This is a genomic window from Ruegeria sp. HKCCA6837 (genome assembly GCF_013034475.1).
Classification (GTDB): Bacteria; Pseudomonadota; Alphaproteobacteria; order Rhodobacterales; family Rhodobacteraceae; genus Ruegeria.
The window spans coordinates 115344-173014 of sequence record NZ_WQGD01000008.1 but is presented as its reverse complement, the minus strand read 5'-3'; the positions used below and the strand labels follow the sequence as shown (position 1 = coordinate 173014).

Annotated in this window: 54 protein-coding genes and 3 pseudogenes (2 of these 57 cut by a window edge); 37 read left to right on the top strand and 20 right to left on the bottom strand. The window is 54.6% G+C overall.

What is annotated here, in order from left to right:
- From GOV91_RS13205 to GOV91_RS13190, 4 genes are all read left to right on the top strand, one after another.
- Positions 1–250, top strand: the 3' portion of a protein-coding gene (locus tag GOV91_RS13205) for a UTP--glucose-1-phosphate uridylyltransferase (protein ID WP_171235862.1). The gene continues 644 nt to the left of window position 1, outside the view; 250 of the gene's 894 nt are visible here — the last part of the coding sequence; the start codon falls outside the window, past its left edge; it ends in the stop codon at positions 248–250.
- 69 nt (positions 251–319) lie between these two features.
- Positions 320–1759, top strand: coding sequence for a mannose-1-phosphate guanylyltransferase/mannose-6-phosphate isomerase (locus tag GOV91_RS13200; protein WP_171235861.1), 1440 nt, complete (start codon positions 320–322; stop codon positions 1757–1759).
- Positions 1760–1924: 165 nt separating this feature from the next.
- Positions 1925–2995, top strand: coding sequence for a DUF2793 domain-containing protein (locus GOV91_RS13195; protein ID WP_171235860.1), 1071 nt, complete (start codon positions 1925–1927; stop codon positions 2993–2995).
- A 579-nt stretch (positions 2996–3574) separates the two neighbouring features.
- Positions 3575–4879, top strand: a complete 1305-nt coding sequence (locus tag GOV91_RS13190) for a UDP-glucose/GDP-mannose dehydrogenase family protein (RefSeq protein ID WP_171235881.1) — start codon at positions 3575–3577, stop codon at positions 4877–4879.
- Between the two features lie 154 nt (positions 4880–5033).
- Here GOV91_RS13190 and GOV91_RS13185 read toward each other — a convergent pair whose 3' ends face one another.
- Positions 5034–6035, bottom strand: coding sequence for a sterol desaturase family protein (locus GOV91_RS13185; protein ID WP_171235859.1), 1002 nt, complete (start codon positions 6033–6035; stop codon positions 5034–5036).
- Between the two features lie 107 nt (positions 6036–6142).
- Between GOV91_RS13185 and GOV91_RS13180 the strand changes: the two genes are divergently transcribed.
- Positions 6143–7033, top strand: coding sequence for a LysR family transcriptional regulator (locus tag GOV91_RS13180; RefSeq protein WP_171235858.1), 891 nt, complete (start codon positions 6143–6145; stop codon positions 7031–7033).
- Here the strand turns inward: GOV91_RS13180 and GOV91_RS13175 are convergent.
- Genes GOV91_RS13175 through GOV91_RS13165 form a run of 3 tightly spaced genes read right to left on the bottom strand, consistent with a single transcriptional unit; the run spans position 7006 to position 9398 of the window.
- A complete protein-coding gene (locus GOV91_RS13175; RefSeq protein WP_171235857.1) occupies positions 7006–8082 on the bottom strand; it encodes a helix-turn-helix domain-containing protein in 1077 nt (358 codons plus the stop codon). The genes GOV91_RS13180 and GOV91_RS13175 overlap by 28 nt on opposite strands.
- A 57-nt stretch (positions 8083–8139) precedes the next feature.
- The gene (locus GOV91_RS13170; RefSeq protein ID WP_171235856.1) at positions 8140–8877 is read right to left on the bottom strand and encodes a hypothetical protein; all 738 of its coding nucleotides are present in this window, start codon (positions 8875–8877) and stop codon (positions 8140–8142) included.
- Positions 8874–9398 (bottom strand): RNA polymerase sigma factor, encoded by a 525-nt coding sequence (locus GOV91_RS13165; RefSeq protein ID WP_254440666.1) that lies wholly within the window; start codon positions 9396–9398, stop codon positions 8874–8876. Before GOV91_RS13165 ends, GOV91_RS13170 begins: the two co-directional genes overlap by 4 nt.
- A gap of 95 nt (positions 9399–9493) precedes the next feature.
- Here GOV91_RS13165 and GOV91_RS22565 point away from each other — a divergent pair, with 95 nt between their 5' ends.
- The 3 genes from GOV91_RS22565 (at position 9494) to GOV91_RS13155 (ending at position 12505) form a co-directional block, all read left to right on the top strand.
- Positions 9494–9778, top strand: a complete 285-nt coding sequence (locus GOV91_RS22565; protein ID WP_217352030.1) for a hypothetical protein — start codon at positions 9494–9496, stop codon at positions 9776–9778.
- The gene (locus tag GOV91_RS22560) at positions 9772–10431 is read left to right on the top strand and encodes a cytochrome c family protein (protein ID WP_254440665.1); all 660 of its coding nucleotides are present in this window, start codon (positions 9772–9774) and stop codon (positions 10429–10431) included. Before GOV91_RS22565 ends, GOV91_RS22560 begins: the two co-directional genes overlap by 7 nt.
- A 289-nt stretch (positions 10432–10720) precedes the next feature.
- Entirely contained in the window at positions 10721–12505 is a 1785-nt protein-coding gene (locus GOV91_RS13155) for an ABC transporter ATP-binding protein (RefSeq protein ID WP_171235854.1), read from the top strand.
- Positions 12506–12595: 90 nt separating this feature from the next.
- On the opposite strand, the gene katG is transcribed toward GOV91_RS13155, so the two are convergent.
- Positions 12596–14776, bottom strand: coding sequence for a catalase/peroxidase HPI (katG, locus tag GOV91_RS13150; RefSeq protein ID WP_171235853.1), 2181 nt, complete (start codon positions 14774–14776; stop codon positions 12596–12598).
- A 107-nt stretch (positions 14777–14883) separates the two neighbouring features.
- Here katG and GOV91_RS13145 point away from each other — a divergent pair, with 107 nt between their 5' ends.
- Positions 14884–15816, top strand: coding sequence for a hydrogen peroxide-inducible genes activator (locus GOV91_RS13145; protein WP_171235852.1), 933 nt, complete (start codon positions 14884–14886; stop codon positions 15814–15816).
- Positions 15817–15868: 52 nt separating this feature from the next.
- Here the strand turns inward: GOV91_RS13145 and GOV91_RS13140 are convergent, their stop codons facing one another.
- Genes GOV91_RS13140 through GOV91_RS13130 form a run of 3 tightly spaced genes read right to left on the bottom strand, consistent with a single transcriptional unit; the run spans position 15869 to position 17723 of the window.
- Positions 15869–16204 carry a carboxymuconolactone decarboxylase family protein gene (locus GOV91_RS13140; RefSeq protein ID WP_171235851.1) on the bottom strand — a complete coding sequence of 112 codons (336 nt, stop codon included), beginning with the start codon at positions 16202–16204 and terminating at the stop codon, positions 15869–15871.
- 11 nt (positions 16205–16215) lie between these two features.
- Entirely contained in the window at positions 16216–16974 is a 759-nt protein-coding gene (locus tag GOV91_RS13135) for an amino acid ABC transporter permease (RefSeq protein WP_171235850.1), read from the bottom strand.
- 8 nt (positions 16975–16982) lie between these two features.
- On the bottom strand, positions 16983–17723 hold the full coding sequence (locus tag GOV91_RS13130; RefSeq protein WP_171235849.1) for an amino acid ABC transporter ATP-binding protein: 741 nt from the start codon (positions 17721–17723) through the stop codon (positions 16983–16985).
- 121 nt (positions 17724–17844) lie between these two features.
- Between GOV91_RS13130 and GOV91_RS13125 the strand changes: the two genes are divergently transcribed.
- Positions 17845–18615: a transporter substrate-binding domain-containing protein gene (locus tag GOV91_RS13125; protein WP_171235848.1), complete on the top strand. Its 771-nt coding sequence runs from the start codon at positions 17845–17847 to the stop codon at positions 18613–18615.
- A gap of 102 nt (positions 18616–18717) precedes the next feature.
- Here GOV91_RS13125 and GOV91_RS13120 read toward each other — a convergent pair whose 3' ends face one another.
- Together GOV91_RS13120 and GOV91_RS13115 are read right to left on the bottom strand one after the other, a co-directional pair.
- The gene (locus tag GOV91_RS13120; RefSeq protein ID WP_171235847.1) at positions 18718–19428 is read right to left on the bottom strand and encodes an aspartate/glutamate racemase family protein; all 711 of its coding nucleotides are present in this window, start codon (positions 19426–19428) and stop codon (positions 18718–18720) included.
- Positions 19425–20129, bottom strand: coding sequence for a GntR family transcriptional regulator (locus GOV91_RS13115; protein ID WP_171235846.1), 705 nt, complete (start codon positions 20127–20129; stop codon positions 19425–19427). The genes GOV91_RS13120 and GOV91_RS13115 overlap by 4 nt, the downstream gene beginning before the upstream one ends.
- 111 nt (positions 20130–20240) lie before the next feature.
- Between GOV91_RS13115 and GOV91_RS13110 the strand changes: the two genes are divergently transcribed.
- Entirely contained in the window at positions 20241–21935 is a 1695-nt protein-coding gene (locus tag GOV91_RS13110) for a thiamine pyrophosphate-binding protein (RefSeq protein WP_171235845.1), read from the top strand.
- On the opposite strand, the gene GOV91_RS13105 is transcribed toward GOV91_RS13110, so the two are convergent.
- Complete coding sequence (locus GOV91_RS13105; RefSeq protein ID WP_171235844.1) at positions 21896–22816, bottom strand: LysR family transcriptional regulator; 921 nt, start codon at positions 22814–22816, stop codon at positions 21896–21898. The two genes, GOV91_RS13110 and GOV91_RS13105, sit on opposite strands and share 40 nt — an antisense overlap.
- A 97-nt stretch (positions 22817–22913) precedes the next feature.
- On the opposite strand from GOV91_RS13105, the gene GOV91_RS13100 reads away from it, so the two are divergent.
- The 6 genes from GOV91_RS13100 to GOV91_RS13075 all read left to right on the top strand — a co-directional run bounded on the left by GOV91_RS13100 (position 22914) and on the right by GOV91_RS13075 (position 29181).
- Positions 22914–24047, top strand: coding sequence for an enolase C-terminal domain-like protein (locus GOV91_RS13100; RefSeq protein ID WP_171235843.1), 1134 nt, complete (start codon positions 22914–22916; stop codon positions 24045–24047).
- Positions 24044–25294 carry an FAD-binding oxidoreductase gene (locus tag GOV91_RS13095; protein WP_171235842.1) on the top strand — a complete coding sequence of 417 codons (1251 nt, stop codon included), beginning with the start codon at positions 24044–24046 and terminating at the stop codon, positions 25292–25294. The genes GOV91_RS13100 and GOV91_RS13095 overlap by 4 nt, the downstream gene beginning before the upstream one ends.
- 52 nt (positions 25295–25346) lie before the next feature.
- Positions 25347–26324 carry a TRAP transporter substrate-binding protein gene (locus tag GOV91_RS13090; RefSeq protein WP_171095086.1) on the top strand — a complete coding sequence of 326 codons (978 nt, stop codon included), beginning with the start codon at positions 25347–25349 and terminating at the stop codon, positions 26322–26324.
- Between the two features lie 70 nt (positions 26325–26394).
- Entirely contained in the window at positions 26395–26928 is a 534-nt protein-coding gene (locus GOV91_RS13085; RefSeq protein ID WP_171176690.1) for a TRAP transporter small permease, read from the top strand.
- Between the two features lie 2 nt (positions 26929–26930).
- On the top strand, positions 26931–28244 hold the full coding sequence (locus tag GOV91_RS13080) for a TRAP transporter large permease (RefSeq protein WP_171235841.1): 1314 nt from the start codon (positions 26931–26933) through the stop codon (positions 28242–28244).
- Between the two features lie 7 nt (positions 28245–28251).
- Positions 28252–29181 carry a hypothetical protein gene (locus GOV91_RS13075; RefSeq protein WP_171235840.1) on the top strand — a complete coding sequence of 310 codons (930 nt, stop codon included), beginning with the start codon at positions 28252–28254 and terminating at the stop codon, positions 29179–29181.
- Positions 29182–29418: 237 nt separating this feature from the next.
- Here the strand turns inward: GOV91_RS13075 and GOV91_RS22920 are convergent, their stop codons facing one another.
- On the bottom strand, positions 29419–30294 hold the full coding sequence (locus GOV91_RS22920) for a thiamine pyrophosphate-dependent enzyme (protein ID WP_371732318.1): 876 nt from the start codon (positions 30292–30294) through the stop codon (positions 29419–29421).
- Between the two features lie 79 nt (positions 30295–30373).
- A complete protein-coding gene (locus GOV91_RS22720; protein WP_254440664.1) occupies positions 30374–30526 on the bottom strand; it encodes a thiamine pyrophosphate-binding protein in 153 nt (50 codons plus the stop codon).
- A gap of 40 nt (positions 30527–30566) precedes the next feature.
- On the opposite strand from GOV91_RS22720, the pseudogene GOV91_RS22715 reads away from it, so the two are divergent.
- From GOV91_RS22715 to GOV91_RS13040, 7 genes and pseudogenes are all read left to right on the top strand, one after another.
- A pseudogene (locus GOV91_RS22715) lies at positions 30567–30849 on the top strand (IS6 family transposase); the annotation flags it as partial.
- 65 nt (positions 30850–30914) lie between these two features.
- Positions 30915–31136: a hypothetical protein gene (locus GOV91_RS13065; protein WP_171235839.1), complete on the top strand. Its 222-nt coding sequence runs from the start codon at positions 30915–30917 to the stop codon at positions 31134–31136.
- A gap of 1329 nt (positions 31137–32465) precedes the next feature.
- Positions 32466–33131, top strand: a complete 666-nt coding sequence (locus tag GOV91_RS13060) for a hypothetical protein (protein ID WP_171235838.1) — start codon at positions 32466–32468, stop codon at positions 33129–33131.
- A gap of 203 nt (positions 33132–33334) precedes the next feature.
- On the top strand, positions 33335–33973 hold the full coding sequence (locus GOV91_RS13055) for a hypothetical protein (RefSeq protein ID WP_171235837.1): 639 nt from the start codon (positions 33335–33337) through the stop codon (positions 33971–33973).
- Positions 33960–34283, top strand: coding sequence for a hypothetical protein (locus GOV91_RS13050; protein WP_171235836.1), 324 nt, complete (start codon positions 33960–33962; stop codon positions 34281–34283). Before GOV91_RS13055 ends, GOV91_RS13050 begins: the two co-directional genes overlap by 14 nt.
- A gap of 527 nt (positions 34284–34810) precedes the next feature.
- Complete coding sequence (locus tag GOV91_RS13045) at positions 34811–35926, top strand: hypothetical protein (protein ID WP_171235835.1); 1116 nt, start codon at positions 34811–34813, stop codon at positions 35924–35926.
- A 246-nt stretch (positions 35927–36172) separates the two neighbouring features.
- Positions 36173–37033, top strand: a complete 861-nt coding sequence (locus GOV91_RS13040; protein WP_171235834.1) for a hypothetical protein — start codon at positions 36173–36175, stop codon at positions 37031–37033.
- Between the two features lie 298 nt (positions 37034–37331).
- Here the strand turns inward: GOV91_RS13040 and GOV91_RS13035 are convergent, their stop codons facing one another.
- A complete protein-coding gene (locus GOV91_RS13035) occupies positions 37332–38360 on the bottom strand; it encodes a LysR family transcriptional regulator (RefSeq protein ID WP_254440663.1) in 1029 nt (342 codons plus the stop codon).
- A 23-nt stretch (positions 38361–38383) separates the two neighbouring features.
- On the opposite strand from GOV91_RS13035, the gene GOV91_RS13030 reads away from it, so the two are divergent.
- The 7 genes from GOV91_RS13030 to GOV91_RS13000 all read left to right on the top strand — a co-directional run bounded on the left by GOV91_RS13030 (position 38384) and on the right by GOV91_RS13000 (position 45775).
- Positions 38384–39442 (top strand): D-cysteine desulfhydrase, encoded by a 1059-nt coding sequence (locus tag GOV91_RS13030; protein WP_254440673.1) that lies wholly within the window; start codon positions 38384–38386, stop codon positions 39440–39442.
- A gap of 31 nt (positions 39443–39473) precedes the next feature.
- Positions 39474–40433, top strand: coding sequence for a glycine betaine ABC transporter substrate-binding protein (locus GOV91_RS13025; protein ID WP_171235833.1), 960 nt, complete (start codon positions 39474–39476; stop codon positions 40431–40433).
- Positions 40434–40503: 70 nt separating this feature from the next.
- Positions 40504–41559: a glycine betaine/L-proline ABC transporter ATP-binding protein gene (locus GOV91_RS13020; RefSeq protein ID WP_171235832.1), complete on the top strand. Its 1056-nt coding sequence runs from the start codon at positions 40504–40506 to the stop codon at positions 41557–41559.
- On the top strand, positions 41556–43100 hold the full coding sequence (locus GOV91_RS13015; protein ID WP_171235831.1) for an ABC transporter permease subunit: 1545 nt from the start codon (positions 41556–41558) through the stop codon (positions 43098–43100). The genes GOV91_RS13020 and GOV91_RS13015 overlap by 4 nt, the downstream gene beginning before the upstream one ends.
- Positions 43097–43819, top strand: a complete 723-nt coding sequence (locus GOV91_RS13010) for an alpha/beta fold hydrolase (protein WP_171235830.1) — start codon at positions 43097–43099, stop codon at positions 43817–43819. Before GOV91_RS13015 ends, GOV91_RS13010 begins: the two co-directional genes overlap by 4 nt.
- Before the next feature lie 407 nt (positions 43820–44226).
- Entirely contained in the window at positions 44227–45027 is an 801-nt protein-coding gene (locus tag GOV91_RS13005; protein WP_171235829.1) for a TylF/MycF/NovP-related O-methyltransferase, read from the top strand.
- Positions 45028–45337: 310 nt separating this feature from the next.
- Positions 45338–45775: a DUF2846 domain-containing protein gene (locus GOV91_RS13000; RefSeq protein ID WP_171235828.1), complete on the top strand. Its 438-nt coding sequence runs from the start codon at positions 45338–45340 to the stop codon at positions 45773–45775.
- Between the two features lie 637 nt (positions 45776–46412).
- On the opposite strand, the pseudogene GOV91_RS12995 reads toward GOV91_RS13000, so the two are convergent.
- A pseudogene (locus tag GOV91_RS12995) lies at positions 46413–46943 on the bottom strand (IS30 family transposase); the annotation flags it as partial.
- A 666-nt stretch (positions 46944–47609) separates the two neighbouring features.
- Here GOV91_RS12995 and GOV91_RS12990 point away from each other — a divergent pair.
- The gene (locus GOV91_RS12990; RefSeq protein WP_171235827.1) at positions 47610–49250 is read left to right on the top strand and encodes a hypothetical protein; all 1641 of its coding nucleotides are present in this window, start codon (positions 47610–47612) and stop codon (positions 49248–49250) included.
- 62 nt (positions 49251–49312) lie between these two features.
- On the opposite strand, the gene GOV91_RS12985 is transcribed toward GOV91_RS12990, so the two are convergent.
- Positions 49313–49657 carry a type II toxin-antitoxin system RelE/ParE family toxin gene (locus tag GOV91_RS12985; protein ID WP_171235826.1) on the bottom strand — a complete coding sequence of 115 codons (345 nt, stop codon included), beginning with the start codon at positions 49655–49657 and terminating at the stop codon, positions 49313–49315.
- Complete coding sequence (locus GOV91_RS12980) at positions 49654–49911, bottom strand: type II toxin-antitoxin system ParD family antitoxin (protein WP_170572881.1); 258 nt, start codon at positions 49909–49911, stop codon at positions 49654–49656. The genes GOV91_RS12985 and GOV91_RS12980 overlap by 4 nt, the downstream gene beginning before the upstream one ends.
- 642 nt (positions 49912–50553) lie before the next feature.
- On the opposite strand from GOV91_RS12980, the gene GOV91_RS12975 reads away from it, so the two are divergent.
- From GOV91_RS12975 to GOV91_RS12955, 5 genes are read left to right on the top strand one after another with little or no spacing between them, the layout of a single operon-like run.
- Entirely contained in the window at positions 50554–51060 is a 507-nt protein-coding gene (locus GOV91_RS12975) for a hypothetical protein (RefSeq protein WP_171235825.1), read from the top strand.
- Between the two features lie 3 nt (positions 51061–51063).
- A complete protein-coding gene (locus GOV91_RS12970) occupies positions 51064–51660 on the top strand; it encodes a hypothetical protein (protein ID WP_171235824.1) in 597 nt (198 codons plus the stop codon).
- On the top strand, positions 51644–51850 hold the full coding sequence (locus GOV91_RS12965; protein ID WP_171235823.1) for a hypothetical protein: 207 nt from the start codon (positions 51644–51646) through the stop codon (positions 51848–51850). The genes GOV91_RS12970 and GOV91_RS12965 overlap by 17 nt, the downstream gene beginning before the upstream one ends.
- 1 nt (position 51851) lies before the next feature.
- Positions 51852–52628, top strand: coding sequence for a hypothetical protein (locus GOV91_RS12960; protein WP_171235822.1), 777 nt, complete (start codon positions 51852–51854; stop codon positions 52626–52628).
- Positions 52621–53166 (top strand): hypothetical protein, encoded by a 546-nt coding sequence (locus GOV91_RS12955; protein WP_171235821.1) that lies wholly within the window; start codon positions 52621–52623, stop codon positions 53164–53166. The genes GOV91_RS12960 and GOV91_RS12955 overlap by 8 nt, the downstream gene beginning before the upstream one ends.
- Positions 53167–53681: 515 nt before the next feature.
- On the opposite strand, the pseudogene GOV91_RS12950 reads toward GOV91_RS12955, so the two are convergent.
- The 3 genes and pseudogenes from GOV91_RS12950 to GOV91_RS12940 form a co-directional block, all read right to left on the bottom strand.
- Positions 53682–54475, bottom strand: a pseudogene (locus tag GOV91_RS12950) (IS5 family transposase).
- 86 nt (positions 54476–54561) lie between these two features.
- On the bottom strand, positions 54562–56979 hold the full coding sequence (locus GOV91_RS12945; RefSeq protein WP_171176680.1) for an FAD-dependent oxidoreductase: 2418 nt from the start codon (positions 56977–56979) through the stop codon (positions 54562–54564).
- Positions 56980–57373: 394 nt separating this feature from the next.
- Positions 57374–57671 carry the 3' portion of a LysR substrate-binding domain-containing protein gene (locus tag GOV91_RS12940; protein ID WP_171235820.1) on the bottom strand. The gene runs 599 nt beyond the window's last position, so the window shows 298 of its 897 coding nt (coding positions 600–897); its start codon lies off the right edge, out of view; it ends in the stop codon at positions 57374–57376.

The window sequence follows — 57671 nt, the reverse complement described above, 5'->3', positions numbered from 1 at the left end:
GCTGAACAACCTGAATACTATGAAAACCGGCAGTGGCGGTGAAATCCAGCTGACCGATGCCATAGCGGAAGACATTGCAGATGGGGTCCCTGTTTTTGGCTACAAATTTGACGGTCAGCGCTTTGATTGCGGTTCAAAATCGGGCTTTTTGCAAGCCACAGTAGCTTTTGCGCTGGCTCGTGCCGATTTGCGCGATGACCTGAGTCAATACCTGAATGATATTGTCGCCACCGGAAAAGCAGCCCAATAGTTAAAAGCCATTTCATCGAGTACGATTAATGAAGTACATTCAGTGGTTACCAGTTCAAAGGCAAACGCAGTGACGATTACAGTTCATCCTGTCATTCTTTGCGGAGGATCAGGGACACGTTTATGGCCTCTGTCGCGCAAGAGTTATCCCAAGCAGTTTGTTCCGTTGGTGGGAGAAACCACACTTCTACAAGATTGCGCAGAACGCATGCTTGGGCCATCAGAAGCGCCATATGCAAAGCCGCTGGTTCTGACGAATGAGGCCTTCCGCTTTATCGTCCCGGAACAACTGGCCGAAGTTGGCATTGACCCCGGACCAATTCTGATTGAACCAGAAGGGCGCAACACAGCCCCTGCTATTCTGGCTGCTGCCCTCTATCTTGCATCCCGCAACCCGGACGCGATCATGCTTGTGGCTCCGTCAGATCATGTGATTCCAGACAAGACCGCGTTCCACAAGGCGGTCGCCGAAGGCGCGCGCGCCGTCAGCGAACGTGGTGATCTGGTGACGTTTGGCATTACGCCCACACGTCCGGAAACGGGGTACGGGTACCTCAAACTCAGTCACGCACCGGATTCGAGTGAACGCGCGGTTCCGCTGGATTGTTTTGTCGAAAAACCAGACGCTGACACCGCACGGTCAATGTTGGAAGACGGCAGCTATTTGTGGAATTCGGGTATTTTTCTGTTTGCGGTGCGCGACATCGTGGCTGCATTCGAACAACATGCAGGAAGTTTGATCGCACCTGTGCAAAAAGCCGTTGCCGAGGCAAAAACCGACTTGGGCTTCCTGAGGTTAGACCGTGCCGCTTGGGCCGAAAGCGCAGACATCTCAGTCGACTATGCGGTCATGGAAAAAGCGGAAAATCTCAGTGTGGTCCCATACTCCGCTGGATGGTCTGATGTCGGAAGCTGGACCGCTGTACAAGAACTGTCGGATGTGAATGAAGATGGCGTGGTGACAAATGGTGACGTCACCGCTATCGAATGCCGAAACGTTCTGATACGATCAGAATCGCCCACACAGGAAGTGGTCGCGATGGGGCTTGAGAACGTTATAGCGGTTGCGATGCCAGATGCAGTTCTTGTTGCCAGTATGGACAAGGCACAGGATGTAAAACAAGCCGTAACCGCGTTGAAGGAAAAAGGGGCGAAACAGGCAGAGACGCTGCCGGTAGATCACCGCCCGTGGGGATGGTTCGAAAGCCTTGTGGTCGGTGACAGGTTTCAGGTCAAGCGGATCCACGTCCATCCGGGTGCCGCGTTGAGCCTTCAGTCCCATCACCATCGATCCGAGCATTGGATTGTGGTCAAGGGCACCGCCAAAGTCACCATCGACGAGAAAGAGCAACTGGTGAGTGAAAACCAATCCGTCTACATCCCATTGGGCGCCACACATCGGATGGAAAACCCAGGCAAAGTTCCTATGGTCCTGATCGAAGTGCAGACGGGCGCTTATCTGGGTGAAGACGACATCATTCGCTACGAAGACATTTATTCCCGCGAGTAATTGGCGAAAGCTCCTGATCTAATCTGGCTGGGCTCTCCTGGCTTGACGATCAATAGTAAACAACAGGTTTTCCGGGCGGTCGGCCCGGTCACAAAGGTTTGACGCGCTTCGCGGCAGTGTAGCGCGCAACCGATGTTTCGGGCCGACAGCTACAGGAGGACCCTCGTGTCACAAACCTCACCCCGACTGAACCTTCCCTTTCTGCAACCATCACAGGCGCAAAAACACGTCACTCACAACGAGGCTCTGCGAAGACTTGATCTGATCGTGCAATTAACGGTCCGCTCAACGAACGCAAATACACCGCCAGTGGTTCCCGAACAGGGCGAGGTTCATGCGGTTGGGGCCTCACCAACAGGTGACTGGGTGGGGCACGCCGGGGACCTTGCCGCCTGGTTGGACAATGCGTGGCATTTCGTGACCCCGTCTTCAGGTTGGCGCGCCTGGGACGAAAGCACTGGCGAATTTCAACTTTGGGATGGCACAGCCTGGGCCCCTGTGCCCGTTAACATGCAAAATCTGGATGGCGTCGGCGTATCGGCACCTTCGGACACAACAAACCGCCTCACAGTGCGAAGCCCCGCCACCTTGCTGACCCACGAGGGCAGTGGGCATCAGCTAAAAATTAACAAGGCCAGCTCTGGTGATACTGCATCACTTCTGTTTCAGTCGAACTGGACAGGTCATGCCGAAATGGGTCTGTCCGGCAGCACTGGGTTTTCCATCAAGGTGTCCCCCGACGGTGCGAGCTGGACAGATGCGTTGAGCTTTGATCCCAACACCGGAGCAGCCACAGGTGCAGCCGTCCAAAGTGACGCGTCCGACACCACCGCTGGCCGCCTTATGCGAGCAGATTTCGGTTACGGCCCCGGTAACCTTTTGGGCTCGGTTTCTGAGAACACTGGCACACCTACCGGAGCCGTCATCGAACGTGGCCATAACGCAAACGGAGAGTACGTTCGGTTCGCCGATGGGACCCAGATCTGCACGTTCACACTGCCCGCGGTTGATTGCACCAATACTGAAGGTGCTCTGTTCGCCAGTTCAGCACTGACCTGGGATTTTCCCATCGCCTTTGCTGCGACACCCTGTGTGAGTGGAAGCGGAGGCGCAGTTGATCGGTTTATCGGTTTGGATACACCCGACACAACACAGGTTAACTGCAAGGTGCTGTCGGTCCTTTCAGATTCCTCGGCACTGTCTGCGACCGTAATCGCGGTCGGGCGTTGGTACTGACAGAATCGGCCGCCCGCCCCTTGTATCGGGCGGCTGTTTTTCGAATTGGTCTAAGTTGGTCTGTTCCGGAAGTCACGTGGGAGCCCACGAAGTCCATCTTTGCGACCCTGGTATTTAACTGAACCGTCCCCTTTCAACAAAACGTCACTTTTGACCTTATTGGTTCGAAAGCGGCCGATTTTCGGAACCATGTCCCGATTTCCAAAGGACCGTCGCAAAACCAAAGGCTTCATAGCTTTTGATAGCTCCGTCAGTGTCATGCTAACCTTGGTTCGGCTCGGCGACTTTGTGGCCAAGATCTTGAGCAATGGATACCTTAGCGCACGTCTAATCCCATGTAATTAATATTCCTTATTCGATGAGATCTCGGTGAAATCAGTGCTGTCTGACCCGAATATCCGCGACCACAGGCATCTTTGTCTTCGACGCGCACTCAAATAATTCAATGCCCTTATTGCATCAAAAACAACGAGACTCTATGGGATGCAGCCTGAGGCCTCTTTGAATCATTGAATTTGGCGCCCATTTCTTCGATTGTTCGCACATTGTCGGCAGGTATTGGTAAAAAAGGATTAAATGATGCGTATTGCGATGATCGGAACCGGTTACGTTGGCCTTGTGTCCGGCGTGTGCTTTTCGGATTTCGGTCACGATGTGATTTGCGTCGACAAGGCAAACCAAAAGATCGACATGCTCAAAGCCGGACGGGTTCCAATTTACGAGCCGGGCCTGGATGTTTTGATGGCCAAAAACGTGGCTGCTGGTCGACTGAGTTTTACCACTAATCTGGCAGATGCGGTGGATGGAGCAGATGCCGTCTTCATTGCGGTGGGCACACCAACCCGGCGCGGTGATGGCCATGCAGACCTGACCTATGTCATGGCCGCCGCAGAAGAAATCGCAAATGCCGTCACTGGCTATACGGTGATCGTCACAAAATCGACCGTACCCGTTGGCACCAACAGACAGGTACAAGAGGTGGTTGCCGCAGCTAATCCAAAGGCGGATTTTGATGTCGCGTCCAATCCAGAGTTTCTGCGCGAAGGTGCCGCAATTGACGATTTTATGCGCCCCGACCGCGTTGTCGTGGGCGTTGAAAACGACCGCGCCGCCGAAGTGATGGCCGAAATCTACCGCCCTCTCTACCTACGAGATTTTCCGATCCTGACAACCGATCTGGAAAGTGCCGAGATGATCAAATATGCCGCAAACGCGTTCTTGGCGACCAAGATCACCTTTATCAATGAAATCGCGGGCCTGTGCGAAAAAGTTGGCGCAGATGTCAAAGAGGTATCCCGAGGCATGGGCCTGGACGGGCGGATTGGCAACAAGTTCCTGCACGCCGGACCCGGCTATGGCGGGTCGTGCTTCCCCAAAGACACTGCGGCACTGGCGCGGATTGGCCAGGATCACGCGCATCCGATGCAGATTACGGAAACCGTCATTCGCGTGAATGACGAAGTCAAAAAGCGCATGATCGAAAAGATTCGCGAAGGTTGTGATGATCGCTTCAACGGCAAAACCATTGCCGTTCTGGGTGTCACGTTCAAACCCAACACGGATGACATGCGCGACGCGCCGTCATTGTCCATTGTCCCCGCCCTGATCGGCGGAGGAGCAAAAGTACGCGTCGTAGATCCACAAGGCAAATCTGAGGGTGAAGCTTTGTTGCCTGGTGTTGACTGGTGCGATGATCCTTATGCGGCAGCAAAAGGGGCTGATGTGCTGGTTCTGCTGACCGAATGGAACGAATTCAGGGCTTTGAACCTTAGCGATTTGGCCGCGGCGATGAGCACCCCCAGAATGGTGGATCTGCGCAATATCTACTCAGAAAGCAAAACCCTGAAGGCAGGTTTCGAAACCTATGTCGGGGTCGGGCGCTGAGCTTACCCGATCTGGTCGTTTGTCTTTGACCGGTGCCTCTTCTAACTCGGCCAACTTACCCTGATGCTTCGCAGCAGAATGAGGGGTTACGTCTGGATGTAAACCCCAATCCTTTGCCGGGTCGTTTCGGGCTCGGCAAAGGACTGGTGCGGCTTTACTCGCCCGCCCAGATCTTGCGCCTGCGTTCTTTAACCATTTCGTTGCCCTCGTCCGTGCCGTCGTGGAACGTGTTGAACCACTCATCCCAAGGCGTTTCCCAGGTGCCGTAGTTGCAATCGAAGAACCTGTGGTGCAGCTGGTGAAAGAAATCCCCGACTTGAAACTTGGCTTTGTTGCCAAGTTTCACATGCTCGAATCCGGCATGAGAGGTCGGCGCGCCAATGCCGTGATGAAACAGCAGGAAGATGGCGTGGACCGGATGCGACGGCAGAAGGAAAAAGATCATCGTGTCGAACATCAAAAAGAAGCTTTCGACGGGGTGCATAGCAAGGCCAGACCACGGGCCAGTATTGATGTTGCGGTGATGCCAGGCGTGCACTTTGGTATAAAGCGGGCCGACATGCAGCAGACGGTGTAGCCAGTAGAAATGAAATCCAGCCCAGATCGGGACAAAGATTACAACCGCGATGAACCATGTCAGATTGCTGTCGAATGTGATCATGGTGATCCAGCCGTTGGCATAGGAATACAGGATCAGGCATTCCCAGAACGTCCAGAAGGTCAGCGCCGGGCCTAAGGTCCAAAACATATTGTCCCAGACCTGGTTCTTAAAGGTAAAGACCTTTGCGCCCTTCATCATCGGACGCATGTCATAGCGGTATTCGTCCTGCTGGGTGCGGAATTTCCACAGTGCCAGATGCAAGCCACCTGCAACCACCATTAGAATACAGAAATTCCTAAACCAGATCTCGGCCACCCAATCCCAACTGAACGTCTGGATCCGGACGAGTGACGGGGTCAGGTAATTCCAGGTGATGATGGCAAAGACCAGCAGCAGCGCGCGCAGCGCCAATGGGTTCCAGCTTTGCAGCAGGTACCGCAGGGTCGCCACGGGTTTGATAGGCCAATCCCAGTACGGAGACGTCTGAATTGGCAATTGCGGTGTAAAGTTCCAGATTTTGCGCTTGGGACGCGGAGGCAAAGCAGGTTCTGTCATGGTGTGGCTCGTTCATGCTGTTCGCTGCCAGCACGCTAGAGCAACTTTGGCAAGGTTCAGCACGGTTTGTCTTGCAGGTCAGGGCAAGCTTTGCTTAGCCTGTAAAAATGTCGTCCCGTATACCCTCTCTCAACTGGTTACGCGTGTTCGAAGCTGCCGCACGTACCGAAAGCTTTGCCCGGGCGGCGATGCAGCTGAACATGTCCGCCGCGGCCGTCAGCCAACAGGTCAAAGCGCTGGAAACCCAACTGGGCACCCCTCTGTTCCACCGCCACGCCCATGCCGTTACCTTGACCGAGTCCGGGCGGGCCTACTTGCCGTCGGTGCAACAGTCACTGTTGATGCTGGAAACCGCCACCACCGGCCTGTTTGGAGAAACACGGGAGCAGCGACTTTACGTGCAGTCTGTGTTGCTTTTCGCCCATGGAATCCTCGCCAAGGGCCTTTCACTATTTCAAGCCGGGCATCCTGATATCAACTTGTCACTGGCCACCGGAAACATCGTTTCGGATTTTGCCAATCGATTTACCGATTTGCAGATTGTTTTTGGCAACCCTGCTCTGTTTGGCACCGAAGGTGATGAGCTGGTTCGAGAAGTTCTTTACCCTGTTGCACCACCTGCAGTCACTGCACAGATCAAAACCCCACAAGACCTGCTGGAGCACACATTGATCGAGGTCTCAACGCACCGCGCAAGTTGGCCGCATTGGTTCGAAAGCCTACGCTTGCCTTCAGGACAGGCACGGTATTTCTTTGCAGACAATTCGATCATGGCAGCAGAACTGTCAGCCAGCGGGATGGGTATCGCCCTTGCCCGCGCGCCTGCTTCGGATCGGATCACAGAAAGGACGGGTCTGGTGCCATGCCTACCGGAGGCTGCAGTCGCAGGACAAGAAGCATACCACCTGATCTACCCATCGCTTGCAACCATGCGCAAACCCGCCCGCATCTTTCGTGACTGGCTGCTAGACTATAGCGCCGCTGTCCAAACGCGATAACGCCCTTGCCCTGTGACCTCTCGCACCAAACCTCGGCGGCTGAACAAGTCGAAATTGCGCTGAACCGCCGCGCGCGACGCTTCGGTCAGATCTTCGGCCAAAGGGGCTGACACCATGGGCCACGAGGCCAGCGCCTCAATCAGGCGTGGTGGCGTGCGCCCGCTCAGATCTTGCGTAACGTCCCGGGCTTTGACCTCCCAGGCACTGATCCGGTCGAGATGCAACAAACCGGAAAGGGCCGCTTGCCCGGCCCCTCGTATCCAGGCCCTCAACTTTTCTGTCGGTTCACCTGCCCCACGCAAGGCACCTGGGCCAGACAAGGCCAGCGGCATAAACAGGGCCCCACCGCGCCCCATGGACGCAGCGTGCCGCGCCGCAATCACGGCGGCCTCTGTGTCTTGTCCAATGCCCTGCGCGATCGCGCGCCATGCATGAAACGCAATTGCCGATTGCGTCACCGGATGCAAACCTTCAGCGCTTTGCATAACTTCCGCCAAATCCACAACAGCCTCGGGTGCGGCATCAGAACCCTGCGCCAGACGGTCCAGAAACGCGGTCAACCCGCTTTCCCATCCCCCTTCCGCAGGAGCAGCGCCCGAGCTTAATCGGCGCACAGCCCAACCCGCACGGAACAATGCTTGCACGTCGTCGTGGGTCGCACCAATGCGTAGGCCAGTCCACAAGGCCAATCGGTCCACGCTGACCCGATCACCAGTCCACCAGCCCAGATCAGACGTCTCCATCAAAGCCAGACGATGGGTCCACCCTTTAGGGCCAGCACGCAACCGTTCGTCCAGCGCCCCAAACGTCAGCGCCAGATCCGCTAGCTCTGCCGACAGGTCTGACTGCGCTGCCCGCCATTCACGCGGGTCAAACAACAAACGCCGATCAGATCGGGGGCCGGGCGGGAAGTAATCCTCGTCGTCCACCTCATCGGGTGGCAAAAACCACAAATCCTCTTCTTCGGTCGGATCACCGTCAAAAATACTGGCCGGGCCGAGATCTTCGGCCTCATCCTCCGCAAGTGGCATGGGTTTCTTCGAATTCATACCGGCATTCTTCGGGCATTTGCACCGGTTCACAAGAGGCTTTCCAAGAGTTTCTGATCAGCCTGCAAAGGTCCGGGTCAGAACGTCCAACTCATCCTGCAAATCAGTCTGCGGCGAATTGCCCAACAGCATGTACCCGTAGCCATCTTGCGCCCATGTGGCTGTCGCCAACCCACTCAGCACCGCTTGCTTGATCTCAGCCGGTGGGGCATCTGGCCCCTGACGAAGAACACAAAACGCAAAGGGTTGGCCTTGTTCATCCGCAAAAACAACCTGGATCAGAGGCTTACCTTTGAAGGACAGAACTTGCGCCCGTTTCAGCTCTAACCCCGGCAAGGATTCCAGCGTTTCACGGTTCAAAGACCGCCCAAGCTGTGCCTCAGCCATTTCAAATTGCTTGTCTAGCGATTTGGTTGAACTGTCTAGCGAGGCTATGGTCTCGGGCACGTAAAGCGACTGATAGATCGCAGCTTGCTGTGCCCAGCCCAGGTCTGCCGGTCGAGTGGCCCAAAAGGTCACGGCAACGGCAGCAATCGCCGCACTCGCTGCGACTGCAACAAGGCGCAGACCACTGCCGCGCGCAGCTGGCATCACCGGATCGGGCATCTCGATAGCTGGCGCCTCAGCCGGAAGTTTCTCAAAAACATCACGAACAATTGGCGCAAATGGATCCAGCGCCATCAGTCGTTGTTCCAGCGTGGTGTCGGTCTCGACCGCAGCCTCAATAGCGCGGCTCTGAGCCTCATCCAAGGTGCCTTCCAGATACGCCACCAGCGTTTCGTCGGAAAACGTCATTTACCACTCCGTCGCGCGGTGTCCGCCGCATCGGGCTGCATCACCGCTTTCAGTTTCTGCCGGGCATTCGAAAGCCGGCTCATAATCGTACCGATGGGAACTTCCAGCAAGGCAGCGGCTTCGCGGTAACTGTACCCTTCGACGAACACAAGCAAAACCGTTTCCCGCTGCGCTTCTGGAAGCTGCATCACTTGTGTAAACACTTCAGTGACGAAAATATTCGTTTCTGTGTCCGACCCTGTCGCCACAAGGTCTGCTTCGGGCGTTACCGACAATGCCTGCGCCCGACGGACCGAGCGTGATCGCACTTCGTTCAGCCAGATTGACCGGCAGATTGTCATCAGCCAGCTGTCCAGACGATTATGCGGCGTGGCCTGATGATTACGCTCCAAAGCTCGAAGACATGTCGCCTGCAAAAGGTCATCCGCCACGTCAGACGCCCCAGACAATGCCAGCGCAAACCGCCAGACGCGTTTCGAGTGCGTCTGCACCGCATCGCGGACGGCCTGTTCGGAAGTCATTTCAGCATTCATCGAATAAATTGCGACCTATGTGTGTTTGGTTTTCACGGACCGGGCCCGCTCGGCAAAATTGTCATAAACCTCGGAGGAATGAAATGAAACTTCTGTTGAAAGCAGTCACGATTGCGTCGGCGATTGTTGCAACACCTGTTCTTGCCGGCACGTGGACTTTGGACAGCGACAACTCGCACTTGGCTTATGGCACCATAAAGAAAAACGCTGTGGGTGAGGTCAACAGCTTTAGCAAACTCAGCGGGCATGTGACCCAAGATGGTCACGCTGAAATCACCATCGACCTGTCATCAGTCGAGACCAATATCGATATTCGAAACGAGCGGATGATTGAATTTGTTTTTCGTAAAGCCGGTTCACAATGCTGACAGCTGACTTCGACATGGCCGAAGTATCCGGGCTGTCGATTGGCGAAACCACCACAGTAGATGCAGCATCCGGGCTGTCTCTGGTCGGCTCGGACGTTTCTTTCGACACAGAACTGTTTGTCGCGCGGCTATCCGAAACTTCGGTCCTGGTCTCCACCAATGATATGGTGTTCCTCAGCGCAGAAGATGCCGGTGTGAACGCAGGTGTCGACAAGCTGATGGAATTGGCAAACTTGCCAAGCATCACCCGAACAGTTCCTATCACGGCCCGGCTGATCTTTCACTCTGACAGCAAACAGGCCGCCGCAACACCAGCAGCAGAAACTGCGGCCGTTTCAGCCGCCGCGTCAGGAGACATCAAGGCAGGGAAAAAGGTTTTTCGCAAATGCAGCGCCTGCCATAAACTGAACGAAGGCAGTAACGCTGTCGGCCCTTCCTTGCATGCCGTTATTGGCAAGCCAGCGGGCCAGGTTGAAGGCTTCAAGTATTCCGCTCCTATGCAGAACTCTGGCATAGTTTGGACACAGGAAAACTTGACTGCATTTCTGGCCGATCCCAAAGGCTTCCTCCCTGGAAATCGGATGCAGTTTCGCGGTCTGAAAAAAGACGAAGAAATCGTCAACTTGTTGGCATATCTGCAGAGCGAAAGCTAAGTTTTACCGAGCTTCGGCCTTGATTCAGTCGCGCGGTCACCCGCGAACTAATGATCAGGCGATCCTGTTTTCCTTTTGAAGCGCAAAAAAAAACGCGCGCTCCGGTTTACTTGCTTTTGGTTCGTGGCCCGCATTGTACTTGTTTCATCCCATTGCAGCCCCTATCTACGTCTTCGCACGAACAACAGCTGGCATGAGCCTCACTGACGCAGCCCGGTATATGCCCTTTTGGCCCGGCAAGTTTTAGGGTATCTGAACGTGCGCAACGTTTCACGATTTGGAGAACGCAATGATAACGCGCGCCTGGAAAAAATGGCGATCAGGCTATATGGGCCGCCTTGTAGGCGAAAGCTTTTATGCTCAAGGCCCCCTATACGGCGTTGCGATTTTGGCAATGATCGTGGTCGCCGTCACAACGGCCGGGTCGGCCTATATGATGGAATATATCGTTGACGCAATGACCAGCCCGGAGCTGCGGGGATGGGCGCAGATGATTGCGTTGGCAGTTGTGCTGCTGTTTCTAACCAAGGCGGTTGCCTCGTATGTTCAGGCCACTTTTCTGGCGCGCGCGGGCAACCGGATCGTAGCCCAGCAACAGGAAAAGGTGTACCGCAAACTGCTTCGGCATGGCGTGTCTTTTTTTAGTGCAAATGAGTCGTCAGATCTGCTGATGCGCACGACCAATGGTGCGCAAGCGGCGCGGAATTTGATCGATGTATTGGTGACTGGCTTTGTTCGTGACGCCCTGACGCTGGTCGGATTGGTGGCTGTGATGGTATATCAGCAGCCAGTATTGTCGGTGATGTTCTTTGTTGTGGGTCCTATTGCCCTGTTGGGAGTGCGCTATTTGCTGAAAAGCGTTCGCTCGATCATGCAGGGCCAATTCAAGTCGCTGGCCGAAATTATCCGCGTGCTGCAGGAAACTTCGACGGGTATCAAAGTCATCAAGGTCTTTTCGCTGGAAGACAGAATGATTGACCGGATGGAAACCGCCATCCGTAAAGTCGAGCAACGCTCGAACGACATTGCAAGGCTTCAGGCAATCGCCAGCCCATTGATGGAGTTTCTGGCAGGTCTTGCCGTTGCGGGCGTGCTGATTGTCAGCACGATGGGCATCGCAGGGTCTGAGCAACCTTCTGCTGGGCAGCTTATGTCCTTTATCACGGCCTTGCTGATGGCCTACGAGCCGGCAAAACGCCTGTCGCGCATGCGCGTCCAAATCGAAACCAGTATGATAGGTGTCGGGTTGTTGTTCAGCTTGCTCGATTCGCAAGACACAATGGTTGAAAACCCCGAAGCCCGCGACTTAAACAACGGTCCGGGTCACATTGCCCTGCGCAATGTAACCTTTGGGTATCAAGGCGCGGTGCCCGTGATAGAAAACATGAACGTCTCGTTCGAAGCCGGTAAAACCACCGCCCTTGTTGGCCAGTCCGGTGGCGGTAAATCTACATTGTTCGGGCTGATCATGCGGTTTTATGACCCCGATGAGGGTGTTGTTGAGATTGATGGCCAGGATCTGCGAGACGTAAGCTTTGCTTCGCTGCGGCGAAAGATATCTTATGTTGGCCAGGACACCTTCTTGTTTTCGGCATCAATCATGGACAATTTGCGCTGTTCGGCTCCGGAAGCGTCCGATGAAGAAGTGTTTGAAGCGGCCAAAGCAGCGCACGCCCACGATTTCATCATGGAATTGAAGGACGGATACGGCACTCAGGTCGGTGAAAACGGAACCTTCCTGTCAGGAGGTCAAAAACAGAGGATAGCCATCGCGCGCGCCATACTGCGCAACGCCCAAATCTTGCTGTTGGACGAAGCCACCAGCGCCCTGGATGCTGAATCGGAATCGCTTGTCAAAAAGGCTTTGGATGCCTTGACCCAAAACGTGACCGTCATCGTCATCGCACACCGCTTGTCGACTGTGCTTGAGGCAGACAAGATTATCGTCGTTCAGGATGGTGCAATTGTTGAGCAAGGCAATCTGGATGAGTTGATGAAGAAAAGCGGTAGTTTTCGCACTTTGTTTGATCAACAATTCAAACAGCACACACCCACAAAAGAAGTCGCGGAGTAACCGCGACTTTAACTTTGCTTGGGGAAGCTAACTGCGTGGCCTAGAAAAAGCAATCCAGGCGAGGCCACCCTCGCCTGGGTTCTTCATACTTTACGCAACCAGATCAAAGCGGTCGTTGTTCATAATCTTGGTCCATGCTGCCACGAAGTCGCGCACGAACTTCTCGGCGTTGTCGTCCTGAGCATAAACCTCGGCATAGCCGCGCAGGATCGAGTTCGAGCCAAAGACCAGATCAGCACTGGTGGCCGTGAACTTGACCTCACCAGAGGCGCGGTCGCGCAGCTCATAAGTGCCGCCTTCAACCGGATGCCAGCTGAGCGACATATCCGTCAGGTTGACGAAGAAGTCAGTGGTCAGCTGTCCGACACGGTCGGTGAAGACACCGTGCGCCGATCCGCCATGGTTGGCGCCCAGAACACGCAGGCCGCCGACCAGAACTGTCATCTCAGATGCCGTCAGACCCAGCAATTGCGCGCGGTCCAGCATCATCGCTTCTGGCGACACGGCGTATTCCTTAAGCTGCCAGTTGCGGAACCCGTCAGCCAGTGGTTCAAGCACCGAGAAGCTGTCGGCGTCAGTCTGATCGTCCGTCGCGTCACCGCGACCAGCCGAGAAGGGAACCGCCACGTCAAAGCCTGCGGCCTTGATCGACTGTTCCAGACTAATATTGCCTGCCAGAACGATCACGTCAGCGATGGACGCACCGGTTTCAGCGGCAATCGGCTCCAGCACACCCAAAACCTTGGCCAGACGCTCAGGCTCGTTACCGGCCCAATCCTTCTGCGGTGCCAGACGGATGCGCGCACCATTTGCGCCACCGCGTTTGTCCGAGCCTCGGAAGGTACGTGCACTGTCCCAAGCGGTGGTGATCATCTCGACTGCAGTCAGACCGCTGTCCGCGATCTTTGCTTTGACCGCATCAACGTCATATCCGGTCGAACCGACCGGGATTGGGTCCTGCCAGATCAACTCTTCTGCCGGAACGTCCGGACCGTAATAGTTGACGCGTGGACCCATGTCGCGGTGGGTCAGCTTGAACCAGGCACGGGCGAAGGTGTCCGCGAAATAGTCCGGATCGGCCATGAATTTCTGACAGATCGCATTGTATGCCGGATCAACCTTCATCGCCATATCCGCATCTGTCATCATCGGAATCCGGCGGACAGACGGGTCGGTCGGGTCGACCGGCTTTTCATCTTCCGGCATGTCGATGGGCTGCCACTGATGGGCGCCAGCAGGGGATTTGCCCAGTTCCCATTCGTAACCGAACAAATAGTCGAAATAACCCATGTCGAACTTCAGCGGCTCTTTCGTCCAGGCGCCCTCAATGCCTGAAGTGAACGCGTTGGTTGCCTTGCCGTTCTGATCCGGGTTGTCCCAACCCAAGCCTTGACCGGACACCGGGCAGGCTTCGGGCTCGGCACCGATATTGTCGCCCGCCATAGCGCCGTGCGCCTTACCAACCGTGTGACCGCCGCAGGTCAGCGCTGCGGTCTCTTCGTCATCCATAGCCATGCGAGCAAAGGTTTCACGGATATGCAAAGCGGTCCGCGCAGGGTCCGGATTGCCGTTTACACCTTCGGGGTTCACATAGATCAGACCCATGTGCACCGCGCCCAGCGGGTTTTCCAACGTGCCGGGTGTTTCCAGATCGCCATAGCGGCTTTCGGATGGGGCGAGCCACTGGTTTTCCGAACCCCAGTACACGTCTTTTTCCGGGCCCCAGATATCTTCGCGACCAAAACCAAAGCCAAACGTTTTCAGGCCCATAGATTCATACGCAACGGTGCCCGACAGGACGATCAGGTCAGCCCAGGACAGCGCGTTGCCGTATTTCTTTTTCACCGGCCACAGCAGACGGCGGGCTTTGTCCAGGCTGGCATTGTCCGGCCACGAGTTGAGCGGAGCAAACCGGATGTTGCCCGACCCTGCGCCGCCGCGACCGTCGCCCAGCCGATAAGAGCCGGCCGAGTGCCACGCCAGACGGATCATCAGGCCGCCATAGTGGCCCCAGTCCGCCGGCCACCAGTCTTGACTGTCTGTCAGCAGCGCCTCGACATCGGCACGGACGGCTTTGAAATCCAGACCTTTGACCGCTTCACGGTGGTTGTAATCCGCATCCATCGGGTTGGTGCGCGTGTCGTGCTGGCTCAGAATGTCCAGGTTCAGCGCATCCGGCCACCATTTGGTGACTGAATTGCCTGTACCTGTGTTCCCGCCATGCATGACAGGGCAGCCGCCGGTTTGATGATTGTGAGGGTTACCGTCCATTGTAAATCTCCTGAGTATTTACCTAGGGGTTCAGATGCCTTGACTCGTACCTGACCCAAGCGATAAATGGAAATTTGTAATTTCTATCAATGTGATTAGCTTTTCAAATGAAGGCACTGACACTCAAGCACCTGCGTTATTTCGAGGCCCTTTCCACCCATGGTCACTTCGGCAAAGCCGCAGCTGCCAGTGCAATTTCGCAGCCAGCACTTTCCATTCAAATCAAAGAGCTAGAGGCCATCATGGGTGGCCCATTGGTCGAACGGGCGGCGCGTGTAACTCGCTTGACCGCCTTGGGCGAAGACGTGTTGAAGCACAGCCGTGAAATTCTGACCCGAGTCGAGGACTTGGGCAAGCTGGTGCAATCCCCGTCCGGCCCGCTGTCAGGCCGATTAAGGATCGGTGTAATTCCTACAGTTGCGCCTTATCTTCTGCCCTCGATTATCAAGGCCATGTCGCAGCGATTTCCGCAGCTGACGATTGAGCCCAAAGAGACCATCACCGAATCCGTGATCCGCGAAATACTGGACTCACGACTGGATGTCGGAGTCGTTGCCCTGCCGGTGTCGGAACCCAGTCTTCGAGAGTTCTCACTGTTCAACGAAGATTTTTTGCTGGTCCGCCCGGCGCGGGACGCCAGCCTGCCCATGCCAAGTTCATCGCAGCTCCGAACCATGCGGCTGTTACTGCTTGAAGAAGGCCACTGTTTCCGTGACCAGGCTCTGTCTTTTTGTTCGATCCGCAGTATTGAACCGCAACAGGTTATGGAGGGCAGCTCGCTTTCGACCCTCGTACAGATGGTTGGGGCAGGAATTGGCGTCACCCTGATCCCCGAGATGGCCGTTGGGTTGGAAACCCGTTCCGCTGATGTCGCTATTGCCCGGTTCCAGGACACCCCGCCGGCGCGAACAATTGGGCTAGTTTGGCGAAAAACCAACCCGCTGAGTGAAAACCTGCTCAAGATCGGCGCGATCATCCGCAAAACTGCGGAAGAGAACATTTTGAACACTGGGCACAGCGATCAGTCGGCAGCCGAGTGACCCACCTTTAAGCGCGACACGGCAGGTATTGCCGGATCATTGCATTTAGATGTCATTCGGAAAACACATCATAAGCTTTGAGCGCCTTGGCACTATACGCATACGACGGCCCGCCCCCCATATAGGTCGCCATGGCCAAAGCCTCGCACATTTCTGCGCGCGTGGCCCCCAAACGAACCAGAGAGCGCACATGGAACCCGATGCAACTGTCGCACCGGGTGGCGATGGCAATGCCCAGGGCCATGAACTCTTTGGTCTTTTCGCTCAGTACGCCATCGGTCTTGGCTGCCTTACCCATGATACCAAAACCCCGAACAGTTTCGGGAACTTCCTTTGAGAAAGTCCCGATATTGGCCTCGGTCTCGGCCATGAAGTCTTTCCAGTTCATGTCTTTACTCCTTATCCGCGCTCGTCTGCGCCCATGCGGCGTTCCAACCAGCGCACACCAGCACTGATGATCAGTACGAGGATCAAATATTCAAAGACCAGCAGTGTGTAGATTTCCAGCGGGCGGTATTCCGTCACCACCAATTCATTCGCGCGGCGAGTCAATTCCTGCATCCCGATGACGCTGGCGAAGGCGCTCATCTTGACGATGTAGATGAACTGGTTGGCCAGCGGCGGCAGAATACGGCGTATCGCCTGAGGAAGGATCACGTAACGCATGGTCTGCACGTAGTTCAAACCGATGGTTTGCGCCGCTTCACGCTGACCGCGCGCGATGGATTGAATACCCGCGCGATAGATCTCGGCCGTGAATGCGCTGTCTGAAATCGCAAGGGTAATGATTGCACCCCAGAATGGATCGATTGGGACGTTCATTCCCATCGACTGGAACACGATAGGCAATCCATAAAAAACCCAAAACAGCATCGGCAGCAGTGGAATGGCGCGGATGAATTCCACATAGACCCGGTTGACCAAACGCCAACCGCGTTTCTCGGACAGCCCCGGCAATGCCACCATCAGGCCCACTACAATCGACAGAACTGCCGCGATCAGCGATATCTGGATCGTCGCCCACATGCCCGAGACAAGGAATTTTACGTTGGTCCAGCCCGATGCCGTGGTGGGGTCAATCACATACCAGCCCCAAGTCTGGGACGAGGAACAACCCGCAAGCAACAGCAAGGACACTATCAAAAAAAGTTTTTTCATAGCCCCTCTCAGTGCTGCAGAATTTGCGACAGGAATTTACGGCACCGCTCGGATTGCGGGTTGGTGAAGAAATGTTCGGGCTTGCCTTCTTCGACGATTTCACCCGCGTCCATGAAGATCATCTTGTCGGCCACCTTGCGCGCAAACCCCATCTCATGGGTCACAACCACCATGGTCATGCCCTCGTTCGCCAACTCGACCATGACATCCAGCACCTCCGAGATCATCTCGGGGTCCAACGCCGAGGTCGGCTCATCAAACAACAGAACACGCGGCTCCATGCACAGGGACCGCGCAATGGCAACGCGTTGTTGTTGGCCACCGGACAACTGAATGGGTTTTTTGTCCGCCTGATCAGGAATGTGTACGCGCTCCAGATACAGACGTGCCTTTTCCTCGGCCTCCTTACGGCTCAGACCCCGCGCTTTGATCGGGCCCAGAGTCAGGTTTTCCAACACGGTCAGATGCGGAAACAGGTTAAACTGTTGAAACACCATTCCAACCTCGGACCGGATAGTCGCCGCAGATTTTGCGTCATCCGTCAGTTCGACCCCATCCACGCGGATGGTTCCTTTCTGGTGTTTTTCCAACTGGTTGATACACCGAACGACGGTTGACTTACCTGACCCCGAGGGCCCGCATATCACCACCTTCTCGCCGCTGTTGACCGTCAGGTTTATATCCTTGAGTACGTGAAACGTGTCGAACCACTTGTTCACGCCCACAAGTTCAATTGCGGCGTCTGGCATAAGCTGGTCTGCCCCTGTTTTAGTCAAGTTGTAATATTTTCTTGAGGTTATCTTTCTCTTTCGGGTTAAATCAATGATGAACACGGCGGCAAGACATAAACATCACCAACGGGAGAAAGCGATGAACACTTTTTTGAAAGCAGCGGCAGCAGCCGCGCTGGGTCTGGTATTGTCAGGTGCCGCACAGGCGCAATCCGCACTGAACGAGATTCTGGATTCCGGCGTGCTTAAAGTGGGCACCACCGGTGACTGGAACCCCATGTCGCTACGCGATCCGGCCACCAACAGCTATAAAGGCTATGACATCGACATCATGAACGAACTGGCCGCCGATCTGGGGGTTGAGGTCGAATATGTGCCGACCGATTGGAAAACGCTGGTAAACGGCGTGGTGGCGGGCAAGTACCACCTGACCGGTTCGGCCTCGATCTCTCCGCCGCGCATGAAGGTCGCCGGTTTCTCGGATAGCTATATTGCGGTGGAGTTGTTCCCATATACGACCAAGGATAAGGCGGACAAATTCGACGGCTATGATTCAATCAACCAACCGGGCGTGACGGTCGCCACAACTCTGGGCACCACGTTTGAAAAGCGCGTGCGTGAATGGTTCCCGAACGCTGAGATCAAAGTCGTGGAAGCCCCGGCCCGCGGTTTTCAGGAAGTGATCGCCGGGCGCGCGGATGTGTTCATCACATCGAACATCGAAGGCTCAACACTTGAGGCGAAGTTCCCTGTGGTCCGTGTCAAGAACGCGGGTCCCCGGTCGCCATCGCCCATCGCGATGATCCTGCCGCAAGGCGATCAGGTCTGGATCAACTACGTGAACAACTGGATCGAAGTGAAAAAAGCGCAAGGCTTCTTCGAAGCTAACCGCGAAAAATGGGGTCTCTGATCCATTTTCAGACATAACCAGCACTTTAGCGCCCGGCCTTCAGGATCGGGCGTTTTCCATTTTGACATGACTGAGCAAAGTGCTTCGCGCACCAATTTTCGATCAATATGTCCGCGGAACCAGACCGGCCTGAAACCATTGAATAAAAGAGACGATAGAAAACACGGGCAACCCAGTAGCCTGTTGGATATCGCGTGCATAGGGGCACATATTTGTGCATTCCAGCACGAATGCACCCAAGTCTGGGTTGTCTGATACCAAGGCCCGCGCCGCCTGAACATTATCTTCACGCGCTTTCTGAACATCCAGCCTTAGCTCATTTCCAAGGATCGCACGGGTGAACTCCTGCCCGCCTTCGGTTGTGCCAATCGGGGTATCCAACGGCACGTTGGCCGCCCGCAGATGATCTTTCGTCAGGGTCGAGGCTGAAATGGTCAAAACCCCTGCGCGCTTACCCGCAGGCAGAATGCGATTCACCATCTCGACCTGCATCAAGGACGATGTGGCCACCGGAACCGGGACGGCTTGGGCCAGTTCTTTCTGGAACAGGGACAGGAAACCGCAATTGGTGGTTATGCCATCCACACCATCCCTTACCAGATCCTGCGCCGCGTCGATGAACAGATCCAGCATCCCCTCGGCCCGGTGCCGAACCACCCGATCCGGCGAGGCATCACGGACGATGCGATAGAGCACCGGGAATGGCCAGGTCAGCGCGTTGCCCATGTCACCTGGGATTCTGGGGAATTGGGCATCCAGCATCAGAATACCAACCGATGCGCCGTAGATGGATTTTCCGCCTTGCGCAATCATCCCTCGACCTCCTCGATTATGCGGGCCGAGATTTCTTCTGACCCTTCCATGTAAATGCTGGAAATCCCGTGACGCACAGCGTCCTGCACCTGATCCATTCGCTTGGTGATATGAGCACCCAGAACATGCGCGGCCTCTTGCGCATCCCGTTCCATCAACGCCTGCATAACTCGCTTATGCTCGTCTTTTGAACGTTGCACCCGGTCCATACTCATGGAAATCCAACGGATATAGCGAATGCCCTCATTGATCCGCATCAGAGTTTGCAAAAGTTCCATATTGCCCGACAGTTTGGCTATCCCAAGATGAAACGCCTCATCCCGGCTGACTGCTTCTTCGACGGTTAGGCCGGTGATATCGATACCTGTTGAGTAAAGCTCATCCCGCAGATTCTGCAGGTCTTTGTCAGAGGCCTTGGAACACGCCGCACGCGCGGCGGCAGTTTCGATAATCTGGCGCAGTTCAAACAGGTCAAACACGCTTTGCGCATCCAACGGACGACAAAAAAACCCTTGCCCCGGGCGAAAATCAAACAACCGTTCTGCAACCAACCGGTTCAATGCCTCTCGTAAAGGGGTCCGGCTGACGCCCAGGTCCTTGGACAGGGCAACTTCGTTCAGGCGATCCCCAGGGCGCAGACGGAACGAGACCGCCATCGCCTTAACCTGATCATAGATGTCGTCGACCCTTGGACCCGCCATTAACCTGCCCTTCCTCTTGTTTGCCACAGGTGCCATAGGCAGCGCTTGAAATCAATATACAAAACTGTATACAGTTCTGCGTACAGCGTGGAATCGAGAGGCTCGTAGATCATGACAGGGACGAATTATCTGACCGGGGCAGAGGCTATGGTGCGTATGCTCGAGGCGCACGGCGTGAAGCACATGTTCGGCCTGTGCGGCGATACCACCTTGCCGTTCTATGACGCTCTGGCGCGCATGGATCACGGTATTCAGCACATTCTGACACGGGATGAACGGCACGCGGCCTATATGGCGGACGGTTACGCGCGTGTGACTGGGAAGCCCGGTGTCTGCGAAGGTCCCTCGGGCGGAGGTGCAACTTACATTCTGCCCGGCGTTGTAGAAGCCAATGAAAGTTCTGTTCCGATACTGGCGATCACCTCGGACGTCGCGACAACCAGCCGGGGCAAATACCCATTAACTGAACTGGATCAGCCCGCCCTCTTCAAGCCCTTAGCCAAGTGGAATACCTCGCTGGACGACGCCGCGCGGCTTCCGGCCATGGTGCGGGCAGCCTTCCGGGCAATGACAACAGGCACGCCGGGCGCCACGCATCTGGCCCTGCCGTTCGACACGCAAAAAGCGCAGGTGGATGAGGCCGAAATCTGGGCGGATGACAGACATCGCAGCTATCCTGCCGAACGCTCAGCCCCGGACATGGATGCGATCGAAGCGGCGGCGGATATTCTGGCACGGGCCAAATCCTCTGTTGCTGTCTGTGGCGGCGGGCCGGTTCTGTCAGGCGCAACCGAAGCATTGCGACAGGTCGCAAATTTGTTGGACATGCCCGTTGCCACAACCGTTTCCGGCCAGGGTTCCATCGCCGAAACCGACCCTCTGGCTTTGGGCGTTATCGGGTCTAACGGAGGTGTGCCCGCGACACGTGCTGTCGTGGATCAGGCGGATGTTGTCCTGTTCATTGGCTGTCGCGCCGGCTCGGTCACAACCGAACGGTGGAGAAGCCCAGGGCGTGATGCCACGATCATTCACATCGACAGCGATCCCATGGTGATTGGTGCAAACTACCAGACAGATGTGGCTATTTGCGCCGATGCCCGACTGGCGCTGGAAGCTCTGGCCCGCGCATTAGAAGGTCGCAAGGATCTGAACACACAAGGCGGGGCGGACAAAGCCCGCGCCGCGTGGGATGCCAAGCTGGCCGCTTTCGCGCCACTGGCCGCAAGTCGTGAAATGCCGATCCGACCCGAAGCTGTCATGGCTGCGTTGATGGATATTCTGGATGACGACGCAATTGTTGTGGCTGACCCCGGCACCCCCTGCCCCTATTTCAGCGCGCATTATCGTTGGCGGACATCGGGTCGGCAGTTCATCACTAACCGGGCGCATGGCGCTCTGGGCTATTCATTAGGTGCAGCGATGGGGGCACATGTCGGGCGTCCGTCGGTAAAGATCCTGGCCGTCATGGGCGATGGCTCGTTCGGCTTCACATGTGGCGAGTTTGAAACGATGGTGCGGCACAAAATGCCCATTACATCGATTGTCTTCTCAAACGCGGTCTTCGGCTGGATCAAAGCAGGTCAAGATGCAGGCTTTGGTCAAAGATTCTACAACGTTGACTTCAACCGCACAGATCATGCCGCAGTGGCGTCAGCCTTTGGCGTGAAATCATGGACGGTCAAAGACCCCGAAGACCTGCCAAAAATCCTGAAACAGGCTATTGCACATGACGGCCCCACGCTGGTCGACATCCATTCGCAACAGCTTCACGAAGCTGCTGCGCCAGTATCCGAATGGGTTGCGTAAGAGGCGATTGACGGTATCAGCTGATCCAGAAACTCCTGAGCGATCCTGGATAAGGGGCGACCTTTCGCTGTGATGATTGCAAGCTCCAACATGACCGCTGGCTTGAAAGGGCGGGTCTGATATCCGCTCTCTTCATCGAATGTAACGGTAAAGGGATCGATCATGGCGACCCCCATGCCTTGCTTCACAAAGCTCAGCAGGTTTTCTGACAAGTGTGTGTGAATCTGCGTACGCCATGTGCGCCCGGCACGTTGAAAGATGTCTCGAGTTTTTCGGTGCGTCTGGTGTTCCGGCCCCATCACAATAAAAGGCTCATTCTCCAGTGTTTCCGGTGTCAGAACGTCATGCGCCGCCAACGGGCTGTCTTGGGGAAAGGTCGCAAGCGTTTCAAATTCAAACACCTGATAATTCAACGTGTCGTGCAGGATCGGCATCTCGACAATGCCGATCTCAAACAAACCAGACGTAACCCATTCCTGAATCTTCGACGAATATTGCGACTGAAAGCTAACGGACAGGTTCGGGCGGCTTTCGGCAAACCGCGCGATCTCACGCGGCATGAAACCGAAGGACAACAGATGCGGCGCGGCGACCTGTAACTGACCCGGATGCTTGTTCTGCAAATCTGTCACCGCCTGTGCAACGTGATCCAACCCGCGCACAACCGTGTCGACCTCGCGGTACAACAGCTCGGCTTCGGGCGTGGGCAACAGACGCCCCTTGTTGCGTTCGAACAGAGGTAATCGCGCCTCGCGCTCCAATTGCGCCAAAAGGTTGCTGATGCCGGGTTGCGAGATGCCCAGAACCGATGCCGCTCCCGTTACGGTTCCGGTTTCCATGATGGCGTGAAAGGCTTGAAGCTGACGAAAGCGCAATGACATAGGTATAGTATCATTTTTTCTGATGAACTGTCGAAGATATAGTATTTGAAATGATATGCCGGTCAAGGCAGGCTTCCGCACATCTATAGAGGGCCGAATGAGCGATCTGTCACAAAAAATCACAGGCTATGACCTATGGCACCTCAAGCTGCCAGTGACCTCGCGGCGGGATCACGGCATTGGATCCGTCGAAGGCGTTTGCGAAATTGTTATCCTACGGCTGACATCCGAGGACGGCTCGCAAGGGTTTGGCGAAGCATCGCCCTGGTCAGTTTTTACCGGCACGCCAGAGGCAACCTTTGCTGCGCTCGATCGGTATCTGCGCTCACTTGTTTTGGGCGCAAAAGTCAGCGACAGATCCGCGATCATGGCGCGTGCCGCTTACGCTGTGGCGCACTGCACTGAAGCCAAAGCCGCACTGGAAACCGCGCTGCTGGATCTTTCAGGCCGGATCAGCAACGTGCCCGTTTGGTCTTTGTTGGGCGGCAAATGTCGGGACGCAATCCCCCTGAGTTGTTCCATCGCCAACCCTGATTTCTCGCAAGACATCGACCTGTTGGCACGGTTGCAGGACGATGATGTCCGTATCGTGAAACTCAAGACCGGGTTCAAGGATCACGCCTTTGACATCATGCGGCTGGAATACCTGGCCCAGAACTGCCCCGAGTTTTCGGTGCGCGTGGATTATAACCAAGGGCTCAATATCGAGGATGCACCGGCACAGGTCCGCGACGTCGCCCGGTTCGAACCCGATTTCATCGAACAGCCCGTGCGCGCTCATCACTTCGGCATGATGGCCAAGCTGCGCCAAATGACAGATGTGCCATTGCTGGCAGACGAGAGTGTGTTTGGCCCCGAAGACATGGAGCGTGCAGCCCGCGAAGGGATTTGCGACGGTGTTTCCGTCAAAATCATGAAATCCGGCGGCCTGACACGCGGTCAGACTGTTGCGCGTATTGCGGCTGCCCACGGCCTGACAGCCTATGGCGGCGACATGTTCGAGGCCGGCCCGGCCCATTTGGCCGGCACGCACATGATTGCCGCGACACCAGAAATCACTTTGGGCTGTGAGTTCTATCAGGCGTCATATTTCCTGAAAGAGGACATATTGGAAGAACCGTTCCAGATCAGGAACGGGCAAGTCTGCGTGCCGGATGGCCCTGGGCTTGGCGGCAAACCCGACTTGGACAAACTGAACCACTACGCAGTGTCAAAGGCGGTGGCGGCGTGAACGAGAAGAAAACCATAGCCGTCATCGGGGCTGGAATTGTGGGCGTATCCGCGGCTGTCTGGCTGCAGCGCGACGGTCACGACGTGATTTTGATCGACAAGGCCGGACCGGGTGAAGGAACCTCGCACGGCAATGGCGGCGTGCTTGCGTCATGCTCTATCGTACCCGTGACGGTTCCGGGACTACTCGGCAAAGCACCAAAGATGCTTTTTAGCCCCTCTCAGCCGCTGTTCCTGAAATGGAGGTACCTACCAAAGCTGTTGCCATGGCTCAGACAATACTTAAGCCACGCAAATGCCGCAGACGTGGAACGGATCGCTGCGGCCCTGACGCCCATCGTGGGCGACAGCCTGAACGACCACAAGGCGCTGGCCGCCGGAACTGGCGCTGAGAAATGGATCGTCCCAAGCGATTATCTGTTCCTCTACGAAAACCGCGCCCATTTCGAAGGTGATGCCTTTGGTTGGGGCATTCGGCGTAAGCATGGCTTTGCGTGGGAAGAGTTGGAAGGCAAGGCATTCCACGATTACGATCCAGTATTCTGTCAGGATATCGGGTTTGCGGCCAAGCTGTCAGACCATGGTCACATCACCGATCCGGGGCGATATGTCAAAGACCTAGCTGCACATGTTGAGGCGCAAGGAGGTCGGATCATCCAAGCCACTGTCGAAGACGTCACGCGCGAAGGCGGAAGCGTCACAGGCGTTCGCGCAGGTGGCGAAACCATTGCGTGCGACACGGCTATTGTAACGGCTGGTGTCTGGTCGGGACCTCTAGCGAAGCGATTGGGTGTTTCTGTCCCACTTGAAAGCGAACGCGGGTATCATCTTGAATTGGTGGAACCTTCTGACATGCCGCGCAGCCCGGTCATGGTCGCATCAGGTAAGTTTGTTGCAACACCCATGGATGGGCGCTTACGCTTGGCAGGCATTGTAGAGTTCGGAGGGCTGGAAGCACCGCCCTCTCGCGCGCCATTTGAATTGATGCGCAAGAATGCCCGGGCGGCTTTTCCGGGCATAACATGGAAGGAGGAAGTGGAATGGATGGGGCACAGGCCCGCCCCGGCTGACTCGATCCCGATCATTGGCGACGTACCCGGCATCAAGGGGGCCTATGTGGGCTTTGGGCACCATCACATCGGCCTGACAGGCGGGCCAAAAACCGGACGCCTTCTGGCCCAAATGATCGCGGGCAGAACCCCAAACGCGGATGTCAGCGTCTACGCGCCGTCACGCTACTCAACATAAGAACAAGCTGATGAGAAACATCGGCGTTTCAAAATACAATAGGGAGAAAACGATGAAAAAACTGACAAACCTTCTGGCAGCGACAGCTCTGACTGCAGCTGCAGCCGCACCGGCCATGGCCGAAAAATGGGACATGCCAATGGCTTATTCGGCGTCGAACTTCCACTCGGCCACAGGCGCGGAATTCGCCAAATGCGTGACCACCGGTACAGGTGGTGAGATCGAGATTGTGACGCACCCGTCCGGCTCGCTTTTCAAAGGTGCCGACATCAAACGCGCGATCCAGACCGGGCAGGCCCCGATTGGTGAGCGTCTATTGTCTGGCCACCAGAATGAAAATGCCCTGTTCGGGTTTGACTCAATCCCATTCCTCGCGACCTCTTTCGACGACAGCGCCAAGCTTTGGGAGGCCGCCAAGCCATCTATTGAAAAAGTATTGGCTGAACAGAACCTAACACTGCTTTACGCTGTGCCGTGGCCGCCTCAGGGCTTGTATTTCAAGAACGAGGTAAACTCGGTCGCTGACATGAAAGGCATAAAGTTCCGCTCGTACAACAATGCAACCTCGCGGTTGGCTGAACTGACGGGGATGCTGCCGGTGACAATTGAAGCCGCGGAAATCAGTCAGGCCTTTGCGACGGGTGTGGCGGATTCGATGGTGTCATCGGGATCGACCGGATATGACCGCAAGGTTTGGGAAAGCCTGAACTATTTCTACGAAGTCGATGCCTGGTTGCCGCGCAACTATGTGATGGTCAATTCTGATGTCTGGTCTGGTGTATCTGATGCCAACAAGAACGTCATCAAGGGCTGCGCTGAACTGGCAGAATACGCGGGCAATTGGCGCGCCAAGGAATACACCGGATTCACCCTGCAGGGTTTGCGGGATGGCGGGATGACCGTTGGCCCGGCTTCTGAACAGATGACGAATGAGCTGAAAGAGATCGGCGTGACCATGACCAATGAATGGCTGGAAGCTGCCGGTGACGAAGGCAAAGCCATCGTCGACGCGTTCAACGCGTCACAGTAACCTTTTTGATTTGGGCGGCGGGTCATCCAGCCGCCCTTTTCGCATCCAATCAAAACACAGCGGGGACAGCATGGCGGTTTTGCGAGGGCTTCGGTCCGTACTGGACTTTATATATCTTGCGGCAGGGGTGCTTGCGGCTCTCAGCCTCATTGCGATCCTGCTTTTGATCGTCGTGCAGATGCTGGCCCGCTGGACCGGTGAGGTCTTTCCCGGAGCGCCCGACTATGCTGGCTATGCCATGGCCGCCGCTTCCTTTCTTGCCTTTGCCAATGCGCTAAACAGGGGCAGCCACATTCGCGTGTCAATCCTGTTGAACGCTGTGCCTGATGGTGTCCGCCGCATATTGGAAGTCTGGTGTTTTGCAATCGCCACTGCCGTCATGTGGTATTTCTGCTGGTACGCTTATCGCTTTGTCTACTGGAGCTGGAAATTCAACGATGTCAGTCAAGGGCAGGACCGAACCGCCCTTTGGATCCCACAATCCGCGATGCTGCTAGGCGCGGTCATTCTGGCCATTGCTCTGACTGATCATTTGATCCACGTGCTTTTCAAGGGCGAACACCGCATCGTCCGCGATCTGGCCGATCAGAGTCACGGAGAGTAATCATGGAAAACCTCTCTGTCATCATTCTCTTTCTTTTTGTTCTCTTCACCTTGCTGGGCACCGGTGTTTGGGTCGGCTTGGCTTTGATGGGCGTTGCCTGGGTCGGAATGGAGCTCTTCACCACCCGTCCCGTCGGGGATGTAATGATCACCACAATCTGGTCGGCGTCGTCTTCGTGGACTCTGACCGCACTGCCCATGTTCATCTGGATGGGCGAGATTCTGTACCGAACGCGATTATCGGAAGACATGTTCAAGGGCCTGTCCCCGTGGATGGCCCCTTTGCCGGGCGGATTGGTGCACACCAATATCGTGGGTTGTACGGTTTTTGCAGCTGTCTCGGGCTCTTCAGCAGCCACGCTGACAACTGTTGGAAAGATGTCGATCCCCGAACTGCGCAAGCGCAACTATCCCGAGCGGATGATCATCGGGACATTGACCGGGGCCGCCACACTTGGGCTGATGATCCCGCCCTCACTGACCTTGATCGTCTACGGTGTGACGATCAATGAATCCATCACCAAGCTGTTCTTTGCAGGGATTCTTCCCGGTCTGGTACTGGCTGGGATGTTCATGGGCTACGTGGCGATCTATTCCAAACTCAGCAAAGACTGGAGCCCCAATTCCGAAGCCAAACTGAGTTTCTCAGAAAAGATCAAGAACTCTCGTTTCCTGCTGCCTGTAATCCTTTTGATCATGGTCGTGATTGGGTCGATGTATCTTGGATATGCCACCGCAACCGAGGCCGCGGCCTTTGGGGTCATCGGCGGGCTGCTGTTGGCGGCGGGACAAGGGTCGCTAACCTGGAAGACCTTTACCGAAAGCCTGATGGGCGCCACGCGCACCAGCGCGATGATTGCCCTCATTCTTGCGGGCGCTGCGTTCCTATCGCTGTCCATGGGCTTTACCGGCCTGCCGCGCGGTTTGGCCGATCTGATCGCCGGTTGGGAACTGACCCGGTTCGAGCTGCTTATGGTGTTGTTGGTTTTCTACATCATTCTGGGCTGTTTTCTGGATGGTATCTCTTCGGTCGTGCTGACCATGGCCGTGGTCGAACCCATGATCCGCGACGCCGGGATCGATCTGATCTGGTTCGGTATCTTCATCGTTGTTGTTGTCGAGATGGCGCAGATCACGCCCCCGATCGGGTTCAACCTGTTCGTCATGCAGGGCATGACCAACCACGAGATGAGCTATATTGCGCGGGCCGCCATTCCGATGTTCCTGATCATGGTTCTGATGGTCTTCATCCTGATCTGGTTCCCCGACCTTGCAACTTGGTTGCCCGAAAACCTGCGACAAAGTCCGGGCGGATAAGGCGGTTTTGAACCCGCTTCATCTGGCCGGGCGTCATGGCCCTTATGTTCTGATCTGCGGCTTGGCGGCAGGTCTACTTTTACCAGCTCTGGCGGAGCCAATGCGGGATTTGCTTCCGCCTTTGGTGGTGCTTTTACTGTTCGTGACTGTGCTGAGGATGGACCCCAGGACCATTCTGGGATCACTGAGTGACTTGCACAAAGTTGCGTTTACGGTTGTTGGATTTCAGCTGGTGACGCCGATGATCATCGTTGCGCTCGGATACGTGTGCGGATGGATCGGGACTCCCGTGCTTTTGTCCCTTCTTATCATGGCGGCAGCGCCGTCCATCTCGGGCAGTCCGAATATGTGCCTGATGATGGGCCACGCGCCAGAACATGCGATGCGACTGATGGTTGTCGGTACGGCCCTGTTACCTTTGACCGCCTTACCCATCTTTCTCGTAATGCCGCAGTTGGGCGACGTACAATCTGTCTTATGGGCTGGCGTGCGACTGTTGCTCACGATCTTATGCGCAACTGGCGCAGCCATATTTGTAAGGCGCACGGTTTTGCGCAACCCTTCACAATCCATGCTGATGAACCTTGAGGGGATGGGAACACTCACACTGGCCGTATTTGTCATCGGCCTGATGCCGTCGGTCAGCGCAACGGCGCTGGAGGACCCAGCTTTGGCTGCATTCTGGATCGCCTTTGCCTGTCTGGCCAACTTTGGCGCACAGATTGTCATGTTTCGCTTTACACAGGGCAAGCTACCTGCTGCGCAGGCAACTGCGGTGTCATTGATTGCTGGCAACCGCAACATCGCGATCTTTTTTGTGGCTCTTCCAACAGAGGTCACTGCCCCGATAATGGCCTTCATCGGAGCCTATCAAATTCCGATGTACCTGACCCCAATGATAATGCGCCGCCTCTACCAAAAGAACGCGCCATCGTGATCATTGATTGTGTGTGCCACTGTTTCGTACTGTGCTCTGCCAATCCCGTTTTTGTAAATCGGAACATTCAGGTGATGATCACGGCTGATGGGACTTTTCACAAAAAGTACTTTGATGGGGCGGCAAAACGAAGTGGCGCGAACCGCCAGAGTTGTAAGTCAGGTACAGGATACCTCCCCTCTCAGAGCAGCTACCGCGCGTGCCAATCATCGCATGCATGTGCCAGGATCAGTTGTTTCACGGTGATTTGAACAAATCTTTTCGCAGTGTCATCAACGCACCGGGGTCGATTTTGGCTTGAATAACCGTTGTTTCATTTGATGCGATTGCTTGTTCCAGCGCAGGACCAACCCCGCCTGGCCCATCGACCCATATACCTTTCCCACCACACAACTCGGCAAACTTGTCGAAACGGGGCGAGCGAATTTCGGCTCCAAGCAGACGGCCTCCGTAAAATTCCTGCTGATAGGCTTTTTCAGCCCCCCAAGCTTCGTTATCCAGAACGATGATTGTGATCGGCAGATAGTGTTGAATGGCGGTCTGTATCTCGATCATCGTATAGCCGACAGCCCCATCGCCCATAATCGCCACGACAGGGCGATCCGGTGCGGCGGCCTTGGCTCCAATTGCAGCGGCAAGGCCAAACCCGACAAGGCCGAAATCCAATGGCGTGATCAAAGACACCGGCGCGTAATGCGCCAACCGGTCTGCCGCCTGAAGACATGTGTTACCGGTGTCCAATGTCACAATAGCATCTTCCGGCAGCGTCGCGCGGATTTCGGCCAGCGCACGGCGTGGGTGCATGGGCAAGCTCTCAAGCTCTGCCTCTGCTGCGCGCTCGGCTGCCAGGGTGGCCATATCGGACCGAAACGCTTCGCGCCACGGGTCGCAATTAGGACGCATTGTGGCATCGATCAGGGCCTCGGCAGTCAGGCGGGCATCGCCTTGCGCTGCGATCTTGGCTGGGAAGTACCGCCCAACCACCGCGCTTTCGAGGTCCACATGGGCGATACGGGTATCAGCACCCACATACTCATTGAAATGAAAGGTTGAGTTGAATCCGAGCCCGGCACCCAACACCACCATAACATCCGCCTCGCGGGTTAATCGCACCGGCAATCACAACAATCGGTGAATCGGCCAAATGCGCCCCAGCCACCGCAGTCACGATGTTGATCACGCCGTGCCCGGCTTACGCCCCAAGAACCACACCGGGTTTACCCGTCATCCGCGCCCAAGCATCGGCCATATGCCCCGCAGCTCGTTCGTCGCGCGCTCCGACATAGGCGATTTCACCATCCTTATACATGGCGTCGTAAAGTTCGAGCGGCGATGTCAGAGGCATTCTGTTTGAGGCCGGTAGGGCGATTTCATAACCACTCGCCATGCCAAAACGCGATCTATTCAAGTACTTTAATAGCAGCAGGAAATCATCCGTCTTTCGGTAATGATATACGTTCGTTTCCCGCTTTCTTTGCGAAACGTCTAGGACCTGCTGCGGAAGCGCAGGATCGATGTAAGCCACGAAACGATCCGGTTCTGGTGGAATAGATTGGCCCGATGTTTGTCTCCGGAATACGGCATCCCGTAGCCGTAAGGCTGCGATGCGGGCGGCAATGTTGGTGGCACGTCGACGAAGTTTTCGTGAAGATCAATGGCGAACATCATACCTGCAACACGTTCTTTTAATCAGAGTAGTCCAACCTACACATGTGATTTTAGGAACATATCTCATGCAAGACATTTTTATTGACCGGAACGCCGAAAATGCAGGCCTCAAAGCAAACGAGAAAGCCAATATTGGCAATGACAAGGACGGCCTCAGGTCATCCGGTTATGAAACCAACCATCTAATCAAGGACAAGCTGAGCTTTTATAGCGAAGTTCTGAAATCGGACCGACCCAACTTGTCCGAAAAACCTGGCCGAGATTGGATTTTTTCGACTTTCAAATGAACCTCGCTGACAGGGTGTTGTCGGCAGACTGGCATATAGTATTGGGCCATGACGCAAAAAACCGGCAGATCGCTCGAAGATTTCAAACCCTGTAGAATTGCGGCGAGCCATTGCGTCAGCATTTAAGGGAGAAGCCCAAAGTCTCTGGATTGAATCTGAAATCTGTTCGAAGTTTGAGGTTCTTAGCAGAGTGAACAAGCAATTTGGCCTGCTGCCGAATTGCTATAGGACCGAGCCATCCCGTGTCGGGGTATTGGCCGAAAAGGAAAGTGACCAGACGATCTTGCTGCGAACCGTTTGGTCCGAAGTAGATACAGAAGACTCATCAACTGTGAGCCACGAAAGGTCAAACAAAGATATGGCCTATGACGAGTTCGTGAACGTTTTTTCGCACCCGGCGGCCATCAGAATCGACATTTCCGAGAGCGTGACGTTTCCGACGTTTTGCGAGTTCAGGTCGAGATTTAGAAATGCTGATCCATCAGTCCCGAAGTATTTTTCACCGGATAGGCCTCGGAGCATTTCTTTGGCCATTTAGCTTCTTAAGCCGTGTAGTGACATAACCGAATATGCCTGGTGGACCTATTGTCTGGAGCAGATGGCTGAGGGGGAGCTTAGCCATGACGAGTTTGACGAGCTCTACGTCAAAGATATTATGAGAGTTGTCTTTCAAGACGCGCTATCGAAGACGACTCGGTTTTGTCCCTGACGTCGGAGGTGGCTGGGTTTGGTGGTCTAAGCCTTGTTTTGTCCACCCTTGGATGCTTCAAACCATAAGTCTTGATCCCCGTATCGGCACATACTCTGTGTTGGCAAGTGCAACCCAAATTCAGCGTGCGTCGCCGGCAGGCACATAATTCTGATGGGTTGCTATTATAGTTTAGTGTTCTTTTGATTTGGCGGCAACAAGACCCATTGAGATGCTTCGTTTTTGAGCGGCAACTGCCCGTTATTTTTTGGCGTGGCAGGTGTTTTCGGCGGGATTCGGTGCGCCCAAGGCCCGTTCCTCAAAAAAATTCGGACAGGCAATAGGCCTCAGAATGGCTCTGTGAGCACGCTGAGTGCACTTTTTGGTTCCGAGGTCCAATCATACCAGAGCCAAGAAGGAACCCACTCTCTGGGTGCTACAGACGAATTCTAGGGGCACTTTAGATTCACCTGCCCTATCAGGCTCGATGAAAGCAATTCAACCTATTGGTATTGTTAACTTTTTTCTTGATTTTGCGAATCGAAGCCGAGTATCAGACCCCTGAGCGGTGCTGACAGTGAAGACCGGCACCCTCAAAATAACCCCGCATCAAAAAATGGTGCCAATAAATGGAGCAGCCCATGAGGCAGATAAAAATCACCACCAAAGCGACAGACGCGCAGCTGGAAGCTTTGAATACGAAGATAGAGAAAAACATGCAGAGAAAGTCAGAGGCCCAGGCCAAATTAAGCCGCCTGGAAACTCAGTTGCGGACCTCGGAGGAAATCAACACTGATCGGCCAGGGACCATAAAGGGCCAGATTGACAGGCTCCAAAAAGAGCTGCTGGAACTGGGTGCCACGCTGGACCAATACCGTTCAGAACAATCAGATCTGAAAGCGACGCTCCTTCAGCCATTGGCGGAACGCCTGTGCAAGATCAATGGAAAGGCGTCCACCTATACGTTGGACGCTGGTGATCTCAGAGTGCTCGCACAGGAGGCGGAAGATGTTCTCATCCAAAAAGGTGTGGCGCAGAAGAACCGGGCCGGAGCGGAAATAGAGTTCCGTCCTGCAGGAAAACCGGCGTCCAACCGCTACGCGAATATGGCAGGCGCCAGTATAACAACACGCGTAAAGCTGCGCCGGGCTACAGATGGCTGGAGACTGTTGGATGCGGCGCGGGATAGATGTTTTGTCAACCAACCTGAATTCCGGCAAATCCGCGTTCGACCCGCCGCGCATGACGACATCCTTCGAAAAGCCACCGACGGGATCACGGTGCTTTCGGATGACGCCGAAATCTGACAGCCGCGCTTTGTCTGTGAGCTGATCCAGATCATTCGCTGATCGATTGCCCGACGCGGTGTACGCGAGACAGGGCCTGTCTTCCTAAACCTCAAAGAACACCAGGCACATCGTCCCGTCGGATGATGACGGGACAGCTGTGCCAAATCGAAGGAAATACCTTGAGACATTTCTCACCTCTCCACCCTCTATGCCACGACCTGATGCTTGAAACAGACAGGATCAACAAAATACAGCTGAAGACCCTCGTTCTTGTTCACCCCGGAAGTCTATTTAGAAGCGCCGATTACAATGTGGGACACTGCGTTGCAGAAGAACGCAGAGACATAATCCGAAACCAACTGCTGACCCACCTTGGCCAACTCATCGTCATGGACGGATTTCTGTCAGATGAAATCGACGAAGAATTTAACGACGCCATTTTCACTGGCCTCTCCAATGCTTGCCAAATCGCCCGGTATTATGAGTTGCTCAATCCCGCCTCCACATTGCGTGTGTGGGGGTGTGACGGAGGAGAGCACCCATTTGATGAATGGGAGAGTTTCGGCAACAACGGTGTACCCCTTGTGTTCGAGCGTCAGGAAGCGGCCGCTGAGGCTCTATCCCCGTACATTAAAACGGACGAAATCGAAGTCACTGGGGCCTGGGCCACCGAGCATGGTCGATGGGGCTGTGTGAACTCAGTAGCAGAAGTGCTGCGGGACAGTCTTCCAGGTACGAAGGTAAGGATTTCCGAGACTGCGTTGTTTGAAGAGCATCGGTCCCGTACCGACACCATCACGCCGCTCTTCAATCTTGAACAAAGCAACAACAAGGTCAGAGGTAGCCATGGCCATTCTTGATATGAACATGATCCGGGCGTACTTCATGCTGGATCTTTCGACTGCGCATCTGCCACTCGAAACGGTCGAACAGATCGAACGCGGCGAATTCTATCGCGACCCCTATCTGCGCAGCGACTACGGGTTCGTATTTCAGATCAACGAATATCACACATTGAAAGAATGTGAACGAGAACTCAGCGAGTGCCCCTGCCCTGCGTTTCGCGCTGCACTCAAGATCGCATGGAAATACAATTTGCGATTCATCATGTACGATCAGGACGCAGAGCCTCACTTCGATGTGGAAGAGTTGCCGATCTATGAGTGGTGAGACAATCTTTCAGCATCTCCGCCAGCGCCTAATCAAGGCACTGCTGCATTGGAAGCGCAGATTATCCATTCCTCAGATATTGCAGCCACCACAATTGAATTGCACCCGGAGGGTGTTTTCCCTTCGGGCGCAGCAAGTACTCAAACCACTCACTTCCGGCTTAGCCGTAGCCCGGTTTTGACAGTATTCTAAGTCAATACCATGACGGACTTGTGGGGAAACAGGATTGCCAGTGAACTCGGGCACTTCGTGAGTAGTGCGTGTTTGATCCGACTGATGTCGACGGCCGAGCCGACTCTGAGCAGTCATTTGGACTCGGGTTAAGCCCCTAAGTGGTACCATATATCGAATCATGATTGACTCCAGTACCATATATGGTACCGTGATAAGAGGGTGTCGTTTCCGCCCTGACCCCATTTGTCGGGCATGTCGAAGGCTAGGCTAGAACGTAAGACAGATAAAACTCGATACTGTACCGGCTTCTTTGAGGCCAGGTGCCCGACCCTGGTCCTTATACGGAGAATCCAATGGCAATTTTGATAACGCCAACAGCAATACGTGTTCACGATCTGAAACGGGCGGCAAAAGAGAACAAGGGCAAGACACCTTGCCTCTCGCTAAATGCACGTCTCGAGCAGATTGCTTTTGAGGAGCTAAAGCGGGTCGACAAGATCCTGATGACGTCGTATGTCACACGCAGATCGAGGTCTGGAGAGACAGCGACCATCGAGTATTTCCAACCCAATAATTGTTGGGAGCTGCTCATGAGTGAATGCTGGACTCTGGATACCGACGCAAGAGAACTCCGATCAAACCCACCTCAAATTGCTCGCGGACAGGTAACGCGACGGCCACCAATGGTAATCTCCTGGGCGATGAGCCTGTCGATATCTGACACTGTGCCGGAGCTGGAGATCGATCGAGGGAAAGTTCCCGGTCACGCTACGCTGAGTATGTTGCCAACCATAGAGCGACGCGGTCCCGGCGACTATCCGATCGTTATCCATGTTGGCGTCGATAGCGACTGTCATGTTCCGGTGTCAGATCCACAAACAGTGCTGCTCCAATCAGACAGCGACTTGGACCGTGGTGCGGCTCTGATCGTGTTCGCACAGGACATGAGACAGCGCTGCAAGGATATCGCAGAAGTTTTGGTTGTGGATGACCGAGCCGATCTTGAGATGCAATGTGCGGATCTCCACGACCGAAAGAGGGCAACCTGCCTGCTGATGTTAGGTCCCCTGCATGGTGTGCCGGGGTTTATGGCCGCCTATCTTATGCAACCCGTTCTTCCATCGGATGAGCCCTGCGTGGGCATTCTCAACCTAAGTGAAACAGAGGTCTTTTCGATTGCCCAGTTGTCCCTCTTAGCATGGAATGCCATCGTCGCAGAGGTTTCCGACACCCCTGGCCTATGTGAGGATAACAACGGAAATCAGGTGAGCGTTCCCATCCGCGGGCAGGATTTCCTCAGCCTTCGGGAGGCTGTGTTTCATGGGCGGCACGTTGGTCCAAGGTTCATTTACGAAGAAGCACCCTGGATTGTTGACCGTGTACCTTCACCTATCATGGCCAGAGTTGCGGCCATCACCGATGGGGAACAGGAAGGCTGGATCATGTCTTTGGAGAGTCAGCCTGCGTAACAAAACGCATAGGGTACCGAATTCCCTTCGGTGCCCCCTGGCCTTCCCTACGCCAAGACGACAGACGATGCGAGATCGCGCAGTTACCGCTCCAGATCCAGTCACATGGTAAAAGTTAAACCGACAGCCTGAAACATCATATCCAGCATAGAGAGACCTGGATCAGTCCCGGCTTACTCCAGCTGTTAAACCTCCACTAAACCCGGTGATCCTATTATGTTTCTGAATTTTAGAAGCAGAATTTTTATGACGAAGAACAATGACCGGTACAGGCAGGGCGGGCTGGATCGCTACTACACGAAGCCACAAATCGCAGAAGATCTTGTCCGTGGCTTAGCAAGCCATCTCGAGGAATTGAAACTGGATGTCGACTTCGAAAAAGTCATCGAACCTTCCGCTGGAGCGGGCGCCTTCCTCGACCCACTAAAAACGCTCGGACGCCCGGTCATTGCCCTGGATATTGCGCCAGCTGATGCTGGGATCCAATCAGTCGATTTCTTTGATTATAAGAACACCAAGCCGGCGGCATATGTTGGCAATCCACCCTTTGGAAACGCTGCCCACCTGGCAACGCGTTTCTTCAATCATGCTGCGCATAATGCGGCCGAAATCATTGCATTCATCGTCCCACAGACGTTTCGGAAAGCGAGCATAAAGGACCGGTTGCACAGGATGTTTCATCTCTCACTGGACATGGACGTGGCAAAAAATGCGTTTTTGCTCGACGGAGAGGAACGTGACGTGCCGTGCGCTTTCCAGGTGTGGCGGCGCACATCTACAATACGACTATTAGCGACCCTAAAATCTTCTCGCTGGATTGAGTTCACTGATCCCAAGAAGGGCGATTATGCCATCCGGCGCATTGGACGCGACGCCGGACAGCTCTTAGTTGGGCTGGATCACAATCCGTCGAACACTTTGTTTTTCCGGGCTGAACACGATGACGTTATTTCCGTGTTGCGGGACAATCCAGACCTTAAGCGGCATGGCGACAATACAGCTGGCATCAGATCCGTCTGCAAAAGTGAAATCTTCAATGTTGTCGACGCTGGGATGGCACGCATGTTGGACCAGAGCGCGCTGTCCAGGCCATGTTGTCAAAACTGATCGACTCTAAGGACGTCGTGATTGAAAAGGGTGAAACACAAAGCCAACCCATTTAAACAGACCAGACGCTGAATGTGCTGCTTATTGCTGCACTGCAATGTCCCAGAAGCAGCCATTCATGCAGAGTGTAGCGAACGACCGGTTTAAGCCCAAAGCGATCTTTGAATATTTAAGACATCCGGACGGCTGGGAGATAGGATGCCGCGAGAAATGCGGCAATTTCGCACAGCTTTCGACAGTCAAATTTTGGTGCCGACAGATGGCTATGGTCTTTGGCGCTGATTGGCGTTTTATCGGCTCAAAACTTTGAAAACGGCTTGTTTGTCCAGAAATCAAACAACATTTTCGCTATCTCGGTCTGGTGATGTGCATAGACCACCACATCGAGCTTTTCCTGGCCCAGTTGGTTGCGCAGGGAGATCAACTCACCACTCTCAATTTCCTTGTGCACCATACTGAACGGCAACCAACCAACACCAAGACCGTTCAGGATCATTTCTTTTGCCCCACTTGAAAAGGCCGTCTGGCAAACGGGGTTTTTGCTGAAATCCGCGGTTCCGAAAGGGAGTTTGCTCTTGTTCAATGCTTCGCCAAAGTAGCTGTTTTCGGGATAGACGACGGCCGGCGTATCCAGAGGTACGTCACCGGTTCCGTACACTGCGTACCGCAATCCGCCACCGATGACCGGAATGAGGTAGTCGTGGCCCCAAGCACCGCGAAGAATGCCTGCTCCGAACGGCATTGGGGCGACGGTTTGCGTCTCATAGCATAGCAACATGTTGGTATCGCCGCGCAGGAACAGAGTGACACAATCGTTCAGATTGGCAGTCCTGAGACGAAGACGGAGCCCCTTGAACGTGGCACGCGCACGCAGCGCCATATCGGGGAAGGTGGAGACGACCGATGCGTGTGTCGCGGCGATCGTCACAATCGAAACGGTGGGGCCATGTTGCGCAATTTTTGTGCGCAGGTCATTTAGCCTAACGATCAAAGAGCGGATTTCGGCTTCGTTCGAGGCCAGTGCCGGACTGATCTCTATTCGGTTCGATTTGCGATCGAGAACGTCAATACCCAGCCACTCCTCAAAACTTCGAATACGCCTTGAGAACGCTGGTTGCGTGATGTTTCTGCGGGCCGCGGCCCGCGTCATGTTCCGCTCCTCCAGAAGGACCAGAACATCATCAAACCACAGCATATTCATCCGTACCTCCTTTGCACCCAAAGAAAATGTATGAGCAGGCTGCGAAATATGCACTGTTTTTCTTCTTTTTCTTTTGAAAGTGTTTGGCTTTAGGCAAAAGCAGGGAGAGTGTGGTGGCTGAGACAATTCAAATGACCGGCGGTGAAACGATGGTCGCGCCAGAGGTGATTTTGAGTTTGTGCAAGGAACTATCGCTGACGCTGGCGAAATTTCCCCGCGTATCGCTTGGCCATCTTCCCACGCCTTTGGAGCCGATGGATCGCCTGAGCGAGGTTTTGGGTGGTCCGCGTATTTGGGTCAAACGGGATGATTGCACCGGCCTATCGTCGGGTGGGAACAAGACCCGTAAGCTGGAATTTCTGATGGCTGACGCAGTCCAAAAAGGCGCAGATACAATCATCACGCAAGGGGCGACGCAATCTAACCACGCGCGCCAGACAGCAGCGGCGGCCGCAAAACTTGGCCTTGCGTGCCATATCCTGCTTGAGGATCGTACGGGTTCCAATGACCCGAACTATATTCTGAATGGAAACGTCCTGTTGGATCGACTGCATGGTGCCAGTGTCTCCAAGCGTCCCGGTGGTGCGGACATGAACGCCGAGATGGAAGCCTGCGCCGCGCGGATGAAGACAGAAGGCAAAAGCCCCTACATCATCCCGGGCGGTGGATCAAACCCGATCGGGGCATTGGGCTACGTGAATTGCGCACGCGAGTTATGCGAACAGGCCGCCAATGCCGGGTTGAAAATTGATGCGCTGGTACATGCGACCGGCAGCTCGGGCACACAAGCCGGATTGGTCGCCGGTCTTGCCGCCCTAGAAAGTGACATTCACCTTTTGGGCATCGGCGTGCGGGCCCCGCAAGACAAACAGGAAGGCATGGTCCATGATCTGGCCGTACGTACTGTCGAATATATGGAGACGGGTACGCCCATTGCGCGCGAAAATGTGCGCGCAAACTGCGACTACGTCGGTGCAGGATATGGTCTTCCGACCGAAGGGATGATTGACGCGCTCAAGCTGTTGGCCCGCACCGAAGGGCTTCTGTTCGACCCGGTCTATTCGGGTAAAGGGTTGGATGGTCTCATCGACCAAACACGCAAAGGCTATTTCGATGGCATGGACAATGTCGTCTTTCTGCACACCGGCGGAAGCGCAGCCCTGTTTGGCTATCCCGAAACTTTTGAACTTCCTGGCTACGTGGCCTGAAATCTACAACTAACCAACACGGAGATATCAAATGTCATTCAAAAAATACTTGATCAGCGCGGCTTTGGTTTCAGCTCTCGGCGCACCACTCGCCGCTGAAGAGGTTAAGATCGGTGTTCCCACTTGGACCGGAGCACAGGCTATTGCCCATGTCTTGGGTGAGATCGTGACCACCCGCATTGGCGGCACAGTGGAGTATGTGCCGGGCAACAATGCCACGATTTTTCAAGCGATGGATCAGGGTAAGGGTGACATCGACGTTCACCCTGATGTATGGCTGCCAAATCAGGAAGCGTTCACCAAGCAATACGTTGATGCTGCCGGTACCGTGACGTTGTCATCGAACCCCTACCAGGGCAACCAGGGTTTCTGCGTCTCCAAAGACTTTGCCGCAGAGATGAACATCACCGACATCGCGGATCTTGGACGCCCCGATGTGGCGGCTGCGATGGACAGCGATGGCAATGGTAAGGGTGAGATGTGGATCGGTGCGCCCGGCTGGGCCTCGGCCAATGTCAACGAGGTGAAGGTGCGCGACTATGGCCTGTTGGATTTCATCGATCCGATCCGCGCCGAGGAAGCTGTGAAGACCGCGCGCATCAAGGACAGTATTGCCAAAAAAGAAGGATATGCCTTCTACTGCTATGAGCCGCATGCTGTTTGGTACATGTTTGACGTAGTGATGCTGACCGAACCGACTTATGACCCTGAAAAATACGTGATGGTGCAACCCTCCGACGACCCTGACTGGTACAACAAGTCGATGGTAGCCAGTAAGGACGCTCTGAAGGAAGTTCAGATCGCCTGGTCCAACTCGCTTGCGGATCGCTCGCCGGCGATTGCGGAATTCTTCGCCAACTTCTCCCTGACCGCCGATGACGTGAGCTCGCTGGCCTTCGAGATCAGTGCCAATGGGCGCGATGCTGAGGAAGTTGCGGCCGAATGGGTTAACGCCAATTCCGAGCGCGTAGATTCGATGCTGGGTCTCTGAGCCAGGCCAAAAAAACAACGGGCAGCACCTAGCGGTGCCGCCCCACTTGAAGGCATGCACGGGTGGGCGGATGAGCGACGAGACTGTAATCGAAATTTCCAACATCTGGAAAATCTTCGGGGCAAAACCCGAGGCCGCTCTTGAAGCCATTCGTGCGCGGGGGCTGACCAAAGCTGAAGTCCTTGCTGAATTCAACGCGGTGGTGGGCGTGGCCGATGTCAGCCTCGACGTCAAACGCGGTGAGATCTTCTGTATCATGGGTCTATCAGGGAGCGGCAAATCCACACTCGTACGCCATTTCAATCGCCTGCTTGAACCAACGGCCGGCAAGATCGAGATCGAGGGCACGGACGTCATGGCACTCGGCACAAAGGAACTTCAGGCTTTCCGCAACCGGAAAATCGGGATGGTCTTCCAGAATTTTGCGCTGATGCCCCACCGTTCAGTCCTTGATAACGTAGCAATGCCGCTGGAAATCCGCCAGGTCGCCAAGAACGAGCGTATGCGGCAGGCGGCCGCCATTCTCGACATTGTCGAATTGGGGGCTTGGGGGTCGAAATTCGCTCACGAACTCTCTGGCGGCATGCAGCAACGTGTGGGGCTTGCCCGTGCGCTCGCGGCCAACCCTGATGTTCTACTGATGGATGAGCCCTTCTCCGCACTTGATCCCCTGATCCGGCGGCAGTTGCAGGATGAGTTCATCCGGCTGTCCAAAATCCTCAAAAAGACCACGATCTTCATCACTCATGATCTGGATGAGGCCGTCCGTATAGGAGATCGGATTGCCATCATGCGTGACGGCAAGATGGTGCAGATCGGCTCGGCAGAGGACATTGTCATGCATCCCGCTGATGACTACGTTGCTGATTTCGTGGCCGGGATATCGCGCCTGAAGGTGGTGCATGCTCATGCGGCGATGCAGACCTTGGACAGCTACCTCGCGACGCACGGCCCGCTGCCCGCTGACATCGACCGGGTGGACCACAATGAGACACTTTCCGCTTTAATTACGCGAGCCATCGACGATGAACGGCCGGTTCTGGTGTCCGAAGGCGGCGAAGATAGAGGTGTCATCACTCGCGCAGATCTGTTGCGCACCGTGATTGAAGGGACGGAAATGTCATGAGCGAAGATCTTGGTGTGAACCCCCTTGAAGACACAGAAAGCGAAGCCGCGCAGGCCTACGCCGAGGAACGCCGCGAGAATATCCGCACCTTTGTGCGCACAAGTCCCGACTACTACATCCGCAACTTCGACAAGATCGGATCGTCCGCGCGCTTTACGGCAACCTTCAATGTGATGGCCGGGCTTTTTGGTCCGATCTGGTTCGGCGCACGCGGACTTTGGTCATGGGCATTGGCCTTTCTTGTCGTCGAGGCAATCGGCTTTGTGCAGATAGCGCGGGGCCTATTCGGAGATCTGGGAGCGGATGCGCTGGCCCGTGTGACCTCGATCGAAGGTACGCTCGATTTGCGCTACAAGCAGCTTGCTGCAGCTCAAGAAAGCGGCTCGGATCGAGCCGCCGCCATCCAGCGCCAGATCGAAGGGCTGGAGGCCAACATTGAAGGTTTCCGCGCCGAGGCAGAGCTGCTCGCCGCGCAAGGCCCATCGATTGCACTCACCGGGGTTATCATCTTACTTGTGGCCAAGCTCATACAGGCTGTGGCCGCCAACTGGGCACTGGAGGCCCGGTTTTCTGACTGGCTCTCAGATCGCGCCATTCGCTCTGGCATGCCGGTCAGTCAGATTGTTTTTAGCGCGGGTTTCATGATCTTGTTGGTCGCGACCGCAATGATCCACTACAGTTTCCCCGGCCGTTTTTCATTTCTTAGCGAGTTTCCGACCGATAACTCAATCCGCCTGGCCAGTATTGACAGCGTAGAGGGCTTTATCGCCTGGTGCGTCGCCAACAGTGTGGCGTTCTTTGACGGTCTCACCGCGGCCATTCGCTGGTTGCTGGATGCCATGGAGGTTGCGTTGGTTCAAACCCCTTGGATAGTGGTGGCCGCGCTGATCGTTCTGTTGACCTGGCTCACGGCTGGGTTGCGCATGGCTATATGGTCTGGTGGCTTTCTGGCCTACATGGGCCTTCTCGGCTTCTGGGAAAAAGCTATGACCACTTTGGCGCTTCTCGGCACTGCGGCACTGCTTTCCATCGTGATTGGCATTCCTTTGGGCATGTTCTCTGCTCGCCGACCGCGGTTCTACGCTGTCATCCAGCCGATCATGGATTTCATGCAGACCATGCCTGCCTTTGTCTTCATGGTACCTGTGATTGCCTTTTTCGGGGTTGGCAAGCCAGCGGCAGTCATTGTCACTATGATCTTCGGTGGGACACCCGTGGTACGCCTTACAGTTTTGGGTCTGCGTGGTGTTCCTGAGAGCGTGCGTGAAGCCGCGATCAGTTTTGGCGCCAACAAGTGGTACCTTCTCACCAAAGTTGATCTACCGCTCGCCAGCCCCTCCATTCGCGCAGGCATCAACCAGACAATCATGCTGTCATTGGCCATGGTCGTGGTTGCTTCGCTTATTGGTGCGAAAGGGCTGGGCGAAGACGTCCTCGAGGCGCTTCAGTACGCCAATGTGGGCCAGGGTATCCTCGCAGGCTTTGCCATTCTCTTCTGCGCGATGATCCTTGATCGGATCGTTCAAGGTCAGCGAAAGTGACCCCCCTTGTCCTTGTTCATGGTTTCATGGGGGGCAGCGCACAATGGGATGGGTGTCACGATACACTGCAGCAGCATGCAGATGTGATTGCCGTCGACCTGCCCGGATTTGGAGCAAATGCGCATCTGCCGCCAATTGACAGTATTGGCGGATATGCGGATTGGGTCGTCCAGTACCTCCGCAGCCTCGGAGTGGAGAGTTATCATCTGCTGGGTCACTCCATGGGCGGCATGATCGCTCAGGAAATCGCTTTGCGAGATCGTGAGAGGATTAACCGCCTTGTGCTTTACGCAACTGGCGCGGTCGGTGTTTTGCCAGGCAGGTTCGAGACCATTAAACAGAGTAAACAGCGCGCTTCGGAAGACGGCCCGGCGGCCACCGCACGTCGGATCGCAGCGACTTGGTTTCTGGATCGCGAAGCTGCACCAGGATATGAACACTGCGCCGGGATCGCCGCTCAAGCCAAACTGGCCGCCATAAATGCTGGGCTTGAAGGGATGCGATCCTGGTCAGGAGAGCAGAACCTTAGCCGGATTCGGCAGGAAACACTTGTGCTTTGGGGCGATCAAGATCGGACATATCCATGGAGCCAAATTCAAAGGCTTTGGGAAACAATTCCCAATACATCGCTAGCAGTTGTGCCAGGCTGCGCTCACGCTCTACATGCCGAGAGACCTGATTTTTTCATACGTTTAATCTCCGACTTTTTGGACCGCTGAGCGATGCGAACAACTTAGACTTTTGTAGAATGGCAGCCGAAGTCAGCTTTGTTCCGCACAACGCACATTCAGTGAAAACGTTCTAATGTCTGCTTCGAGCCCAGAGCGGACGCTTGAATCCGCCGGATTAGATGCTTCCTTCTAGTCGATGCATCTTTGATTTTTGGTTCAATCTGGTTAAGGCACTTGTTGAAGGGCCAACTCATCACGATGGAGTGAGATTTGTTTTCGAAATTCAAGTCATCGATACGAATGTACAAGAATTCGATACTACGGCAAGAAAGAGCTATGACCCAAGCTTTGGATGCTTTGGAACGTATTGAAGCTCGCCTAGACGCCTTGAGAGGCAGTACCCCCCCTCTCCCCAACCTCTTTCGAGAGCAGTTCCTCCTGACTTTGATCCCACCATGTACTTGGCACTGAATAGAGATGTTGCGGCAGCAGGTCTCGATCCGTTTGAGCATTTTGTTAACTCCGGTGCGAGGAAAGGTAGGGTTTATAAACCATCATACGCTCAAGATGGTTTAGTAACGATCCACGATAGCAGCTTCCGAAATGAGACAAGTTTTGCGCGCGCATACTCGAGAGGATTGGCAGCTAACGAGCAGATTGAGTTCAATTGGCACTGGCGCTTCCACGTGGGTCTTTGGGCAGCGCGCTGTGCTTCTCGTCTATCTGGTGACTTTGTTGAATGCGGCGTGAATCGTGGGTTCTTAAGTTCTGGAATTATGGAAGACCTTGACTGGGATACGCTTAGGAGAACGTTTTGGCTGCTAGATACTTTTTCAGGCATAGACACAGACGGAATATGCTCCGAGGAAAACGATCCTGGCGCCTCAGAACGCAACAAACACCACTTTGAGTCAGGCCTTTACTCCAGCGATCTGGAGAGTATTCGAGTTAACTTTTCCCAATGGGAGAATACGCGAATTATCGTTGGCGCGGTTCCGGGGACGTTAGATTCAATTACGTTGGAACAAATCGCATTTGCGAGCATCGATATGAATACCGCCCCGCCGGAAGTGGCCGCAATGGAGTTCTTGTGGCCTCGCCTAGTATCCGGCGCAATGGTAGTTCTGGATGACTATGCCTACCATGGCTATCGCAATCAAAAACTTGCGATGGACGATTTTGCTGCCCGTTACAATACGTCGGTTCTTTCATTGCCAACCGGTCAAGGATTGATCGTGCGGCCGCCTGATTACTAACCAAATCGACAAAACTTATGAGGAAGTGTTCGCAACTAATCGAATGCGGTGAAATGTACTTATCTCAGTTGCTGGAAAGGTTCTCGGGCTTCTCTAAAATTCGTCATCGGCGATTACTTGCGTGTCCGAACTATCAATTACAGATCTTCGAACGGGAACTTTGTCCGGAAAGCCTCCTTTTTTGCGGTATGATCCGTGCGAACTTTGCGCTTAAACCAGTCACATTCTAACTTTGATATATATCAATACAATTCGATTTTTTTTGAGGACGCTTCCAGATGCTTGGCTGTTTGAATCGCGAGAGTGTGTAATGCCTGTAATTGTAAAGTGGTTGAAGACAGCAGCAATAGCGATCATTTTGAGTGGGTGTACTGAAGGCCCCGCATATCAAGAGGCTGTCGCGACCCAATCTTCGATTCCCGCGGAAAAAGGGCGCATCGCAGTGTTTCGCACGCAACAAGTTCAGGGATTTGGCGTAAAGCCGGCTGTTTTGGTTAATGGTTTGCCGACGGGGAAGTGCGAAGTGGACAGCGTTTTCTTTGTGGATGTTCCTCCAGGCCAACACACGGTGAGCGCAAGCACGATGGAAACGAGCTTAGTCAAAGTGAGCGTAGCGGCAGGACGGACAACATACGTGCTTTGCACAATCAAAATTGTTGCAGTCACGGGAGTTGTTCAACTTGTTCCCGTTACCGCGGCAAGTGCCACACCAAAAATGAATGAACTAGTTTTCACAGGACAGTACTAACCACCTGTGGTTGGTGATTTACCGTCAGGACTAATGCTTCATCTTGGTTACAGGTGAGTAATGTAGCGCCCTCCGTTCTTTGGAGAGATATGTGAAAACGCAACCGTTGACGGAACGCGAAAAGCCTTCGCGTTGGAAATCCTGGATCAAACCATGCCTCGCCTTCTTTATCGTATGTCTCATCGGGTCCAAGGCAAGTGCAGACGCTGTGGTCAAGCACATCAAAACAATGCGGGATTATAATCTGTTTGAGATCGACGGCGCCCCACCAGAACGCCCCCTAAGGTTCTATATCGGAGAGAACGCAGCATTTGCGGTCTGCGGTCATTGTTTATGCGCCACTGGCATAATGAAAGGCCGTTATCCCAAACTAAGGATCAGACCCACCTCTGCTTCGCCAGCGTGCAAATGGGGCTCTCCTGGAATTGAAGCGGACTCACCCATGCTGGAGATATTTCTGAGTATGAAAAGGATCACTGCAACAGAAGGCAGCTTGGTGTTCGTCGATGGAAACGGCCGCGAAATGCGCTTTCTGCTTGAATCCGCAAACCTAAGCCCACCCTAGCGTACAGCCTGTCGGCTTTGTCTTGCCGGTTCAACCGATGGCCTCAAGACACTCCTCGAACTTCTCCGCGGTTTAGAAGTAATTCAAGGTCATTCTCGGCCGCTCGCTGAGCTCCCGGGCGACGGCATTGAGGTGTTCTTGGCTATGGACAGATAGGTCGGTGCCTTTTGGGAAGTACTGGCGCAAGAGCCGGTTGGTATTCTCGTTTGCGCCGCGTTGCCATGGCTTGTGGGGGTCACGGAAGTAGATTTCCAAGTCGGTAGCCAAGGACAGGCTCTTGTGATCGGCCAGCTCTTTGCCGCGGTCCCAGGTCAGCGAGAGGCAGAGCTCTTTCGACAGATGTTGGACCTGTGCCGCCAACGCAGCCACGACAGCTTGCGTTTCTTTGCCGCTGACTTTGGCGAGCATGACATAGCGGGTGCGCCGCTCGACCAGCGTGGCGATAAAGCTGTTCTTAAGGCCGGCGATCAGGTCACCTTCCCAGTGACCGAGAATGGCGCGGTCCTCGACAGCGGCAGGCCGCTCCCGGATCGAGATCGCATCCTTGATCTGCCCAAGGCCGTCGCGTTTCAGGCTTGCGTAGCGAGACCGCCGGACAAAGCGGACTTTGGGACTAAGCGCAGCGAATGTCTGCTTTCCGCCCTCTCTGCATAACTAAACTGCCCTCTTCGTGCTGATTACGAACTTCCAAATCTAATATTGATCACAACCCCAAAACACAAACAAAAGACCCCGGGTCCTGAGACCCGGGATTGTTCGTTGGCCGCGCAAAGACAGCCCAATCTTGAGAGCGGGGAAATTGAGCTATTTGTGCACAAGTGCTGTGCACGTCTTCGCTCTTTCAGAGTGCTCCCAGTGAAGACGAATTCAATACCTGACCCCAAAGGACAACCAAATCGTTAACCCTATCTTAAACTAAGTAAAATTCCCATTGCGTTCACGCATTCTAAACTTGCGACACGCTTTCCATCTGCCTAATTCCATCTGTAAGAGCCCACCTAAGGGCCTGACCGATCTGCCTTTTCGCCCGGCCGCGCATTGGTATGAGAGGGTACAAAAACGAGAGAGCAGAAGAATGATGTCCAAGGTCAAAGGCACGTACGACCCCATCCCATCCGTTTTTGCGCCAGTCCCGGCTTCACCCGACGCAGCAGTCAGGCAACCTGACCCTGTGACTGGCCGAGAAGCGGTTGGATGGATGTGGCGCCCCTAAGCAACGAAACACTCCTCCCCTCCCCACTTCGGAGCGAAACAGTATCGGATTCACCTGTGTTTCCGCTGGTCGAACCCTATCGCGGACGGTCAGCCCGCCAACAGGCCATCGAAACCATAACGGACTTCGGCACACCAGAACTCATGTATCTGGGCGTTAACAAGGATACCATCGGGCGCGTTTCGGTTCGCAAAGAAGCGCATTGGCAATGCGGTCACCAGAAGTACATGAGCCTCAATGTCGATTTCTCGACCCGCCGCAAAAGACGGGTTGTTGTGATCGACATTGATGACCGGTGGGAAGATGACACCTGGAAGAAACTTGTAGACCTCATGCTGGATGGGGAGATCCCGACACCGGCCTTCGCCTGCACCCGCATGGTTTCAAAAGGCGGAGAACGCCGACCCACACGCGCTCATCTCATCTACCCGCTGCAATTCCCTGTCAATGAAGGAGACAGCAAGCAGAAGTTCTACATGGATGTCGTGTTGGAGCAGTTCTACGATGTCCTCGACAGCCACAGCATTCCTGTGGATCGGCGTCAAGGCGTAACGTTCAAGAACCCGGCCGCAAACACATGGGACGTCCACTTCTTCAACAATCACCGTCACAGCTTGAGAGTCTGGGCTGAGATGTTTTCGATCTCCGATCTGGAACAGGAAGAGAAGACGGCCATTAACCGCGCCCGATACAAGAAGAAAATGGCCCGACGTGCTGGCCGGGCGACCGGCATCACTGGAGATCGCAACCTGGATGTGTTCGAGCAGGCCCGGCACAAATATTATGCGGCTAAGTCCCGCTGTGTCTCTTATGAGCAGTTTCGTATTGTTGTGGCTGACATTGTACAGGAAACACATGATGCGTTGAATTTCCCGAGGGAGTTGTCTTCCAAAGAGCTATCTCAAATCACGAAATCCATCGCTGAATGGACGTGGTACAAGTATCAGGGCAGTGACTATTGTGATCGCAATCGCGGCGCCTGCTCAGACCTTCTCGAATACGGGATGGACCGACAGGATCGTCAGAGAATTGGAGCCGGCTACACACATGACAGGCGGGTTCAGAAAGCCATTGAAAAGATCAAGAAGGCCTACCACCAGCTTCTCGCCGCGGGAGAGCGGATTACCGTGCGCAGTCTGGCCGCTGCCGCCGGCGTTTCCGCAACAACCGTCCAGAAGTATCGCAAGCGCGTTGAAGACGGCTCAGAGCTCGCCTCGAAGGCCACCGCGTATGCGCACGAAGCCAGGAAACGTTTGTCCCAGACTTCTCAGATTGAACAGATGGAAACTGAAAACGCTACTTGTGGAGACCTGTATCGCGATGGTGCATCAGAGTATCCCCTCTGGGAAGACCTAAATGGCCACACAAAACACCAAAGCAATAGGACTCTTATAGAAGATGGCCCTGACACTCGAAACGACACCAGATCAAAACGGGCCAGGGTCAGGACAAGACCGGGCAGACCAAGAGCTCGCCCAAGAAAGCGGTCCCGTAAACCTGGAGTATTGCAATCTAATAGTGTTCACAGTTCTAATCCGGGCACGGTAACCAAATCCCATCAGCTGATTACAGTGCTCACCAATCTGGACTCCAAATCACCAATCCAAATCAGCAAGCTTACAAATGGGTGTCCTTCCAAAGGCAGCAGCAATGGACCATCAAGAGGGCGATCCCCGCCTTTGGCTGCCAATGCCTAGCGGCAAGAAAACAGAGAACTGTTTTAGGGAAGCTATTCCCTACACCCTTCTAATCAAATGCCCTAAGTCTTGTTCCCTGTCGCATCCTTCAACGTGGCCAGAGCGGCAACATGTCTTGGAAGATCGCAGCGGGAATGCAGGACGTCGATAATGATCACCGTATCCGGTTGATCCAGGTAGACGAGGAAGTGCTCCCCTGCCCTGACGTATCTGAGGTCCGCTGCCTCATCAACCAATACGGAGCAGCTCCGACTTGCCACCCTGCCCTCAGCTATAGCGTAGCACCGCGCGATCAGCTCCTGTTGGTAAAGATCGGCCTGGTGTGGTCCAAACCTGTCGATGGTCCACCGCGCGATATCCACCAAGCTCACCTCTGCGCGACGTGTCAGTCGAACGGCTTTGGTCACGTGTTAGATCGCGCCTGAGCAAAAGCACGTCGGATCGCATCCTCTCCCCTGCCCTCGGCAAGGTCGCCAGTCTGCGCCTGTGACAGACCCTCCTGCAATCCTTGTCTGATGGACTCCAGCCCGGCTTCCTCTCGCTCCAGAAGCCTAAGACCAGCGCGCAGCGCCTCACTGGCATTCTGATAGCGACCGGATGCAACCAGATTCTGCACCAGCTGATCCTGAGCGTCAGTAAGCACTACGTTACGGGTGACCATGGCGTCGACCTCCTTATTGGCAATATATGCCAACCGCTATAGTCTATCAATATCATGCGCCCTGCCCGATCATAAAACCTCGATCAATTTGCACTTTGTCGCCGAAAGTGGACTTAACCTGTTTGAACACCAACGCTTGGTTTTCGCCTAGGAAAATGGTTACCAAGGTCAAGCTATTGGTTACCTCACCCCTCAACAAATTTCTTACAGTTATTTGGAAGTTACTTTCTTTTCTATGAGGTAATGGGGAGAGCCCCGGAAATTTGCAATTGAACACCCACCCCGAATGCCAAACGGTCGCACGGTCTCCTGATAGACATTTTGAACCGGCAGTCCTTTACCTAACCGGAGTGATCCAAAACGAAGTAAGGGCCCATATCCATCAGATGAAAGGACCGGGTTTCGAAGTCCAAATCCGAGCGTTGACATAGCTGGGGGTTCTGAATATTCAATTAGGACGATGACTTATCAACCAACCATATCGATTTCGATATCCTGCTGAGTTTCAGCGGGTCCCACAATCGTGGGAGGGCATTGGTTGGGCATCGGATTTATATCCCGACACAAATGGCGCCAGATCTAGCGTGATTGCCGAGGGTTCAACTCCCTCCCCTCCTACCAACACATCAGGAGGAGTCTGACATGTCGGGCAGTGTTACGAATGCAATTGATTTCAGCGATCTTCAAAAGTCTATCGAAGGGAGTCTCGGCCGCACACCCGAGGGCTGGTCCGGCTTGGTTACGACACTCTTCACAGAGGTGAAAGAATACTGCGATCTGAAGGATGTCACCTACCCCACCATCCTCCAGATCAAAGAGAAACTCGGCGAGCTCCGCATCTATCATCGGTGTGATGATCGACACATCCAGTCGATGATCGCTGCGACGATTTCACGAGCAAATCGCACCTGTGAGCGATGCTCAAACGCTGCCGAGACCCAGCTGCTGGACGGCTGGCACACGACGCTTTGTTGTTGGTGCGCGCATAATATTGCGAGCAAGCGCCACCCTGAAAGGAAGAGGTTTTTTGGTGTTCGGAAAAAGCCTGTTCGGGATCGAATGACCTGTTTTGTTTGTGGCTGCTTCGGCCAGATCGACCGAACGGATGATCGGGGACGTTGCCCTGCATGTGTCAAGAAAGGGTGGTGAGGGATGCTCAAAATCGTTGTCTATGCAAACGAAAAAGAGATCGCCCGGGCCCATGCCGAGAACGTCAGCGATGACGTTAATGGGCTCTGCGACTACGAAGTGCGCGTGAGCGAAAGAGAGTCCGACCAGCTCGGTATCGAAGAGAAAGCAGTCCGCTTCGAGATCTCACAGCATGATCGCAAGCAGACCGTGTGGACTCTTGTTGAGAAGATCGCCACCATGTGGCTGGAGAAGACCGGTGCACGAGAGCCCCGCACTCAGGCTGATGACGTGGCGCGCGCATTCCTGGAGCTGAGGAAGGCCAAGTTTCTCGCCGGAAAAGCATCGCTGTCTGATCCGATCAGCAGCGCAGAGGAGTTCGACGCGCTCGTTGCTGACGTCGAGGTTGATCCACTGACTCGAGCTCTTCTGGCACTGCAAGAAGCAGAGATCGCATTGGGCCATGCAAAACTCTCTGGTCCGATTTCCGCAGATGAGATCAGAGCGCGCAAGGTGCATGAAGCGAGTAACAACGAATTGTTGTCGCAGATTCGGACGAGCATTCGCGAATTGGATGATCGCATCGCTGACGAAGAGAACGACAATGACCAGAACAATTGAGCCAGTTTTCTCGGAAACTAAAGATCCTAGATTCCTACGCCTGTCGTTTGCGATTCACGACAGTGAAAGCAATGTCGCGATCCCAATCAGACCTGAGGATTTCGGAGGTATCGAAGATCTCAACGATGAGGAGATCATGCGTGTTGTTAATGAGAAAGCTGACGCGGTGGCGCTGCTAAAGGATGGGTAATGTGAAACCGGTTGTTGATTGGAATGATATCTACGCGAGTGTTCGGAAGGAGCTTGGAGATCATCGCGCTGGCTGGGCTGACCAGCTCGCTCTGGTACTTGAAGATGTGAAGCGCAGTGTTGAGCGCCACCCGGATGTTTTTGGAGATGAGCTGCCGGATGTCCAGCAGATCAAGCAAAAACTCGGAGGCCTTCGTGTCTACACGCGAAAGTGTAATCAAAATCTCCTCGACGAGCTGGATGCGCGTATCGACGAGATCGAGAGGACTTACGAGAAATGTGGGAATGCGGCGCAGGTGCAGAGCATTCAGGGCTACCTGACGACCCTTTGTTGCTGGTGTTACAACGACTACCTCGAAGATCGATTTGAAGGGGCTGAAGCGAAGTGGCCGACAGATCTCAAGCTCGATATCGCAGATCGCTTCCCAGATCTGGTCAGCGCAGATACGGCGAGCCTGAAACCCTCAATCGGAGCAGGCTGGCTTGTATTGCTTGGGCAATTTCTCCAGGCGACGGAACATGTGGTCCGGAAAGCCTTCAAAGAACCATTTGTCGTGCAAATTACAGATGTGAAGATGAGCCGCGAGGGCTCAATCCACATCGATTTTAGTAAATTTGATCACTGCTTGGATCAGCTGCTCAGACGGATCGATCTGGATAGCAAACGCACATGTGCGAAATGCGGCCATAAAGGCGACATCGTCCGAAAAAAAGATAAGGCGAGCGTGCTATGTGCACACTGTGAAGGCCGTGGTGAATGGGATCCGTTCAATGAGTGACAAAAAAGATAATATCACCGCAGGATCAGGCAGCGTTTATACCGATATTGGGCTGCCAGAAACTGTTGTCAGTTTGGTGTTCTGCGACCTGCGCATCGTGGCCGTGAGAGGGCAATTCTACCCCATCGAGATCGCAGTTTTAAGAGTGGTAGATGACAAGCCTCGAACTTGGTCGTCTCGCATCTACCCTGCTCTGAACTGGTCAACACAAGTCTTAGATGCATCTCCAATCGATCTGTTGACAGCTCCAGCTGCTGAAGACGTAGCAAGGCAGGCTTTGGATCTCATCGACCAATGCTCCGCCGAATGGGTTTATTCAGATTCGTCTTCCACCTCCGGGCTGATAGAGCGCTTACTGGCTGAAGCAGAAGTCGGACAAATCTATAAGGTCGACGTGCTTCGGGCGGATCAGATCATGCAAGACGACACAGATCGACGCGCTATGAGAGAGCAACTGAAAGCACACAAGCGGACATCAGAAGTGCCCGCCGAGGAGGTAGAGCGGTTATGGAAATGTTTTAAGGCAGCACGATCTTGAAGTCTTAGTATGCCTACCCACTTTGACTGCTGGGCTTCTTGCGATCTAGAACCCACTCTGCACTCGACCAATCGAGCTGTGACATCATTTCCGGAACCGCGTTTGGGTCTATTTTCCGATTACAACCTGAGTTTCGGAGGACACTGCGGACGTACAAAAGGACTGCGCACATCGCGACGGAATTAAGGATGAGGCTGATCAACTCGGCTTTCATATTGTTATGGCACCGCCTTACACTGCTTGAGTCAAGCCCACAGACAAAAAGGCCATTAGCCTGTAGACTGTATCCAATTTCGGCAATTGGCTGACGCGGCAGCAAGTAAAACATCCAACTTTATAACTTTTTGCTCAGATTGGGATACAGCCAAGAGCACTCATTCCCGATCTTCGCGACGAATAACCGGTTCGAGCTAAGACCGGCCGATTCGAAGAATTTGATAGAATGCCTTTTGCAAAGTACTTTGCCGCAATCAGTGCCCGCTTTGATGGAGACGGTCACTTACTGGGCTCAGGATTCATAACCAGTAGATGACTGTTGCTGCGAGAGCGATTGCTGAGAGAAAGACCCTTGGGCGACGGTCATGGCTTGTCGCCGCGAGCCTCCAATCCTTGAGCCCACCGAAGGTGATCTCGATGCAGCTTCGCCGCCTGTATCTAGGCTTGTCGTAATTAGCCGGTGTCACGCGCTGTTTTTGACCGGTGATACACGCGCTTATCCCTTAGTCTTTCTAGGCGTCTCGGAACTAGTCGGCGTCATGCCGCAATCCGCGAGCAGACAGTCAACTTTTGAAAGCTGCAGAGCAACGCACGTGCGCCGAGATAATCGCTTACCTGTCCAGTGGTGACAAAGAGGTTCAAAGGTCGCCCATTGCCGCCGCAAATAGCATGGAAATTGGTATTCATGCTGCTCTTGGTTCTTCCGATTAGGTGTCCACCCCCCTTTTTACGCCCACACTGGACGCCGTGCGATGCGCCTTTAGATACTGGCTTCGATCATGACTGTCTTCTTTTCGCAGTACTCAGCTGCCAAGCCTGCCAAAATCCGCGCGAAGATACCTTTCTCTATTCAACGCTTACACCGGCTGCACAGCTTTTCCGGGGCTTTCGCGACCCCACTAGGGCCACAGTCCCCTTCAACTGTGTGGTGCGTATTCCTTGGGCGCGTCTCGCCGGCGCAACCCATTGTGATTGAGTAAGATAGTCCCATCTAACACCCGCAAGTCATCAACCCGAGACTTGCGGTTCGTCTTCTGGAAAAAACGGAAGTGCTTGGCCATCTGCTCGTTAGTCAGCTAAAAAGGTCGCTCATGTCACCGCTCCGTTTTGCGAGCCGTGAAAAACGCCGCGCCGCGAAAATCAATGCATCCTGACCCTAGCACTGCGCGTGCTTCAGGACTAGTTGCGAAGCCTGCCACCATTGGGATCGAACGGGGCTTCGGCCAGTACCCGCCCGGTATGCGGTTTACCAATGACCTGAATGATCACCTCATCCCCGGGTTTCGTCACCTCGGGGTTGCGGAACCCAATAGCCAATGATTTCCCGACTGAATAGCCAAACGCCCCAGACGTGACCCGGCCCACTGGCCTACCGTCAGGTGTAAAGATCGGCTCACTACCGGTCGCGTCCGCGTCCTCGGCCACGTCCAGTTCGAAGACGGACAAAACCTCGCGCGGGGCATTGTCCTTGATCGCCAAATAGGCATCCTTGTGCAGGAAGTCCTTGTCCAGTTTGATCAACCCCGCCAATCCAACTTCTTGCGGCCAATATTCCTGAGAATACTCCCGCCCCCAGGACCCATAGCCCTTTTCGATACGCAATGATCCCAGAGCACGCCCACCGACCGGGCCACCACCGCAGTCATTGGCAGCTTCCAGCAACGCGGTGTAAAGTGCGACCTGATCAGCCTCGGCGCAGTGCAGTTCCCAGCCCAGATCGCCGGTAAAACTAACACGGATGGCCAGGCAATCTATTCCTGCAACCGTGATTTTCTGGGATCGCATGAAACGGAATGCTTCATTGGACAAGTCCGCATTGGTCAGACGCGCCAGTGTCTCACGTGATTTCGGGCCTGCTATGTTGAACCCGGCGATACGATCAGTCGCGACCTCCAGTGTAGTTCCCTCGGGCATTTCGACCATTTGAAAGAAGCGTTGATGGTAACGTTCGGCCATTCCTGACCCGATCATCATGTATTCGTCTTCAGCTAGCTTGGTGATGGTAAAATCACCTGCCACGCCACCGCGAACCGAGATCAGAGGCGTCAGGCAACTGCGCCCAACTTCGGTTGGCACACGGTTGGCCACCAGACGGTCCAGCCAGTCATAAGCACCTGGCCCCTTGATCACGTAATTTGCAAAGTTCGAGATATCGATGATACCCACGCTGTTGCGCAGCATCTTTACCTCGCGCCCAACCGGATCGAACCAGTTTTGGCGGGTAAAGCCGATAGTCTCTTCAGTGTCGGGTTCGTCGGCAAACCATAGCGGGTGTTCCCAGCCGCAGTTCAGACCAAAGACGCAACCCATCTGCTTCTGCATCTCGTATGCGGGGCGCACGCGGGCCGGACGGCCGGCGCTGCGCTCTTCGTTGGGAAAGTGAATCTTGAAGCGATGGATGTAGGAATCCTGCACGCGCGCTTTGGTGAACTTCTTATCGGCCCAGTCGCCAAAACGGGCTAAATCCCAAGCAAACATGTCATATTGCGGCTCGCCCTCGATCATCCATTGCGCCGCCAAAAGGCCCAAACCGCCGGACTGCGAAAAACCGGGGATCAGACCGCCAATCAGGAAATAGTTCTTCAGCTCGGGCACCGGCCCCCACAACATGTTCGAGTCAGGCGACCAGATCATCGGCCCGTTGATGACTCGTTTTACACCGGCGGTTGCTGCGACCGGCACACGCTCTGTCGCGCGGATGACGTTTTCCATGATCCGGTCCAGATCGTCGGGAAACAGGTCATGCGCAAAGTCCAGAGGCGTGCCGTCTTCGGCCCAGAACTTCATGTCTCTTTCATAAGCACCAATCAGCAGCCCGTTGCCCTCCTGTCGGAAGTAATATTCGCCATCCCGGTCCGCGATCGAAGGCAAACGGCGGCCCAGATTGGCAACCTCATCAATGGCTTCGGTCACGAAATACTGGTGCTCGGTGGGTTGTAGCGGCAGGGTTAACCCCGCCAGTGCTGCCACTTCACGACCCCAAAGGCCCGCCGCGTTGACCACCCATTGCGTGTGAATGTCGCCTTTGGGCGTGTGCACGATCCAGCTGCCGTCCGCTTGTTGTTCGGTCCCCGTCACAGGGCAAAACCGTTCAATGGTAGCCCCCATGGCACGCGCTCCGGCGGCATAGGCATGGGGTACACCAGAAGGATCCACGTTGCCGCCATCGGGTTCATACATGATGCAGCGGATGTCATCGAACTGCGCCAGCGGATGCAGCTCTTTTGCTTTTTCACGGCTGACTTCGTGGAAGTTCAAACCGTAAAACCGCGCTTTCGCTTCTTGAAGGCGCAGCTGCTGCTCGCGTTCTTCAGTTTGGGCCAGATAAAGTGACCCGGGCTGGAACACACCGCAACTTTGACCGGTTTCCTTTTCCAGCTCTTTGTACAGGTTCATTGTGTAATGCTGGATACGGGTGATGTTGTTGTTGTCGTGCAGACCGTGAATGTTGGCCGCCGCATGCCAGGTTGAACCACTGGTCAATTCGTCCCGTTCCAGCAGGATGACATCGGTCCAACCAAGCTTGGCGAGGTGGTACAGAATCGAGGTGCCGGCAAGACCACCACCAATGATTACAGCTTGTGCATGGGTTTTCATGAACGGGTTTCCCTGGATACGGCGCGGCTCAGGCGGCGAATTCTTTCCTAGCGGCGAGGAATTTGGCAACCTCGACAGTTGAGTTGTGTTGGCACATCGAAACCCGCACGCAGGAGACGTAGCCCAACGGAGACAGAATATTTCCTGAAAAATGATCGATCCTGCGCAAACGGATGCGGATTTGATCTGGCCGGTCTTCGGGTATCTGGATCATGACAGATGGTGCTTTGTGTTGACTGCGCAGGGTATCGCGCAGAGCCTAAGACGGTTGTACCCTCAAGACATGCAAAAAAAACGGGCCCATTGTGGTCGAATTTTCTGCGCCAACCATAAGCCCCGGCTGGCATGGAAACGTGCAGGCGGCAAAGACAACGCAGGCCCAAGAGTGAGCCAATCAATCCATCGGGCTCTCTGTTTCGGTTGCCACTTTCAATAACCAGTTCTGGAACAGTCGAACCGCAGGCGTGGCATTGGCCTCTCGGAGATTGACATAATAAGCCCAAGGGCTTTCCAGATTCAGATCAAAGGGCTCAATCAGAAGCCCCCGCTCTACATAAGGTTGCGCCAACGACTTCGGGATCGCCACACACCCCAAGGATTTTGATGCAAGCTCAAGCGCCAGGTTCGAGACGTTGGTTCTTGGACCTTCATTCTGGCCAAGATTTTCAAGCCCGAACTCAGCGGCCACCTTG

Bases quoted from the DNA above. Each gene is read 5' to 3' on its own strand.
- GOV91_RS12965 (WP_171235823.1), top strand. From the start codon at position 51,644: ATGACCAGAACAATTGAGCCAGTTTTCTCGGAAACTAAAGATCCTAGA.
- GOV91_RS13025 (WP_171235833.1), top strand. From the start codon at position 39,474: ATGTCATTCAAAAAATACTTGATCAGCGCGGCTTTGGTTTCAGCTCTC.
- GOV91_RS13105 (WP_171235844.1), bottom strand. From the start codon at position 22,816: ATGTCATTGCGCTTTCGTCAGCTTCAAGCCTTTCACGCCATCATGGAA.
- GOV91_RS13140 (WP_171235851.1), bottom strand. From the start codon at position 16,204: ATGAACTGGAAAGACTTCATGGCCGAGACCGAGGCCAATATCGGGACT.
- GOV91_RS13165 (WP_254440666.1), bottom strand. From the start codon at position 9,398: ATGACTTCCGAACAGGCCGTCCGCGATGCGGTGCAGACGCACTCGAAA.
- GOV91_RS13085 (WP_171176690.1), top strand. From the start codon at position 26,395: ATGGCGGTTTTGCGAGGGCTTCGGTCCGTACTGGACTTTATATATCTT.
- GOV91_RS12945 (WP_171176680.1), bottom strand. From the start codon at position 56,979: ATGAAAACCCATGCACAAGCTGTAATCATTGGTGGTGGTCTTGCCGGC.
- GOV91_RS13190 (WP_171235881.1), top strand. From the start codon at position 3,575: ATGCGTATTGCGATGATCGGAACCGGTTACGTTGGCCTTGTGTCCGGC.
- GOV91_RS13110 (WP_171235845.1), top strand. From the start codon at position 20,241: ATGACAGGGACGAATTATCTGACCGGGGCAGAGGCTATGGTGCGTATG.
- GOV91_RS13060 (WP_171235838.1), top strand. From the start codon at position 32,466: ATGAGGCAGATAAAAATCACCACCAAAGCGACAGACGCGCAGCTGGAA.
- GOV91_RS13040 (WP_171235834.1), top strand. From the start codon at position 36,173: ATGACGAAGAACAATGACCGGTACAGGCAGGGCGGGCTGGATCGCTAC.
- GOV91_RS12970 (WP_171235824.1), top strand. From the start codon at position 51,064: ATGCTCAAAATCGTTGTCTATGCAAACGAAAAAGAGATCGCCCGGGCC.
- GOV91_RS13100 (WP_171235843.1), top strand. From the start codon at position 22,914: ATGAGCGATCTGTCACAAAAAATCACAGGCTATGACCTATGGCACCTC.
- GOV91_RS13005 (WP_171235829.1), top strand. From the start codon at position 44,227: ATGTACTTGGCACTGAATAGAGATGTTGCGGCAGCAGGTCTCGATCCG.
- GOV91_RS13020 (WP_171235832.1), top strand. From the start codon at position 40,504: ATGAGCGACGAGACTGTAATCGAAATTTCCAACATCTGGAAAATCTTC.
- GOV91_RS13145 (WP_171235852.1), top strand. From the start codon at position 14,884: ATGAAGGCACTGACACTCAAGCACCTGCGTTATTTCGAGGCCCTTTCC.
- GOV91_RS13135 (WP_171235850.1), bottom strand. From the start codon at position 16,974: ATGAAAAAACTTTTTTTGATAGTGTCCTTGCTGTTGCTTGCGGGTTGT.
- GOV91_RS13080 (WP_171235841.1), top strand. From the start codon at position 26,931: ATGGAAAACCTCTCTGTCATCATTCTCTTTCTTTTTGTTCTCTTCACC.
- GOV91_RS13180 (WP_171235858.1), top strand. From the start codon at position 6,143: ATGTCGTCCCGTATACCCTCTCTCAACTGGTTACGCGTGTTCGAAGCT.
- katG (WP_171235853.1), bottom strand. From the start codon at position 14,776: ATGGACGGTAACCCTCACAATCATCAAACCGGCGGCTGCCCTGTCATG.
- GOV91_RS13115 (WP_171235846.1), bottom strand. From the start codon at position 20,129: ATGGCGGGTCCAAGGGTCGACGACATCTATGATCAGGTTAAGGCGATG.
- GOV91_RS22720 (WP_254440664.1), bottom strand. From the start codon at position 30,526: ATGCCTCTGACATCGCCGCTCGAACTTTACGACGCCATGTATAAGGAT.
- GOV91_RS13030 (WP_254440673.1), top strand. From the start codon at position 38,384: ATGGTCGCGCCAGAGGTGATTTTGAGTTTGTGCAAGGAACTATCGCTG.
- GOV91_RS13065 (WP_171235839.1), top strand. From the start codon at position 30,915: ATGCAAGACATTTTTATTGACCGGAACGCCGAAAATGCAGGCCTCAAA.
- GOV91_RS13155 (WP_171235854.1), top strand. From the start codon at position 10,721: ATGATAACGCGCGCCTGGAAAAAATGGCGATCAGGCTATATGGGCCGC.
- GOV91_RS22560 (WP_254440665.1), top strand. From the start codon at position 9,772: ATGCTGACAGCTGACTTCGACATGGCCGAAGTATCCGGGCTGTCGATT.
- GOV91_RS12975 (WP_171235825.1), top strand. From the start codon at position 50,554: ATGTCGGGCAGTGTTACGAATGCAATTGATTTCAGCGATCTTCAAAAG.
- GOV91_RS13170 (WP_171235856.1), bottom strand. From the start codon at position 8,877: ATGACGTTTTCCGACGAAACGCTGGTGGCGTATCTGGAAGGCACCTTG.
- GOV91_RS13130 (WP_171235849.1), bottom strand. From the start codon at position 17,723: ATGCCAGACGCCGCAATTGAACTTGTGGGCGTGAACAAGTGGTTCGAC.
- GOV91_RS13015 (WP_171235831.1), top strand. From the start codon at position 41,556: ATGAGCGAAGATCTTGGTGTGAACCCCCTTGAAGACACAGAAAGCGAA.
- GOV91_RS13175 (WP_171235857.1), bottom strand. From the start codon at position 8,082: ATGAATTCGAAGAAACCCATGCCACTTGCGGAGGATGAGGCCGAAGAT.
- GOV91_RS13045 (WP_171235835.1), top strand. From the start codon at position 34,811: ATGGCAATTTTGATAACGCCAACAGCAATACGTGTTCACGATCTGAAA.
- GOV91_RS22565 (WP_217352030.1), top strand. From the start codon at position 9,494: ATGAAACTTCTGTTGAAAGCAGTCACGATTGCGTCGGCGATTGTTGCA.
- GOV91_RS12955 (WP_171235821.1), top strand. From the start codon at position 52,621: ATGAGTGACAAAAAAGATAATATCACCGCAGGATCAGGCAGCGTTTAT.
- GOV91_RS13000 (WP_171235828.1), top strand. From the start codon at position 45,338: ATGCCTGTAATTGTAAAGTGGTTGAAGACAGCAGCAATAGCGATCATT.
- GOV91_RS13185 (WP_171235859.1), bottom strand. From the start codon at position 6,035: ATGACAGAACCTGCTTTGCCTCCGCGTCCCAAGCGCAAAATCTGGAAC.
- GOV91_RS13055 (WP_171235837.1), top strand. From the start codon at position 33,335: ATGCTTGAAACAGACAGGATCAACAAAATACAGCTGAAGACCCTCGTT.
- GOV91_RS13090 (WP_171095086.1), top strand. From the start codon at position 25,347: ATGAAAAAACTGACAAACCTTCTGGCAGCGACAGCTCTGACTGCAGCT.
- GOV91_RS13120 (WP_171235847.1), bottom strand. From the start codon at position 19,428: ATGATTGCGCAAGGCGGAAAATCCATCTACGGCGCATCGGTTGGTATT.
- GOV91_RS13125 (WP_171235848.1), top strand. From the start codon at position 17,845: ATGAACACTTTTTTGAAAGCAGCGGCAGCAGCCGCGCTGGGTCTGGTA.
- GOV91_RS12980 (WP_170572881.1), bottom strand. From the start codon at position 49,911: ATGGTCACCCGTAACGTAGTGCTTACTGACGCTCAGGATCAGCTGGTG.
- GOV91_RS13050 (WP_171235836.1), top strand. From the start codon at position 33,960: ATGGCCATTCTTGATATGAACATGATCCGGGCGTACTTCATGCTGGAT.